The organism is Selenomonas sp. AB3002, from assembly GCF_000702545.1.
Lineage (GTDB): Bacteria > Bacillota > Negativicutes > Selenomonadales > Selenomonadaceae > Selenomonas_B > Selenomonas_B ruminantium_A.
The window spans coordinates 230001-287671 of sequence record NZ_JNIO01000007.1 but is presented as its reverse complement, the minus strand read 5'-3'; the positions used below and the strand labels follow the sequence as shown (position 1 = coordinate 287671).

At 51.0% G+C, this 57671-nt stretch carries 53 protein-coding genes and 4 rRNA genes (1 of these 57 only partly in view); 10 read left to right on the top strand and 47 right to left on the bottom strand.

The features are described from left to right. Window positions 1–132: 132 nt before the first annotated feature. Window positions 133–2778: an EAL domain-containing protein gene (locus P159_RS0107100; protein ID WP_029542758.1), complete on the top strand. Its 2646-nt coding sequence runs from the start codon at window positions 133–135 to the stop codon at window positions 2776–2778. A 161-nt stretch (window positions 2779–2939) separates the two neighbouring features. On the opposite strand, the gene P159_RS0107095 is transcribed toward P159_RS0107100, so the two are convergent. From P159_RS0107095 to P159_RS0107085, 3 genes are all read right to left on the bottom strand, one after another. Then, window positions 2940–4565, bottom strand: a complete 1626-nt coding sequence (locus P159_RS0107095) for an IS1182 family transposase (protein WP_029542724.1) — start codon at window positions 4563–4565, stop codon at window positions 2940–2942. Window positions 4566–5187: 622 nt separating this feature from the next. Then, window positions 5188–5700, bottom strand: coding sequence for a flavodoxin family protein (locus P159_RS0107090; protein WP_029542756.1), 513 nt, complete (start codon window positions 5698–5700; stop codon window positions 5188–5190). Further along, on the bottom strand, window positions 5697–6545 hold the full coding sequence (locus P159_RS0107085; protein WP_349254355.1) for an alpha/beta hydrolase: 849 nt from the start codon (window positions 6543–6545) through the stop codon (window positions 5697–5699). The genes P159_RS0107090 and P159_RS0107085 overlap by 4 nt, the downstream gene beginning before the upstream one ends. Between P159_RS0107085 and P159_RS0107080 the strand changes: the two genes are divergently transcribed. The 5 genes from P159_RS0107080 to P159_RS0107060 all read left to right on the top strand — a co-directional run bounded on the left by P159_RS0107080 (window position 6487) and on the right by P159_RS0107060 (window position 11375). Next, entirely contained in the window at window positions 6487–7329 is an 843-nt protein-coding gene (locus tag P159_RS0107080) for a LysR family transcriptional regulator (protein WP_051650211.1), read from the top strand. The genes P159_RS0107085 and P159_RS0107080 overlap by 59 nt on opposite strands. A 425-nt stretch (window positions 7330–7754) precedes the next feature. After that, on the top strand, window positions 7755–9128 hold the full coding sequence (locus tag P159_RS0107075) for a transposase (protein WP_029540897.1): 1374 nt from the start codon (window positions 7755–7757) through the stop codon (window positions 9126–9128). A gap of 215 nt (window positions 9129–9343) precedes the next feature. Beyond that, window positions 9344–9781 carry a radical SAM mobile pair system MarR family transcriptional regulator gene (locus P159_RS0107070; RefSeq protein ID WP_013282512.1) on the top strand — a complete coding sequence of 146 codons (438 nt, stop codon included), beginning with the start codon at window positions 9344–9346 and terminating at the stop codon, window positions 9779–9781. Next, window positions 9778–10476, top strand: a complete 699-nt coding sequence (locus P159_RS0107065) for a radical SAM mobile pair protein A (protein WP_029542751.1) — start codon at window positions 9778–9780, stop codon at window positions 10474–10476. Before P159_RS0107070 ends, P159_RS0107065 begins: the two co-directional genes overlap by 4 nt. Continuing rightward, complete coding sequence (locus tag P159_RS0107060; RefSeq protein ID WP_029542749.1) at window positions 10452–11375, top strand: radical SAM mobile pair protein B; 924 nt, start codon at window positions 10452–10454, stop codon at window positions 11373–11375. The genes P159_RS0107065 and P159_RS0107060 overlap by 25 nt, the downstream gene beginning before the upstream one ends. A gap of 120 nt (window positions 11376–11495) precedes the next feature. Here the strand turns inward: P159_RS0107060 and P159_RS0107055 are convergent, their stop codons facing one another. The 3 genes from P159_RS0107055 to P159_RS0107040 all read right to left on the bottom strand — a co-directional run bounded on the left by P159_RS0107055 (window position 11496) and on the right by P159_RS0107040 (window position 15197). Continuing rightward, on the bottom strand, window positions 11496–11900 hold the full coding sequence (locus tag P159_RS0107055) for a hypothetical protein (protein WP_029542747.1): 405 nt from the start codon (window positions 11898–11900) through the stop codon (window positions 11496–11498). 19 nt (window positions 11901–11919) lie between these two features. After that, on the bottom strand, window positions 11920–13410 hold the full coding sequence (locus P159_RS0107050; protein WP_029542745.1) for an IS66 family transposase: 1491 nt from the start codon (window positions 13408–13410) through the stop codon (window positions 11920–11922). A 674-nt stretch (window positions 13411–14084) separates the two neighbouring features. Next, entirely contained in the window at window positions 14085–15197 is a 1113-nt protein-coding gene (locus tag P159_RS0107040; RefSeq protein ID WP_080705947.1) for a polysaccharide deacetylase family protein, read from the bottom strand. Here P159_RS0107040 and P159_RS0107035 point away from each other — a divergent pair. Together P159_RS0107035 and P159_RS0107030 are read left to right on the top strand one after the other, a co-directional pair. Further along, on the top strand, window positions 15186–15383 hold the full coding sequence (locus P159_RS0107035; RefSeq protein ID WP_029542739.1) for a hypothetical protein: 198 nt from the start codon (window positions 15186–15188) through the stop codon (window positions 15381–15383). The genes P159_RS0107040 and P159_RS0107035 overlap by 12 nt on opposite strands. A gap of 142 nt (window positions 15384–15525) precedes the next feature. Next, window positions 15526–17310 (top strand): diguanylate cyclase, encoded by a 1785-nt coding sequence (locus P159_RS0107030; RefSeq protein ID WP_051650210.1) that lies wholly within the window; start codon window positions 15526–15528, stop codon window positions 17308–17310. A 387-nt stretch (window positions 17311–17697) separates the two neighbouring features. On the opposite strand, the gene P159_RS0107025 is transcribed toward P159_RS0107030, so the two are convergent. The 8 genes from P159_RS0107025 to P159_RS0106990 form a co-directional block, all read right to left on the bottom strand. Beyond that, window positions 17698–18120: a putative toxin-antitoxin system toxin component, PIN family gene (locus tag P159_RS0107025; RefSeq protein WP_029542736.1), complete on the bottom strand. Its 423-nt coding sequence runs from the start codon at window positions 18118–18120 to the stop codon at window positions 17698–17700. 6 nt (window positions 18121–18126) lie between these two features. Next, on the bottom strand, window positions 18127–18408 hold the full coding sequence (locus P159_RS0107020) for an AbrB/MazE/SpoVT family DNA-binding domain-containing protein (protein WP_318253531.1): 282 nt from the start codon (window positions 18406–18408) through the stop codon (window positions 18127–18129). Between the two features lie 160 nt (window positions 18409–18568). Then, entirely contained in the window at window positions 18569–20734 is a 2166-nt protein-coding gene (locus P159_RS0107015) for a S41 family peptidase (protein WP_029542732.1), read from the bottom strand. 18 nt (window positions 20735–20752) lie between these two features. Further along, window positions 20753–21073: a TIGR04076 family protein gene (locus tag P159_RS0107010; RefSeq protein ID WP_029542731.1), complete on the bottom strand. Its 321-nt coding sequence runs from the start codon at window positions 21071–21073 to the stop codon at window positions 20753–20755. A gap of 57 nt (window positions 21074–21130) precedes the next feature. Then, entirely contained in the window at window positions 21131–21877 is a 747-nt protein-coding gene (locus P159_RS0107005; protein ID WP_029542729.1) for an NAD-dependent protein deacylase, read from the bottom strand. Between the two features lie 155 nt (window positions 21878–22032). Further along, on the bottom strand, window positions 22033–23202 hold the full coding sequence (locus P159_RS0107000) for an RNA-guided endonuclease TnpB family protein (RefSeq protein WP_029542728.1): 1170 nt from the start codon (window positions 23200–23202) through the stop codon (window positions 22033–22035). Window positions 23203–23207: 5 nt separating this feature from the next. After that, window positions 23208–23609, bottom strand: a complete 402-nt coding sequence (tnpA, locus tag P159_RS0106995; protein WP_029542725.1) for an IS200/IS605 family transposase — start codon at window positions 23607–23609, stop codon at window positions 23208–23210. Window positions 23610–23823: 214 nt separating this feature from the next. Then, complete coding sequence (locus P159_RS0106990) at window positions 23824–25449, bottom strand: IS1182 family transposase (protein ID WP_029542724.1); 1626 nt, start codon at window positions 25447–25449, stop codon at window positions 23824–23826. A gap of 379 nt (window positions 25450–25828) precedes the next feature. Between P159_RS0106990 and P159_RS0106985 the strand changes: the two genes are divergently transcribed. After that, on the top strand, window positions 25829–27544 hold the full coding sequence (locus P159_RS0106985; RefSeq protein WP_029542722.1) for a methyl-accepting chemotaxis protein: 1716 nt from the start codon (window positions 25829–25831) through the stop codon (window positions 27542–27544). Between the two features lie 172 nt (window positions 27545–27716). On the opposite strand, the gene P159_RS0106980 is transcribed toward P159_RS0106985, so the two are convergent. The 18 genes from P159_RS0106980 to P159_RS0106880 all read right to left on the bottom strand — a co-directional run bounded on the left by P159_RS0106980 (window position 27717) and on the right by P159_RS0106880 (window position 42253). Next, the gene (locus tag P159_RS0106980) at window positions 27717–28838 is read right to left on the bottom strand and encodes a transposase (RefSeq protein WP_051650208.1); all 1122 of its coding nucleotides are present in this window, start codon (window positions 28836–28838) and stop codon (window positions 27717–27719) included. A 2-nt stretch (window positions 28839–28840) separates the two neighbouring features. After that, window positions 28841–29122 (bottom strand): hypothetical protein, encoded by a 282-nt coding sequence (locus tag P159_RS0106975; protein WP_185753655.1) that lies wholly within the window; start codon window positions 29120–29122, stop codon window positions 28841–28843. A 333-nt stretch (window positions 29123–29455) separates the two neighbouring features. Beyond that, window positions 29456–31060 (bottom strand): cation:dicarboxylase symporter family transporter, encoded by a 1605-nt coding sequence (locus P159_RS0106970; RefSeq protein ID WP_029542717.1) that lies wholly within the window; start codon window positions 31058–31060, stop codon window positions 29456–29458. Between the two features lie 94 nt (window positions 31061–31154). Further along, entirely contained in the window at window positions 31155–31487 is a 333-nt protein-coding gene (locus P159_RS19290; protein ID WP_051650207.1) for an STAS domain-containing protein, read from the bottom strand. A 21-nt stretch (window positions 31488–31508) separates the two neighbouring features. Continuing rightward, window positions 31509–32204: a 5'-methylthioadenosine/adenosylhomocysteine nucleosidase gene (locus P159_RS0106960; protein WP_029542713.1), complete on the bottom strand. Its 696-nt coding sequence runs from the start codon at window positions 32202–32204 to the stop codon at window positions 31509–31511. A 125-nt stretch (window positions 32205–32329) separates the two neighbouring features. Next, window positions 32330–32641 carry a HigA family addiction module antitoxin gene (locus P159_RS0106955; protein WP_029542711.1) on the bottom strand — a complete coding sequence of 104 codons (312 nt, stop codon included), beginning with the start codon at window positions 32639–32641 and terminating at the stop codon, window positions 32330–32332. Window positions 32642–32832: 191 nt separating this feature from the next. Continuing rightward, complete coding sequence (locus tag P159_RS0106950; protein ID WP_029542710.1) at window positions 32833–33102, bottom strand: cation:dicarboxylase symporter family transporter; 270 nt, start codon at window positions 33100–33102, stop codon at window positions 32833–32835. Between the two features lie 28 nt (window positions 33103–33130). Beyond that, window positions 33131–34072, bottom strand: coding sequence for a DUF1266 domain-containing protein (locus P159_RS0106945; RefSeq protein ID WP_029542708.1), 942 nt, complete (start codon window positions 34070–34072; stop codon window positions 33131–33133). 17 nt (window positions 34073–34089) lie between these two features. Further along, a complete protein-coding gene (locus P159_RS0106940; protein ID WP_029542706.1) occupies window positions 34090–36588 on the bottom strand; it encodes an SEL1-like repeat protein in 2499 nt (832 codons plus the stop codon). Between the two features lie 44 nt (window positions 36589–36632). Beyond that, window positions 36633–37244, bottom strand: coding sequence for a DUF1266 domain-containing protein (locus P159_RS0106935; RefSeq protein ID WP_029542704.1), 612 nt, complete (start codon window positions 37242–37244; stop codon window positions 36633–36635). Window positions 37245–37431: 187 nt separating this feature from the next. Continuing rightward, window positions 37432–38445 carry a hypothetical protein gene (locus P159_RS0106930; protein WP_051650206.1) on the bottom strand — a complete coding sequence of 338 codons (1014 nt, stop codon included), beginning with the start codon at window positions 38443–38445 and terminating at the stop codon, window positions 37432–37434. A 378-nt stretch (window positions 38446–38823) separates the two neighbouring features. Beyond that, entirely contained in the window at window positions 38824–39174 is a 351-nt protein-coding gene (locus P159_RS0106920) for a hypothetical protein (protein ID WP_029542700.1), read from the bottom strand. 30 nt (window positions 39175–39204) lie between these two features. Beyond that, window positions 39205–39558, bottom strand: coding sequence for a class IIb bacteriocin, lactobin A/cerein 7B family (locus P159_RS0106915; protein WP_029542698.1), 354 nt, complete (start codon window positions 39556–39558; stop codon window positions 39205–39207). Between the two features lie 180 nt (window positions 39559–39738). Further along, window positions 39739–40098 carry a hypothetical protein gene (locus P159_RS0106905; RefSeq protein WP_029542696.1) on the bottom strand — a complete coding sequence of 120 codons (360 nt, stop codon included), beginning with the start codon at window positions 40096–40098 and terminating at the stop codon, window positions 39739–39741. A 35-nt stretch (window positions 40099–40133) separates the two neighbouring features. Next, window positions 40134–40457, bottom strand: a complete 324-nt coding sequence (locus tag P159_RS0106900) for a hypothetical protein (protein WP_029542694.1) — start codon at window positions 40455–40457, stop codon at window positions 40134–40136. Window positions 40458–40486: 29 nt separating this feature from the next. Beyond that, complete coding sequence (locus P159_RS0106895; protein ID WP_185753654.1) at window positions 40487–40831, bottom strand: hypothetical protein; 345 nt, start codon at window positions 40829–40831, stop codon at window positions 40487–40489. A 30-nt stretch (window positions 40832–40861) separates the two neighbouring features. Further along, window positions 40862–41215: a class IIb bacteriocin, lactobin A/cerein 7B family gene (locus P159_RS0106890; RefSeq protein ID WP_029542690.1), complete on the bottom strand. Its 354-nt coding sequence runs from the start codon at window positions 41213–41215 to the stop codon at window positions 40862–40864. Between the two features lie 225 nt (window positions 41216–41440). After that, entirely contained in the window at window positions 41441–42253 is an 813-nt protein-coding gene (locus P159_RS0106880) for a Cof-type HAD-IIB family hydrolase (RefSeq protein ID WP_029542688.1), read from the bottom strand. A gap of 415 nt (window positions 42254–42668) precedes the next feature. Between P159_RS0106880 and P159_RS0106875 the strand changes: the two genes are divergently transcribed. Continuing rightward, window positions 42669–43436, top strand: a complete 768-nt coding sequence (locus P159_RS0106875; protein WP_029542686.1) for a PrsW family glutamic-type intramembrane protease — start codon at window positions 42669–42671, stop codon at window positions 43434–43436. Between the two features lie 66 nt (window positions 43437–43502). Here P159_RS0106875 and hsdR read toward each other — a convergent pair whose 3' ends face one another. The 15 genes from hsdR to P159_RS18525 form a co-directional block, all read right to left on the bottom strand. Next, the gene (gene hsdR / locus P159_RS0106870; protein WP_029542684.1) at window positions 43503–46754 is read right to left on the bottom strand and encodes a type I restriction-modification system endonuclease; all 3252 of its coding nucleotides are present in this window, start codon (window positions 46752–46754) and stop codon (window positions 43503–43505) included. Window positions 46755–46761: 7 nt separating this feature from the next. Next, the gene (locus tag P159_RS0106865; RefSeq protein WP_029542683.1) at window positions 46762–46956 is read right to left on the bottom strand and encodes a hypothetical protein; all 195 of its coding nucleotides are present in this window, start codon (window positions 46954–46956) and stop codon (window positions 46762–46764) included. Window positions 46957–46961: 5 nt separating this feature from the next. After that, on the bottom strand, window positions 46962–47762 hold the full coding sequence (locus P159_RS0106860) for an Rpn family recombination-promoting nuclease/putative transposase (protein WP_037377004.1): 801 nt from the start codon (window positions 47760–47762) through the stop codon (window positions 46962–46964). Window positions 47763–47785: 23 nt separating this feature from the next. Then, window positions 47786–49180, bottom strand: coding sequence for a restriction endonuclease subunit S (locus tag P159_RS0106855; RefSeq protein ID WP_029542679.1), 1395 nt, complete (start codon window positions 49178–49180; stop codon window positions 47786–47788). A 43-nt stretch (window positions 49181–49223) separates the two neighbouring features. Next, complete coding sequence (locus P159_RS0106850; RefSeq protein WP_029542678.1) at window positions 49224–49595, bottom strand: hypothetical protein; 372 nt, start codon at window positions 49593–49595, stop codon at window positions 49224–49226. Beyond that, window positions 49567–50388 carry a PDDEXK nuclease domain-containing protein gene (locus P159_RS0106845; protein WP_051650205.1) on the bottom strand — a complete coding sequence of 274 codons (822 nt, stop codon included), beginning with the start codon at window positions 50386–50388 and terminating at the stop codon, window positions 49567–49569. The genes P159_RS0106850 and P159_RS0106845 overlap by 29 nt, the downstream gene beginning before the upstream one ends. A 28-nt stretch (window positions 50389–50416) precedes the next feature. Continuing rightward, window positions 50417–50638 carry a hypothetical protein gene (locus P159_RS0106840; protein WP_029542675.1) on the bottom strand — a complete coding sequence of 74 codons (222 nt, stop codon included), beginning with the start codon at window positions 50636–50638 and terminating at the stop codon, window positions 50417–50419. Further along, a complete protein-coding gene (locus P159_RS20270; protein ID WP_221174075.1) occupies window positions 50584–50763 on the bottom strand; it encodes a DUF4160 domain-containing protein in 180 nt (59 codons plus the stop codon). Before P159_RS20270 ends, P159_RS0106840 begins: the two co-directional genes overlap by 55 nt. Then, window positions 50747–51016 carry a hypothetical protein gene (locus tag P159_RS0106835; protein ID WP_029542673.1) on the bottom strand — a complete coding sequence of 90 codons (270 nt, stop codon included), beginning with the start codon at window positions 51014–51016 and terminating at the stop codon, window positions 50747–50749. Before P159_RS0106835 ends, P159_RS20270 begins: the two co-directional genes overlap by 17 nt. Then, window positions 51013–52500 (bottom strand): N-6 DNA methylase, encoded by a 1488-nt coding sequence (locus P159_RS0106830; RefSeq protein WP_029542671.1) that lies wholly within the window; start codon window positions 52498–52500, stop codon window positions 51013–51015. The genes P159_RS0106835 and P159_RS0106830 overlap by 4 nt, the downstream gene beginning before the upstream one ends. Window positions 52501–52709: 209 nt before the next feature. After that, window positions 52710–53900 carry a multidrug effflux MFS transporter gene (locus tag P159_RS0106825; protein WP_029542670.1) on the bottom strand — a complete coding sequence of 397 codons (1191 nt, stop codon included), beginning with the start codon at window positions 53898–53900 and terminating at the stop codon, window positions 52710–52712. A 58-nt stretch (window positions 53901–53958) separates the two neighbouring features. After that, a 5S ribosomal RNA gene (rrf, locus tag P159_RS0106820) occupies window positions 53959–54075 on the bottom strand. Between the two features lie 4 nt (window positions 54076–54079). Next, window positions 54080–54196 (bottom strand): 5S ribosomal RNA (gene rrf, locus P159_RS0106815). Between the two features lie 67 nt (window positions 54197–54263). Next, window positions 54264–57209: ribosomal RNA gene (locus P159_RS0106810) — 23S ribosomal RNA — on the bottom strand. 203 nt (window positions 57210–57412) lie between these two features. After that, window positions 57413–57671 (bottom strand): 16S ribosomal RNA (locus tag P159_RS18525); it runs 1397 nt beyond the window's last position. The 16S, 23S and 5S rRNA genes sit together here, the layout of an rRNA operon.

Here is a 57671-nt window from a genome sequence, read left to right as displayed (position 1 = left end):
TATATTTACATCTTAACACATCATCTTCCTGAGCAAAAGACCTTTGTAAGCAGGAAAATTCCCTTAATATCTAGAAGAAGTACTCATCTATCATTGCATAGCAGACCTGTTCATTTTTAGGAGGGCAGGAATATGAGTAAGCTGTTTCGCATCCTGCAGGGGCTTGTTTTTCTTGCCCTTTTTCTCTATCCTCATCCCCTGGGGGCAGCCCTACCCCCTCCCCCCCTGCCGAAGCTGCAGACCGTGCCTGTGCTGCGGGTGGGGTATGTGCCTTTGCCAGGAGTGTTCTTCAAGGACGAACACGGACTGTACAAGGGCATTGCCTTTGAATACCTTTCCACCGTTGCCAGCTACATGAACTGCTCACTTGATTTTTCTCCGGGCACAGAAGAAGAGAACCTGGAAAAGCTGGCAGCCGGGGAGCTTGACCTGGTGCCAACGGCCATGGCTCACGAGGAGCAGGGGCTTGCCAGCCTGAGCCTTGGCCCCAGCATAGGCTATGTGGCCTTCCAGGCAGAAAATGAGGAGCTGCGCCATAAGCTGCAGGCAGCTATCGGCGAGGTGGACAGCCTCGCCCCCTACTACCGCTTCCACCTGCTGGAGCGTTACCGCCCCATGGAGATTCCCTTGTCGCTGACAGCAGAGGAAAAGGCCTACCTGACAGAAAAGAAGGTGCTCCACAGCCTGACCTCCGAGGGACAGCCCCCCTACACCTACTTCAAGGACGGGGAGCATCTGGGCATCATTGCGGATATCATGGAAATCATCGCCAAGGATCTGGATATTTCCATCACCTCCGCCCCCCTGCAGAGTTCTGAAGCCCGCCTTCATGCCATGAATACCGGCGAGATTGACTTTATTGCTGACCTTTACGATGACTACAACTGGGCCGCCGAAAACGAAGTCTGGCTCACCAAGCCCTATCTGAAGATCGACTATGTGGCAGTGATGAATCGGGACCACCCCCTGCCGGATGCTCCCGTCATCGCCTGCGCCCGGGGACATTTCTACAACCGCACCTACACGGAATACCACTACCCCAGCTCCCAGGTGCGCTACTATCCCACCATGCAGGACTGCCTGCGGGCGGTGCATGACGGAGAAGCCGACATAGTCTTCACCAAGACCCTCACGGTGCAGAATGACATCTATGCCGGCGGCTACCTGAACCTCTACACCCCGGGCAGTGTGGTCTTTTCTCATTTTGTTTCCATCGGTGTGTCCCGCCACGCCGACCCCCGGCTCTTTTCCATCCTGAACAAGGAAATCAGCCACCTGCACACTCAGCAGATTGCCAGCATCCTCACCCGGCACGCCCACAGCATGGGCGAGTCCGGCACCCTCTTTGCCCTCATCTACTACCACCCCATGAAGACCATCGCCCTCATCGGCCTTGGCTTCCTGCTGCTCCTGCTGGCCATGGGCCTCTTCTTCTTCCAGAAGCGCCACTACCATAAAAAGCTCTATCACATGGCCTACACTGACCCCTTGACAGGTCTCCACAATATGGCCTGGCTCACCCAGCACCTGCCGGAGCTCATCAGCCAGCAAAGCCGCCTGCGGGAAGAGGGCAAGCTCTTCGTCATGTCCGTGACCCTTGACCGGCTGGCCTTCATGAAGGAAACCTTTGACCTCAAACTGCTCATGGAGAGCATGCTGGCCACCCTACAAGATTCCCGCACAGAAAACCCCTGGCTGCTGGCAGACGGCATCAACAGCGAGGGCACCTGCCTCTACTTCCTCTGCTGCGAACCCGAGGGCATGAGCATGAGACAGGCCGCGGAGAAATTCATCCGGGACGGCACCGTGATGACCATAGGCAAGGTGCCCACTATCTTCACCCACCGGGTGGGACTGATGCCGGTGCCCCCGGACGATGATGTGAGCGCCTCCTGGTTGCTGGACTGCGCCTACTCTGCCAAAATGGAAGCCATCGCCACCGACCAGAACCTCTTCATCTACGATGAACGCCTGGCAGAGCAATACCACCAGCGCCAGGAAATGGAAAGCCTTATGCACAAGGCCCTGGCAGCCCAGGAATTCCAGGTCTGGCTCCAGCCCAAATACGACCTGGCCACCCGCAACACCCTGGGAGCCGAAGCACTGGTGCGCTGGGAAAGCCCGGAGCTGGGCTTCCTGCCCCCCGGCGCTTTCATGGACCTGTTCGAGCGCAACGGCTTTGCGGTGGAGCTTGACTACTACGTGCTGGAAAGGGTCTGCGAGATACAGTCAGCCCGTCTCAAGAAGGGCCTGCCAGCCCTGCCCGTCTCCGTGAACCAGTCAGGCCTCCACATCACAGAGCAGGGTTATCTGGGACGCATGAGGGATATCATGGACAGGTGGAAGCTGATTCCCGGACTCATCGAGCTGGAAATCACGGAAACGGCCTTCATCGACTTCACCACCAAAGAGCAGCGGGAGGATGCCGCCCAGATCATCGACGACCTGCAAGCCATCGGCTACTCCCTCTCCATGGACGATTTCTGCACCGGCTACTCTTCTCTCTCCATGCTGCAGAACCTGCCCATGAACGTCATGAAGATAGACCGCGACATCCTCTGGGAGGCCGAAAAGTCCCCCCGCTCCATGAACATCCTGCGCCATATCATCGCCCTGGGCAAAGCCCTGTCCATGAGCGTGCTGGTGGAAGGCATCGAGACCAAAGAGCAGGAGGAGCTCCTGATAAAACTAGGCTGCGACAACGGCCAGGGCTTCTACTACGCCCGTCCCATGCCCGTGAAAGAATTTTACGAAGAATTCCTGCCGAAACACAGCTGAAAATCAGGGGGCTGTTGCATGAGTGTAATTCCACTTATGCACAGCCCCTTTTCCTTGTTGATGTATAAGAAGTTCCTATTCGTTGTAAAATCCACTAAAAATGAGCACAAGATACCAGGCGGTCTAAAAATCGCCTTTTTTCTTGTGCTCTTATTTTGTATTCAGGCTGCGTTATTCACAGGGAACAGGTGCTGGCCTGCTCTGTCTGACTGGATTTTGCAGTGCAGCTTTTGAATATTGTAAGCCATAGCCACCAGCATGATCTCAACAAGGACATTTGCTGTGCCGCGGCTCAGGAACCTTCGGAAATTCATGTCCGCCTTCATCATTGCAAATGCACCTTCTGCCTGTATGCTTCGGTTTATGCGCAGTTGTACTCCTTCTTTTGAGGTTATACGTTCCAAATCTTCCTGACGTTGGCGCAGAAACTGTTTGGATACTTCAAAGTGCTTGGTTCTCTCCTCCAGCGGGGTCTTGCAATGGTTTCCGTGTATGCACTGGCTCTTCAGCGGGCAATTGCCGCAATCCGCAGAACTGTAAAGGGTTATATTTCTTTTGAATCCTGTCCGGCTGCTGCGTACGAATTCCTTTGCAGCTGCAAGCTTCCTGCCCTGGGCGCATAAATAGGCATCTTCTTCTGGCAGATAGGTCATATTCTCCCTGCGCCCGATATCCTTTTTCCATTTTCTTGTCTTGCTCTTCTCATAATTGCTGGGCTTTATGAAGGCGCGCTGCCCGTTGGTCTCAAGATAGAGGTAGTTCTCTTCGCTTTCGTATCCTGCATCCGCAACCACATTGGGATAGCGGCGCTGCAGATGTTTCTCCATATCCTGAAGGAAAGGAATGAGTGTGGTTGTATCTGTAGGCTGGGGACCGACCGATGCCCATGTGATGAATTCAGAGTCCGTACCGCACTGGATGTTGTAGGCGGGCTTAAGCTGGCCGTTCTTCATGGCATCTTCCTTCATGCGCATGAAGGTGGCATCCGTGTCTGTCTTGGCAAAGCTATTGCGGTTGCCTAGAATGTGCAGATATGTATTGTATTTTTTGAGCCGGGCAATGAACTCGTCCAGCTGCTCCATTGTTTTCTGCAGGGCAGTCTTGCGCTTGCCCGTTCCCTTGACGAAGATGATGTCCTGCGCCTTCTGGCATGCCTTGAGCTTGCGGCGGAGCTTTTTGAGGTGCCTGACATGGATTTCATCGCCGTAATGCAGAGAAAGCGTGAACGCTTCCCTGGCTTTGCTGACAAAGGCAGGAAGCTTTGCCATGAGCTTGGCTTTGTTTTTAAGGACAGCCTTCTTCCAGACAAATTTATACTTGTTGGAGAAAGACTCAATCTTTGTTCCGTCAATGAAGATGTCTTTAAGGGAAATGACACCGAACTGTTCAAGCAGGAAGTCCATCTGGGCAAACAGTTCCTTGATGCAGGGGGCCAGATGTTTGGAACGGAATCTTGAGATGGTAACATGGTCAGGGGCCGGCTTGCCTTCCAGCAGGTACATGAAGTTGATGTCCCTTCGGCAGGCAGTCTCGATCCTGCGTGAGCTGAAAATATGGTTCATTCCGGCATAAACAAGGATGGCCAGCATCTGCCTGGGCGACGCCAGATTTCGATCTATCCTTTGATAGGTCTCCTCCAGTGACTTTATATCCATACCTCCAATGCAGTGGCGAAGCAGGCGGACGGGGTCATCTTTGCTAACCTGAAATTCAAGATTTAAGGGGAGAAACAGTTGATAATTCTCTCCTAAAGACGTATACTCTTTCTGTGAATTTGGTTTTTGCATACCTAAATTCTACACCTAATCCCGGGGCTTGAATGTCCCGGGATTATCTTTTTGCATAAAAAATGAGGCTGCTGCACGTTTGGATTACGTGCAACAGCCCCCTGATTTACACGATAATTGCCTACGCTCTGTTGTTTGACGCTTAGGAACTATCACGAAATAAATCAAACATCTTGCTTGTCTAAATTTCTGCTGTCTGCGTTGTCGTCGTTCGGCGTAGCCCGCTACGCCTCGCTCCTCCGCCTTGACAGCAAAAATTTATCCTACGCAATCTGCATAATTTATTTCGTTCCAGTTCCTTACGATAATTATCACGCTTTGCAGTTGTTGGATTATTTATATCACGGAAAAGTAGATTGTATTTATATTGATATATTCACGCAGAAAATGATACAATTTAATTTTTCCTGCCGAGCCGCATAGGGAAGGCTCGGTTTTGCCGCGAAGCCTTGATATTGCTGGATTCGCCAGTCAGGATAAATATGTGGTAAAGTGTGATGCTATATGCGTAATCGATGCTCGAGGAGGAAAGGAAACAGCCCGAGGGCATTCCAAAGAATACTCTCAGGCTGCTTAAGAAACAAAATCGTTGATATCGATTCCGTATATCAAACTTGTTTCATCATAAGTTCCTACCCATTTGCCGGATTGCAGAGAATACATCACGGTCATGGTTCGTGAAGATTCCCATATCCTCCAAGCCGAGATAACCAAGGAAATCTCCGTTATAGGAGAATTTTGCCCCCTCATACATGTTGTCATCCCCAGAGCTTAGAAACATCGCTATCTTTTGCAGACTATTTGGCGCAACAGGATAAAGGGAGGAGTAAAATCTGTCAATCACGCATTTCAACTGTCCCGAGATTCCGTGATAATAGATTGGCGAAGCCAACACAAGCATATTCGTTTCACGCAGTTTATCGTAAATTTCCTGCATATCGTCCTTTTGTGCGCACTGCCCGTTGCCTTTGCCGTGGCAATATTCACACGCAATGCAGCCTTTTATGTTCAGGCGGCATACATTTATGACATCGACTATATGACCGGCTTGCTCTGCCGCTTCCTTGAATACGCCCGTCATCTTTGCCGTGTTTCCATTCGGCCTGGGACTGCCGTTCAGCACAAGTATCCTCACGGTCTCACCTCATGAAAAGAGGCTTTGAAGAAGCTCTCCAGCTTGTCAAAGGGGATATACCCATGCGTCCCGCCGTCGTAGAGGTCGCAATGAATGGCTCCGGGAACAATCATAAGTTCCTTATTGCCTACTGTCATGCTTTGCCCATGAGGATTTGTGCCCGTCATTTTTTCAAAAGCATATTCGGAGAAATAGCGGCTGTGCGCCTTTTCGCCATGAACGAGAAGGACGGGAGTCTCGATTTCGTCTACGTAGGTGAGCTGGGGCATATTCATAAAAGTAAGCTGAGAGGTCAGATTGCGGCCGTTGTTGGAGTTGAGAGAACGGGGATGGTAGCCCCGCTTGGTTTTGTAGTAATCATAATACTGCTTGACGAAATCTGGGGCATCATCCGGCAAATTGTCGGGAACGCCGCCTTCATGGGCATAAGTTCCGCTCTTATAGTCTGCCGTGCGCTGGGCATTCAGTTTCCTGCGATTCTCCATGCGTTCGCGCTTGATGGTGGCGGCATCCTTTTCATAATCAAAATAGCCGTTGGCTGTAACCTTGCTCATGTCATACATGGTCATGATAGCGGATGCCTTGATTCTGGTGTCCATCGCGGCAGCGTTAAGCCCCAGGCCGCCCCAGCCGCAAATTCCGATGATGCCGATTTTCTCCGGGTCAACATTCGGCTGCACAGAAAGGAAGTCCACGGCTGCGCTGAAATCCTCCGTGTTGATATCCGGGGATGTCATATAGCGGGGAGAGCCGCCGCTTTCTCCCGTATAGGAGGGGTCAAAGGCGATGGTTAAAAAGCCCCGCGCCGCCGAAACATTGCATATCAGCCAGCCGACGCTTTCCAAAGAGCTGAAAGCATTGGAGTCGGAACTGGGGAAAAAACTTTTTACCCGTAGCAGCTTCAGCATCCGCCTGACGGAGGAGGGGATGCTGCTGCGGGATCGGGCAGCAGATCTTGTGGATATGGCAGACCGGATAGAGAGCGAATTCCTGACCATTTCCGACGTCACCGGCGGGGATATTTACCTGGGGCTTGCCGAGTCTTATCAGATACGTTATTTGGCAAGGGAGATAAAATTGTTGAAGGAAGCATATCCCGGCCTTCGCACACATATTGCCAGCGGTGACACGGAGCAAGTGGCAGACAGGCTCGACAAAGGGCTACTGGATTTTGCCGTCCTTGCCGAGGAGCCGAATCTTCGCAAGTACAACGCACTTGCCTTTCCGGCTGAAGATGTATGGGGGCTTATCATGCCCGAGGGGGATTCCCTCAGCGAAAAATCGTTTATCTGTTTCGATGATCTTCTCGGCTTGCCGCTTTTTTGCTCTGCCCAAGCATGGAATGGCGAGGTTGCCAGGTGGTGCGGCGGGCGGCAGGAAGAGCTCTCCTTGGAGGGTTCCTTCAAGCTGGCATATAATGGTTCGGTATTTGTCCGGGAGGGATTGGGCTATTTGCTGTCCTTTGACCGTCTGGTGGATACATCGAAAAGAAGCGGGCTATGCTTTCGCCCGCTCTCTCCGAAGCTGACAACAAAGCTGTACCTCGTTTGGAAGAAGTACCCGACATTTTCACCGATGGCAGAGCGCTTCCTGCAAAAAATAAAGCAGGTATTTTTGCCGATACGATAGGTGTAGCACGATATCGGGTATCGCCCGTTTTCCCGTCTCACTTCCTGCGCCTGCTTCCCGTCCTCCACCAGCGTTTCCGCAATCTCACGGTTCAGCTGGTTCAGACGGTCGCTCAGTGTCTTCACCTTCTCGGCGTAGGGGGTCTCCTGCTTTATAATCTCCTCAGCCTGGGCAATGTCCTTCTCTACCTTGGCAATCTCCCGCTTCTTATCAACCCTTCAGATTTTAATTATGTATATCGACAGTTTCAATAAATTTCTTAAATGAGTTCGCGGGACGACTGAATAGTTACGAACTCAAACTTCGCAGTTGTGAAACTGCCAAATTATTCGACTTGTACCATTTCCTAAAAAAATAGCATAAGCTCTCTCCGTTTTGTATAATGAAAGTGACAGCAATCATAACATAAACGGAGGGCTTATGCCATGAACATTGTATCACAGAATCATATCTTTGGTGAACAACTTTCTTCAAAAATATCTTGTTTCCTGGAAGAATTCCATGTTGGCAAGATACTCAAGGCCTGCAATGCCTATAAGGTTCGCGGTTTCTCTGTAAGCAATGTGTTTAAGGTTGCGTTCGAGAATGCCTTTCGCAACAAGTCCTTTTATCAGCAGGAAAAGATGGATTCATCTGTTATTCCCTTTGCTAAAGATACCTTTTACCGTTTCATGAATTCCAGTTGTGTCAACTGGCGCAAATTCACTCTGCAGCTTGGTAAATCCATCATTCAAAAAATTGTACCTCTTACCAATGAAAACCGGCGCAACGTGCTTATCATCGATGACTCCTTGTTAAGCAGGGCACGTTCCAAGAATGTGGAGCTGCTTGCCAAGGTGTTTGACCACGTCGAGCACAAGTATACGCGGGGGTTCCGCATGCTGACTCTCGGCTGGAGTGATGGGAATTCGTTTCTGCCACTCAGCCACTGTCTGCTTTCATCTGCCAATCGTGTCAATCGGCTGCAGGAGTCTTCGGATAAGATCGACTCGCGTAGCAACGGCGGGAAACAGCGCAAGCTGGCACAGACTAAGGCTACCGTTGTTATGCAGAAGCTCTTGGCTGAGGCAAAATCTATGGAGATTCCAGCCCGCTACGTTCTTTTTGACACCTGGTTCTGTTCACCGTCTTCCCTTGTTCAAGTCAAGGAACTCGGCTTCGATGCCATTGCTATGGTAAAAAAGTCTGAAAACAGTCATTTCCTTCATGACGAACGCATGAAGAGTGTAATGGCAATCTTTCGCCAGTCTAAAAAGCGTCCTGGTTGCTCAAAGTATCTGCTTTCAGTAGAGGCGGCGGTGGTAAAGGAAGGAAAAACTCTGCCAGTCAAACTCGTTTTCGTTAGGAACAGAAGCAACCCCAAGGACTATCTAATCTTGGTATCCACAGATACCTGTTTGTCTGAGGAAGACATCATCCAGACTTATGGAAAGCGCTGGAATATCGAGGTTTTCTTCAAGATATGCAAGTCATTCCTGAAACTTGGGAAAGAAAGCCACGCTCTGTCTTATGATGCAATGACATCACATGTATCCGTTGTATTTGCAAGGTATATGATGTTGTCACTAGAGCAGCGCCGGAATGTCGATAAACGGAGCATAGGTGAGCTATTCTATCTCGCTTATGACGAATTGCAGGATCTGCGTTATCTCGATGCCTTGGTGTTGCTCTTGAAAGAACTTATTGCTACGGTAAAGGGAAAGACGTTTTTTATGGAAAAGGAACTGGACATGATGCTCGATTTGTTCTTGGAAAATCTGCCGAATTTATGGAACAAGTGTTTGAAACGCTGTGCATGAGGCAGACTTTCTAGGAGTCATGGCTCTACACCGCACATAGGTGCTGGCCTGTTTCTCTTGTGCGAAGTTTGAGTTACGAAAAGAATTATAATGTAGAGCATAGCCTTGGCAGGCCGTCGCGCAGCGACTTAGTTCTACTGGAAGTTATGATATGTGTGCTTGACACAAATACTCCTATATGGTAGTATAAAACTACGATATAGGAGTATTTAATTATGAAGACAAATGGTGGATTTCTTGTTACAAAAATAAAACAGCTGGGTGATCGTATATTTGAAAGGATACTGGCAGAAAAAAACATTGATGCATTTAACGGAGCTCAGGGAAGGATTCTTTATGTCTTATGGCAGGAAGATGGTGTTCCTATTAAAATTATTTCCGAGAAAAGCGGACTTGCAATTACTTCACTTACGACCATGCTTGAGCGGATGGAAAAAAACGGACTGATAAGCCGCAAAACGGATGAAGCTGATAAGAGAAAAACTCTTCTGTTCCTCACAGATAAAGCCAAAGAACTTAAAGAAGCTTATGACTCCGTATCCAATGAGATGGGGAATATTTATTATCGTGATTTTACGGATAAAGAGATTCTTCAGTTTGAAGAGTATCTTAACCGCATCAGGGTAAACCTTGAGGAATGGAGTGACAAATGAGTATCTGTATTAAAGATCAGATTCAGAACATGAATCTTGTTATAGGGTGCACTGTTGGATGTCCGTACTGCTATGCCAGAAACAATACGAGGCGTTATCACATCATAGATGATTTTGAAAAGCCACAGTTTTTTCAAGGAAAGCTTCGTATGATGGAAAAGAAAAAGCCGCAGAATTTTCTGCTGACCGGCATGAGCGATCTCTCGGGCTGGCATGAGGAATGGAGAGAGGAAGTCTTTAAAAAGATAGCAGAGAATCCTCAGCACCAGTTTCTTTTTCTTACCAAACGACCGGATCTTCTGTCTTTTGAAACAGATCTTGATAATGCATGGTTTGGCGTTACAGTTACGAGAAAGTCTGAGTTATGGCGTATTGATGCACTGCGGAGCAATGTGAAGGCAAAAAAATATCATGTTACCTTTGAGCCTTTGTTCGATGATCCGGGTAAGGTTGATCTTGCAGGCATTGACTGGATTGTGGTGGGAACCATGACAGGTGCAAAGAGCAGGACTGTTAAAACAGATTCCGGGTGGGCTTATTCATTGACAGAACAGGCTCATGAACTGAACATTCCTGTATTCTGGAAAGAAGATCTTGTTCCGATTATGGGAGAAGAAATGATACAGGAAATGCCGGATGCTTTTAACAAAGTGCTGGAGGAACAGAGGATATGGAACAACCAGAAATCAAAGTAAATCATATAGAAACAAAAAGTGTAATGACAAAATCGAATACTCCTATTGGAGGATATTCGGTGAATCCCTATGTGGGGTGTCCCCATGCCTGTAAATACTGCTACGCATCTTTTATGAAACGCTTTACAGGGCATACGGAGGAATGGGGAACTTTCATGGATGTGAAAGACTGGCCTGAAATAAAGAATCCAAAGAAGTATGCCGGCCAGAAGGTGATCATTGGAACAGTTACGGATGGTTATAATCCGCTAGAGAAAACATATAAAAATACAAGAAGACTTCTGGAAGAACTAAAGGACAGTGGTGCGGACATACTTATCTGCACAAAGTCAGACCTTGTACTAAGAGATCTGGATCTGCTAAAAGAGATCAATGAAAATAGCAGACTTACAGTATCATGGTCAATCAATACTCTCGATGAAGAGTTTAAAGATGATATGGATGCGGCAGTAAGCATAGAAAGAAGGCTTGCTGCAATGAAAGAGGTATATGCGGCAGGCATTCGTACAATTTGCTTCATTTCACCCGTGTTCCCGGGGATTACGGATATAGAAGCAATCATAGACAGGACAAAAGATCAGTGTGACCTTGTATGGCTTGAGAATCTGAATCTTCGCGGAGGTTTTAAGGCAGATATCATGAAATACATTTCCGATAAACATCCGGATCTGGTGCCGCTGTATGACGAAATTTATAACAAAAAGAACCGCAGCTATTTTGAAGCGCTGGAAAAGAAAGCAGAAGAGCTGGCTAAAAAGTATGATTGCAGGTTTGTTGATAATGAAACTCCGTATGAGAGAGTAGAGAAAGGACATCCAACAATCGTAGATTACTTTTACCACGAAGAAGTAAGAGGTACTGCCAATAGTGGAAAGAGAAATGTAATACATAATCCTTGATGGAAGAATAAACCGGAAGTTAATCGCACAACTTCAAGTTTGTGCATATAGAAACACTTTTGTAAAAAGGGAGAATAATAAAACCATTTTGCCATTTACTAGGCAGAATGGTTTTTATTATCAACCGCAAGCATCGCTTCCTATGATCTCGTACCAATACATGGCATTGACGCATTGAGCACCGCTTATATACTTCTCTTTTGTTGTTAAGCCATCATAGCTCTCGCCTTGGTTACCAACATTAACATTTCCATTGGCTACGGACTGGATGACAGAGGTGTCTATAAGACCTTGATTAACAAGCCAAGAGAGACCATCAATGAATCCGATTAAATGGAAAAGGCGTTCGTTAGAAGTCATAAAAAGTTCGCCATTTTCTTTGTACTGTTTCATTCGATAGCTTTTTTCCATGATGGAAGAAAAAGATTTGTTAAACTGTAGAGAGTAACTAAGACCAGCTTTTCTTTTCAGATATGTGTCGAAAGCAAAGCTTGTCAGAGTTCTCCAAAATTCGTCCCTTGTCATATATGACCTCACAATGTAACTATTCAGTCGCCCCTCCTAAGGCCAGCATAGGAGTTCCATAAAACAGCAATTCCAATGCCCGCAGAGAAGTACAGCCTCTCTTCTTTGCCGTGCTCAAATAGGAATTGAACTTGGCGAAAAGTTTGGCACCTTCATCTGTGCGGAAACAGCCGCTTACTTTCTGCTTGACCTTTGCATGACGCAAATCACGCTCTGCCAGGTTGTTGTCAAACGGCACACTAAAGTCACAGAAGAACAGGCAGACTGCCTCATATAGCCGCTCCATGCGCTTTATGAAGGCATTCGCCTTTCCTCTGGCCTTGCGTCCCCTTTTTGTCTCCGCCTCCTGCTGTATGGGAGGATGCTGAACCTGCCCTATCTTGACAGCGTTGCTGAAGATTGTCAGGAACCGCCTCATATAGTATTTTCCTGCTTCCCCCTTTCCCTTGGCCATGCGCTTCTTCTTGGCCTCATGCATAGATGTGAGAAGCCACGGGAAAAAGCTGAAGAAGATGGACTGGGGATACATCTCATGCAGCCCCTTGCATTCCCGCAGCAGATGGGCGCAGCATACCCCATGTCCCCCAAGTTTTTCATAATTCCAGTACGGCCCCCAGCAGTCATGGATGGCAATGCCGGTGAAATATGGAAGAATGCCAGCATTGTCCATGCCGGTCTTGCCACGGCTTTCATCCACCGACTGGTAGGTAGCATCAGGCGTGGAGGCTGTGTGCATGTACTGCTGTTTTCCGTTCACCCGAAGATATGTCTCATCAAAGTTGACCACAGCACTGCCGAGCACTTCCCTGCGTATGTACTCCAGAGGGTCTTCCATCTTTGACTTGCACATGTTGAGGAAATTGACCAGGGAGCTGGCACTGATGGTGCATGATGTCATCTCGCGAAGCAGCTGGCTGGCTTTCTTGAAGCTGACAGCGCATTCCGTGACCAGGGCTACTCCCAGGGCTTTGATCTTGTGGCCGTATTGCTTGGAGGCAATAGCATCTGCCGGGAATTCTCCGATTAGCAGCTCATTGTTCCTGCAGGGGCAGAGTGCTTCCATCTGCTGATATTCCGTTCTCTCCAGCTTCACGCTTATATCTATGACATTGCGCCGATTCCGCACACGGGAAGCGCACTCATGCCGCTGCGCGCAGTTCTGGCACAGGCTTGGGAGACAGGCTACCTCAAAATCCACTTTCTGCATCATCTTGAAGCCGTGTCCCTCATGCCCGTTCTGGCCACCTTTTTTCCTGCTGGAAGGCTCACGAAGAGATCTAGAGGCAGGTTTCTTTAAACCGTCCGAGGATGGAGGCTTGCTGCTGTTCTGGCTGGTGGTGTTAAGTTTTGCTTTCAATTCGACAATCTCAGCTTTCAATTTATCGTTTTCAGCCTTGAGTTCAGCAATGACCTTGTCGCGCTTGGCAATTTCATGAGCAGCCCAAGCTTTTAAGGTGGTGATCTCATTTTGGAGCGACAATACCAATTCTTCGAGTTGTTTGCTTTCCATGACAAATCACACCACCTTTCAGATTTTTATCATGTATATCGACAGTTTCAATAAATTTCTTAAATGGGTTCAAGAGGCGACTGAACAGTTACAGCAGAAAGACCGCAGCCCTTGCGTATATTGGCCTTGTAAAGGAGCTTGGCAATTTGAAGATTCCTTAAGACAGAGAAAATCTGATTTTGGGACTGTTCAAAAGAATAGTTTTGGTATAACATGGAGTCAGCACCTTTCTGGTATTTGGGTTGTAGCTGATTCCATTATACCAAGGACAGGTGCTATTTTGTTGTCAAGAAAGGCTTTATATCCTATGCGATACCAGTATTTTCAAGAGATTAGCCTTATTTTCGTGGTGGGAAAGTTGAGTTATTTATTAGGAACAATATACTCTAAGCCGTCACCACTTCTCCAGCATATGCCGCACCAGCCGCGCGGAGTTCTTAGCCGCTTCCTCCTAAAATCCCTCGAAGCCCACATGGGCACACAAAAAGCCCCCGGGTGATGAGTCCAGGGGCTTCGCTCGCGAGATATCCTTACCAATTTTTTAATGTCCGTAGCCGCAAGTGTAGTCGCATACTACATATGCAAATGGCTGGACAGCCGCTTTCGCAACTAGTATTCCGTGCCTAAGGGAGTGATGACCCCAAGGGCGAAGGCTCAGCTTCGGCTGGGCCTTTTTATGGCTTGGCCATCCTCATGCGCTGGTCATAGCCGTCTGTGAGGTAATCCCCCAGCAGAGCCACCTTGAACTTGCCAGGATGGCCCTCCGGCAGCTTGTCGTTGGCGGTGAGGAGGATGTCCAGGGCCTTGGGGGTGAGTTTGGCGGTGGAGCTCATGTGCATGATGAGGATGGCGCCCCGGCGCACCCTGCCCCTTTCGTCATGGGCAATGTGATTCATGATGCCCACCAGGGACTGGAGGGACACGGCTCCGTAGTCCTCGGTGCTGCCGTAGCCGTTGACTATATAGGTGAAGCCTGCATTGAGGATGGTCTTGCAGCCTGTGCGGCTGATGGCCAGCGTAGGCGGGCGCAGCAGGCGGGTGAGAGCAGGACGGCCGCTAGGGAGCCGCATATCCCCCACTACGGAGAGGAGCTTGGGATAGGAGCTTCGCACATCCTCTTCGTATTCTTCCTCTGTTTCCACCGGCACCTGATGGCCCCTTTCATCTTGCTTGGCCATGGGCACGTGGTTGTTGGTGTGGCTGCCGATTTCATTGCCGCTGGCAGCTATGGCCCGCAGGAGGTTCGGATTGTTGGGCATATTGCGGGTGATGATGAAGAAGGTGCCATTTACCCCATGCTTTTTCAGCACATAGAGGATTTTATTGATGGATTCATCCTGTCCCCAGTCATCAAAGGTGAGAAAGATGGTTTTCTCCGGCGCATTTTTTACCAGCCCCGTCTTGTCCGCCTCAGCCATTTCCTTGCGGGAAAAGCCCAGCATGCGGTCATCCGGGGAAACCTCCGGAGCGCCGATATAGCGGGAAAGAAAAGCCTCGCGGAAGTTTTCCTCCGTCACCCAGTCCCGGCCATACTCCGGCTGCATTTCCTCCGGTAGATTATCAAGCTCCACCGGCTCGTAAGCTGCCGCCAGATCCGCTGCCACCTCACCTAAAGAAGCGGTATGGTAGGCAGAATCATTGCCCGCATTGGAGCCTGATTCTTCATAGCCGATATTGTCGATTTTCTTTTCCTTGATTTCCTGCAGCATCTCTGCCGCCAGGGCAAGCTGCTCTCCCAGTACGAAGGCATCAAGGACATCCCTGACGGCTGGGCCGTGACCAAGCATTACATCCTGCAGGCAGGGGATGACGGCGACATGGTCATCTACAACCGGGAGGACGGCAAGAAAGTCTTCGACTCCAAGCTGCGTGACATGAAGCCTTCCTACCTGGCTCCCATGGGTGACGACATGGTGCTGCTGTGCAGCAATTCCTTCGGCGAGCTGAAGTTCTTCATCATGGATTTGAAATAAACGGAATAAAAGCTGCGCGACTGCCAGAGGCTCGGAGTGCTTACGCCCCCCGAGCCTTTTATTTGCAATCTTGCAGGAATATCCCCTTGACTGATAGAATGTAGTGCTTGATCATCTTTGCAAAGAGAGGTGCATTGCTGCCATGTCGGATACCCATTACCAAAAAAAGTCCTTCATCTATACCATCGAAGAAAAATGCACCGGCTGCAACAAGTGCATAAATGCCTGTCCCGTGGACTGCGCCAACCAGGTATACAGGAGCTATGACGGTGAGCTCAAAGTCGAGGTAGACCCTGAATACTGCATCTCCTGCGGCGCCTGCATAGCCGCCTGCGACCATCAGGCCAGGGACTATCTGGACGATACGGAGCAGTTTTTCCTGGATTTGGCCACAGGTAGCGAGCCCATGACCGTGGTAGCAGCCCCCTCCGCCCAGGTGCATTTCCCGGAGCTGAAGAACCTTTTCGGCTGGCTGAAATCACTGGGCGTCGCGGGCATATACGATGTCTCCTTCGGGGCAGATATAGCCACCTGGGCCTATCTGCGGGCCAGAGAAGCGGGCCGCCTGCCCGCCTCGGTCATTGCCCAGCCCTGCTCCTCGGTGGTGAAATACTGCCTGCGCTACGCACCGGAGCTTCTCCCTGCCTTGGCCCCCGTCCACAGCCCCCTGATTTGCCTGGGGCTATACCTGCGCCGTACCCTGGGCATAAAGGGGCGCATCGCTTTCCTTTCCCCCTGCGTAGCCAAGGCTGAGGAAATACGGGACAAGAACACGCAAGGAACTGTGCAGTACAATGTGACCTATGCCAAGCTCAAGGACAAGCTGGAACGGGAGCGGATAGACCTCTCTGCCTTCCCGCCTGTGGATTTTGACGGACAGTCTGCCGGGGTGGGCCATGTCTACAGCCGCCCTGGCGGCCTTTCTGAAACCATCCGCATCACTGACCCGGAGATATGGATACGCTCCCTGGATGCGGTGAGCAATGTCTATCCATACCTGCAGGAGTACCACAGCCGCCGGCAGGAGCACAAGCCCCTGCCCGAACTGGTGGATGTGCTGAACTGCCGCGGCGGCTGCAACTATGGCACCGGCACCAGGCGGGATGTGGCCCGTGATGATGTGGACTACCTTACGAACCAGCAGAAAAAGCAGGCGACAGAGGAAAAAGTCAGGTATACCGAGGCGGGAATCAGCTACGCTCCCAACGAATATTTTGACCAGCATCTGGACTGGCAGGATTTCCTGCGGGTCTACACCCCCATTCCCATCAAAAACCCACGCTTCACAGACGAAGACCTGCAGGAGGTCTATGCCCAGCTGCACAAGACCACCCCAAAAGCGCAGAACATCAACTGCCACGCCTGCGGCTATGGCACCTGCAAGCGCTTTGCCCAGGCTTTGAAGCTGGGGTTGAATGTGCCGGAAAGCTGCGTGGACTACGACCGCAACCAGCTGAAAATAGACCCCCTGACCAAACTCCTGAACCACGGCGGCCTGACCGAGACTCTGGACAACCTCTTGAACCCATACAGCAAGGAGGCTTCTAGCCTTTCCCTCATCATGATGGATGTGGACGATTTCAAATCCGTCAATGACACCTACGGCCACGATGTGGGCGACATCGCCCTGATAACGGTAGCCGATGCAATCAGGCAGCACATACGCCCTGCCGACTTTGCCGGACGCTGGGGCGGCGATGAGTACATGATCATCCTGCCACAGACAGGAGAAGATGAAGCAACAGAGGTAGCTGCCCGCATCCGTGCCGCCATAGCCGCCGCCCGGGTGCTCCCCGACGGCGCCAGCTTCACCTCCAGCTCAGGCGTGACCACCGCCTACCCCGGGGACACTCCCCAAAAAATCTTCAAGCGGGCCGACAGGGCGCTCTACGATTCCAAGAAGCTCAAAAATAAATTTCACTATTAAGTGCAAAAGGGCAAGAGCCGTAAAAGCTCCTGCCCTTTTCATGTTTTGTTTTTATAGTGAACGCAATATCTTATTTTAGTTTGCCTCCCCCGTTTACGGGGAGGCTATTCATCAAATATTATTGCGTTCACTGTAATTACAGCACTTTACAACTTTTTATGGGAGTTCGCTACAAATGTCATAATTCCTGCATTCATATCCATTTTGCCACCCCTTGAAGCAACAATATCACCAATCCTGGCATATCTTCCATCCGCCCGACTTCATGCCACTCCCCACAACGCCAAAAGACCCCGAAGCCCTTATTGTAGGTTCGAGGTCTTTATGCATTCTTGTACTTGTAACAAATAAACTATGATTTTGCTGTTCCTATCTTATTCTGCACAATCATAAATGTCTTTTTTCTTCATTTTCCATCGCTAGAAAATCTGCCGCTGTCATTATTTTAGGACAACTAATGCCCGATTCCAAAAAATCCTTATCCCCAGTCAGTATGACATCCACCTTCGAGGCTACAGCTGCTCTCATAATGCCCCTGTCATTAACATCCCGAATTGAGGCTTCCTCTTCTGTCAACACCTCCGGCACCTGCACCACCTCTATAACGGAAAGCGCCAACGCCAGGAATCGCTCCATTGCAGATATCTTCTTGGGAAACTTCCTGTTGAATATGCGCCGTAGCTCATCAATATTCTGAGTACAAACCACCCCGGAGTTAGGATAGGACACGGCCTTCATATAGGCTTGGAACGGGGTTCCGCTTCCCAATATCGCCGAAATCAATATGTTGGTGTCAATCAGTATACGCATTGTTCCTCATTCTCCCTCGCTGCGTATCTCTTTTACCATGTCATTGACAGCTTCCTCTGAAGTCAGCCCAGTCCGTTCAGCTTCACCTGCCATTTCATTCTGTAGCATCTGCATAGCATACACTGCAGAATTAACCATACGAACAGAACCTTTTTCGACAATAAAGGTTACCCGGCTTCCGCTGTCAAGTCCCAGTACGCTTCTTACATCCTTTGGTATAGTTACCTGACCTTTGGCCATGACTTTGGCATTATCTATAAAAGTATCCGGTACATTCGCTGCCATCATGATAAAAACCTCCTTTATTTAAGTAGGAAAATCCCTACTTTTACTATATCATGCCGCCATCACTGAGTAAAGAAAAACTCGCTGCCCGCTCCCCACAACGCCAAAAGACCCCGAAGCCCCTTAACTCACGGGGTTCGAGGTCCTTCTGCGCAACTTTACCTTACTGCTTGCTCAGCCATTCAGCAATGGCCTTATAGTTGAAATACAATTTGTCCGCCTTATCCCCGAAAGGATAGTCTACTTTCACAGCATGCTCATCGCTGGTGAACTTGCCGTCGGTCATGCGGCCCAGTTTGCTCCAGCCTGACATCCTGGCCACGTGGCCGTAGGCGTCCAGGAAAGGTGCCACGGCGCAGTCGCCGCCGCCCGGCTGCTCGCCGATGATCTTGGCCAGGCCGTCCACCTGGGCGAAGAAGGGCAGGGCGTTGCCGCAGGAATAGGAGAAGCCGCTGGTCAGGATGTAGAAATCATACTGTCCCCCGAAGCCGTCACGGGCATCGAATTTGCCATCCAGATTCGTGTCCACATGATACCACTCTGAGCAGTAATTCTGGTTCAAGGTGTGGTAATAGGTCAGGTTCACTTCCCCATCAGGTGACAGGAAGCCCAGCACAGCCGTCAGGGCGCCTACTGCACCGCCACCATTGTTGGACAGGTCGATGACCACTTTTTTCACCTGGGGCTCATTCTTTATCTTGGCAAAGGCATCATAGAACAGGCCGAAGGTGCTGGCATCGTACACGTTCTCGTCGGGCAGGCGGTAATAGTAAGACGCCTCCTGCAGGCTCTCTTCAAAGCCTTCAAAGTAAATGAAGGCCGTGTCGCCGATGATATCCACCCGGGAGGTGCCGAAATCCGCCGGCTTGAGGGCTTCCATGCGTTCTTTCACCGTAAACAAGCGGTTCGTGTCCTCGCTCTGCATCCGTTCTGCATTGGTGTCCAGCTGGAAATTCTCATCCTTCGTGCCTCTGACCTTCACATACCCCTGAGCCTGTTCCAGCCAATATTTGTACGGCTTGCCACTGTCATCCCGGAAAATATAAGTCAGGATGACGGGATTAAGCTGCAGTTCCTTGCAGGCAGCTTCATACTGGCCATAGGTGCCTTCTTCCCCTTCCAGGAAATTCACGCCCTTGTCCGCTACCTTGTAAGTGATTTTCTGCAAGGCCTTCATGGTGGGCTCGATGCCGCCATAAGCGGTGATGACCTTGGCGGTATTGATATAGGAGCCGGTATCGAAGACGCTGTGGCCCAACATCACCACATCATGGCCGCTGTCAAAGAGCTTGTAGACCACGTCCGTGAAGGCATCGGAATTTTTCTGTGCATCCGTGGACAGCAGCCCTTCCTTCAGCCCGTTCTCCTCAAAGTACTTGTCAAAGCTCTCGATGCCCTTTTCCTTCTTATGGCCGTAATACAGGTCAAACAGCAGGCAGGTGGTCCCATAGGCATAGCGGGCATAAGCAGGCGGAATCTCCTTCTCCTTGGAGAACTTCCCGGAATAATAAGCGGTGGCATAGGGATTCAGCTTGATGTTGGGATTCAGGCTGTGACCGTAAATGTGACCGATGGGCTGGGCAATATCGTAGAAATGGTCCCCGTTGAAGGAGAAATCACTGGCCCCGCTGGGCATGGCAAAGACATTCTGCAGCACCGCAAAGGGCAGCAGCATCTGCCCCTCATGGGCTATCATATCAAGGCCATAAGGGGAAAGGTTAATCTCAAAGCCCGTAGCTTCAGTCTCACCGGAAGGATGCTTCTTGGAAACGGCCTGGGCATTGAATTCCTCTGCCAACAGTATACCGTTAGGCAGAGCCCGCGCCCCATAAGAGCCAAAGAAAGCATCCCAGTCCGCGCAGCGAATTTTCCCCTGCTCCGCATCAAACTCCACGCTGACACCATTGCGCACTACATGGAGAACCTGCCCGTCTTCCTCCATTTGGAAGTCCGCATTGCCATCGTATAGCAAGGACAAATACTGCTGGGCGGAAATATAGGGTACGCTGTCTTCCCCTGCCACATTGTAGACCCGCAGGGTTGCGTATTTATCCAGCCGGCTCGCATACATCCGGGAGTCAAATGACCCGGTCACAGCTGCAGTCTCCCCCAGGGCCGGTGCCCCTGACATGAGCAGCCAGCCTGTCAACAGGCCGCAGAGCAATCTTTTCGTCAGCTTTTTCCTGTGCATATTCATTCCTCCTACTTTCTGGCAAAGCCAGCAGCGAATCGACTCCATGGAAAAATTCTCCCTCCGGCAGGATTTTCCTGCCAGCTGCCCAAGTTTCGACAGGACCTCCTGATTTTTCCTGACAGCCTTCCAGCGCATGCCCTCATATCCTTGCGCTCATTTCCCCTCAGCGTCCTCCTCCAGGGTTTCCAACAGGAAACTCACCGGGCGAAAGCCATCGTTGCAGGAAATCATGGCAGAGCGGGGATTCTTCATCCAGCCATCGTAGAAATCCTCTGCGCCATGCGCCAGCCCCATGACAAAGGGCGACATGGATTCCCAAGCGCTCTCGCAAAGCCCCTCCGGCCGCTGCCAGCCGTTGGCGATGAAAACCGCCCCCTCTTCTATATCACAGGCATGCTCCATGGGATTCTCGTACTTTTCCATCAGATCAGGATAGCAAGCCTTCCGCATGACAGTTATCCGCACTTTCTTCACAGCTGCACCTCCCTATTTACCCATGCCGCGTGCAATCCAGATAATAGCACCTGACAATCAGCTCCGGGCTGCCAGCATATCCATGGCCGCCTTCAGGACTTTGCCAATGGCATCGTGGATTACCAGGTCAGCCCATTCATCAGCCTTGGTCTCGCTCTTGTTGATAAGCACCAGGTTCTGACCCTGGAAATACTTTATGAGGCCTGCCGCAGGATATACCACCAGGGAGGTGCCGCCAATCAGCAGGGTATCTGCTGACCTGATGGCCTGGACGGCTTTTTCCATCACCTGGCTGTCCAGCGGCTCCTCATAGAGCACCACATCAGGCTTCACAATGCCGCCGCAGCGGGTGCAGCGTGGTACGCCTTTGCCTGCCGCCACATGCTCCATTTCATAGGCTGCCTGGCAATCCATGCAGAAATTCCTCTTGACAGAGCCATGCAGTTCCAGCACATTCTTCGAGCCTGCCAGCTGATGGAGGCCGTCAACATTCTGGGTGATGACCGCCGTGAGCTTCCCCATTCTCTCCAGCTCTGCCAGGGTCCTGTGTCCGTCATTGGGCTGTGCCTTCGGATACAGCAGATGTTCACGGTAAAAATCATAGAAATCTTCCGTATGCTCCACAAAGAAGCTATGGGACACCATCTCCTCCGGCGAGAAATGCCTGTGCAGCTTCTGGTGATAAATCCCCTCCGCACTGCGAAAATCTGGTATCCCCGACTCCGTGGACATGCCAGCGCCGCCGAAAAATACCATACTCCTGCTCTGCTCCAACACCTCAGCCAGTCTGGCTATATCATCCATTTCCTTCTCCTCCTCCCCCGCCTTGGCTTAATTGACATACTCCCCCGAATGAATTCGGGGGATTCTAGGGTCACTGAAGAATGCCTTTCTGGCCTTAGCCAAACAGGTCTTCTATCTTCTCTCCTAACGGACGATGCCCCGCCCGTTTTATGAATTCAAGCAGCTTCGAACTGACGAAGTCCCTCTCGAAGGATATTCTTTGCTGCATTACGGTCTCGGTCTATGTGCTGGTTGCCGCAATTTGGGCAATCCCACTCACGGATACGAACATCCTTAATTTCTTTGTTCTGGTATCCGCAATCGTGACAAATCTGACTGGAGGGAAACCACTTGTCTATCTGGACAATGGTAGTTCCGCACCGAGAAGCAACGTATTTCAGGATTGTTAAGAACGCAGAGAAACCATAATCTCCGACTTTTTTGCCATGCCCTTTCTGCATCCATCGCATATTCAGCGATTCTAAGCAGATAAGGGCGTATTTGCTGCACAGCTCGTAGGCAAGATGCCAATGATAGGCTTCTCGCTGGTTCGCAATCTTGCGGTGCAGGCGGGCTTGCTCCTTGAAACACTTCTGGATATTCTTGCATTCCCAGAGCGGTCTTTTGTAGACAGGGGCTTGTCCTTTGCCCTTTTTGACAAAATGGTCAGTGTTGGCAAGAAGTTTGTGGGATACTTTTTTCTGCATCTTCTTGAGCTTGTTGCTATTCTGCCGGAAGAACCGTGGCATATCCACATCGTCTTCCTCTGTCGGAGCAACAAGAATATGGTCTTTGAGACCAAAGTCAAACCCGATACTTTTACCTAATCTGGGAATGACGGTATTCTGTTCCACCTGACAGACAAAGCAAACGTAGATGTCACCCACGGCATCCCGCTTAATCGTTACGGTCTTGACGGTTCCCTCGACTTCTCTGGACTTGTGGTAGCGATATTTTTGTCCGTTGATGACGATGGCGTGATTCTCTTCGTCTAACTTCCAACCAGCCTGTTTGAGCGTGAAGGATTTGGTCTTGCGAACCTTTCTGCAATTGGGAGGACGCTTGTTCTCCTTGCGGAAGAATTTCTCGTAGCCAAATTCGATACGCTCTGCGACATTCTGGACAGCTTGAGAGCCGAATTCCAGAAAGTAGCTGAACTTGGGAATCCTCTTCAGCTTGGTTATGTGCTTCTGGAGTGTCATCTTTTTCAAATGTTTGTGATACAGACGATAGTACCGCTTGTGGAGTTTGACACAATGATTGTATGCCAAGCCAGATGCGTTAATCTGCCTATGCAGTTTTCTGTTGCGATGAGACCGATACAGCTTGAACTTGAACGTTTTCATTGTGTTCACCCCCTTGTCTTTTGAGTATCGACATACCATTTAATTGTCTCGCTGCTGACATTGCCAGCCGTAGAGACGAAATAACTCCTTGTCCAAAGAGCAGTCATCCCCGATAATTGCGGAAATTCGTCCCTCAGAGCATGAGAAGAAGCTCCTTTAATCTTTTTCATGATGTCCGCAGGAGATTGCGAAGGCCAACATTTGAGAAACAAATGCACATGGTCTACATGACATTCCATAGCAAGTATCTCAATCTTGAGTTCTCCGCAAATCTCTCGTGTCAACTCTTTGAAACGGTCTTCAACATTCGGGATAAGAAAAATCTTACGTCTGTACTTTGGACAGAACACAAAATGATAGTTTATGAAGGACACTGTTGTCTTTGTCCTAAAATATATTGTTTCCATATTTATATTCTATCATACCTGTAGACAATTTGCAATATTTTGTCTACAGGCGGCATTCATGGGGCTGTTGCATGAGTGTAATTCCACTTATGCACAGCCCCTTTTCCTTGTTGATGTATAAGAAGTTCCTATTCGTTGTAAAATCCACTAAAAATGAGCACAAGATACCAGGCGGTCTAAAAATCGCCTTTTTTCTTGTGCTCTTATTTTGTATTCAGGCTGCGTTATTCACAGGGAACAGGTGCTGGCCTGCTCTGTCTGACTGGATTTTGCAGTGCAGCTTTTGAATATTGTAAGCCATAGCCACCAGCATGATCTCAACAAGGACATTTGCTGTGCCGCGGCTCAGGAACCTTCGGAAATTCATGTCCGCCTTCATCATTGCAAATGCACCTTCTGCCTGTATGCTTCGGTTTATGCGCAGTTGTACTCCTTCTTTTGAGGTTATACGTTCCAAATCTTCCTGACGTTGGCGCAGAAACTGTTTGGATACTTCAAAGTGCTTGGTTCTCTCCTCCAGCGGGGTCTTGCAATGGTTTCCGTGTATGCACTGGCTCTTCAGCGGGCAATTGCCGCAATCCGCAGAACTGTAAAGGGTTATATTTCTTTTGAATCCTGTCCGGCTGCTGCGTACGAATTCCTTTGCAGCTGCAAGCTTCCTGCCCTGGGCGCATAAATAGGCATCTTCTTCTGGCAGATAGGTCATATTCTCCCTGCGCCCGATATCCTTTTTCCATTTTCTTGTCTTGCTCTTCTCATAATTGCTGGGCTTTATGAAGGCGCGCTGCCCGTTGGTCTCAAGATAGAGGTAGTTCTCTTCGCTTTCGTATCCTGCATCCGCAACCACATTGGGATAGCGGCGCTGCAGATGTTTCTCCATATCCTGAAGGAAAGGAATGAGTGTGGTTGTATCTGTAGGCTGGGGACCGACCGATGCCCATGTGATGAATTCAGAGTCCGTACCGCACTGGATGTTGTAGGCGGGCTTAAGCTGGCCGTTCTTCATGGCATCTTCCTTCATGCGCATGAAGGTGGCATCCGTGTCTGTCTTGGCAAAGCTATTGCGGTTGCCTAGAATGTGCAGATATGTATTGTATTTTTTGAGCCGGGCAATGAACTCGTCCAGCTGCTCCATTGTTTTCTGCAGGGCAGTCTTGCGCTTGCCCGTTCCCTTGACGAAGATGATGTCCTGCGCCTTCTGGCATGCCTTGAGCTTGCGGCGGAGCTTTTTGAGGTGCCTGACATGGATTTCATCGCCGTAATGCAGAGAAAGCGTGAACGCTTCCCTGGCTTTGCTGACAAAGGCAGGAAGCTTTGCCATGAGCTTGGCTTTGTTTTTAAGGACAGCCTTCTTCCAGACAAATTTATACTTGTTGGAGAAAGACTCAATCTTTGTTCCGTCAATGAAGATGTCTTTAAGGGAAATGACACCGAACTGTTCAAGCAGGAAGTCCATCTGGGCAAACAGTTCCTTGATGCAGGGGGCCAGATGTTTGGAACGGAATCTTGAGATGGTAACATGGTCAGGGGCCGGCTTGCCTTCCAGCAGGTACATGAAGTTGATGTCCCTTCGGCAGGCAGTCTCGATCCTGCGTGAGCTGAAAATATGGTTCATTCCGGCATAAACAAGGATGGCCAGCATCTGCCTGGGCGACGCCAGATTTCGATCTATCCTTTGATAGGTCTCCTCCAGTGACTTTATATCCATACCTCCAATGCAGTGGCGAAGCAGGCGGACGGGGTCATCTTTGCTAACCTGAAATTCAAGATTTAAGGGGAGAAACAGTTGATAATTCTCTCCTAAAGACGTATACTCTTTCTGTGAATTTGGTTTTTGCATACCTAAATTCTACACCTAATCCCGGGGCTTGAATGTCCCGGGATTATCTTTTTGCATAAAAAATGAGGCTGCTGCACGTTTGGATTACGTGCAACAGCCCCCTTTCTGCCTTAATTCCTGTAACTATAGTTCTATTCACTTTTCCCACAGTTTTTTCCTCCCCCGCCCTGCCAAAACTTCCCCCTGCCGCGAAGTGTCTCGCCAGCTGTGAATCTCTGCCCTGGCACAGAAAGACAGTTCTGCCCCTAGGGAAAAACTATACCCCCCAAAAAATTTTCTCTACCCATCAGAGAGGAAAGTTTCCCCGTCTGGACGAATAAGAACATCATCGAAATGTGTGCAAAGGCTACCCCCGGAAAAGAGGAGGAGTGAGTTTAAGATGGGACTTATTCACAACATGAAGGTAAACCTGAAGCTCATACTCATCGTGGCCATAGCCGCTGTGGCCATGCTGGCCATCAGCCTGGTGGGCTACCGCTCCCTGGACAGTGCTGACGAAGCCATGGAGAGCATGTACACGCAGGAAATGCAGGGCGTGCAGCATCTGGGCAAAGCCGTGGAGTGGAGCCGCATCATGATGGTGAAGACCCTGCAGGGGGTCATGCTCCAGGGCCACTCCGACCGACTGCAGAAGGTCATCAGCCAGAAAAAGGAAGCTGAAGACGGCTTTGAGGAACAGCTGGCCGCCTACAAGAAGGCCATGCAGGGCACCCCCTATGAGAACACCAGCGAGATTGACCAGCAGTGGGCCAACTACAAGAACGTCATGAACAAGGTCATCAGCCTGGCAGAAGCAGGCCAGTCAGCTGAAGCCATGGACATTTACGAAAGGGACGGCTCCCCTGCCACCCGCGGCCTCAGGGACGCCATCCACGGCCAGCAGGACAAGGTCAATGAAGAAGCCAGCGTGAAAAACCAGGCCAGCACCGATGCCAACAGCCTGGCCGCCAAAATCATCCTGGCAGTCACCGTCATCGCCCTGGCCGTGCAGCTGGCCATCAGCCAGGTCATCGCCGGCAGCATCACCTCTGCCCTTGAGTCCATGCGCCATGTCTGCGAGAAGCTCCGGGACGGCGACTTCCGCGCCGGTGACCACGCTCTGGAGAGAGAGGACGAGTTCGGCCATCTCTCTAGCACCCTCATGCAGATGGAAGAGAAAATGGCCTCCTACATGAAGGGCATCTACGGCACTGTGCAGAACATCAACTCTGCTGCCGCCAATCTGAAGGAAGCCTCCATGCAGTCCGCCCAGGCCGCCGTCCAGTCAGCCGAGGCCGTAGGTGAGTCTGCCCATCTGGTCACCGACCAGGAAAGCTCCCTGAACGACAGCAGCAGCCTCCTGGACAAGGTCAACGAATCCATCCAGGAAATGCGCTCCCATGCCGAAGAAGTCTCCGCCAACTCCCGCCAGGCCGCAGAGGAAGCAGAGCACGGCTATGAGGTGCTGAAAAAGTCCGTGCAGGAAATCCGCGGGGTGGAAAAGACCGTCAGCTCCACCTCGGAAATCGTAGGCAAGCTGGGTGCCCGCTCCGGTGAAATCGGCGCCATCGTGGACACCATCTCTGAGATTGCCAACCAGACCAACCTGCTGGCTCTCAACGCCGCCATCGAAGCCGCCCGGGCAGGCGACCAGGGCCGCGGCTTTGCGGTGGTGGCAGAGGAAGTCAGGAAACTGGCCGAGCAGTCCGAGCAGGCCGCCGAGAAGATTGCCCAGCTCATCGCCACCATGCAGCAGGATACGGAAAGCGCCGTCAGCTCCATGAACGAAGGCTGCGAAGCCGTGGTGGCAGGCGCCCAGTCCGTAGAGAACCTGCAGAAAGTCTTTGAGCAGATACAGGCCCTGGTAGAAAACGGCGCCCAGAAAACTGTCCTCATGGACAAGGCCATCAAGCTGGTCAGCAGCGACGCCCATAATATCTCCGCCTCTGTGGCTGACATCAACGCCAAGGGACAGGTCATTTCCCAGCACATGGAATCCGTCTCCGCCGCCACGGAACAGCAGTCCGCCTCCTCGGAGGAAATCGCCTCCGCCAGCGAGACCCTGTCCAATATGGCCAGAGAGCAGCAGCAGGCCCTGCGCCAGTTCAAATTCTAAATCATACACCTACCTCAAAGGGGCTGTGCATGAGTGTAATTCCACTTATGCACAGCCCCTTTTCCTTGTTGATGTATAAAAAGTTCCTATTCGTTGTAAAATCCACTAAAAATGAGCACAAGATACCAAGCGGTCTAAAAATCGCCTTTTTTCTTGTGCTCTTATTTTGTATTCAGGCTGCGTTATTCACAGGGAACAGGTGCTGGCCTGCTCTGTCTGACTGGATTTTGCAGTGCAGCTTTTGAATATTGTAAGCCATAGCCACCAGCATGATCTCAACAAGGACATTTGCTGTGCCGCGGCTCAGGAACCTTCGGAAATTCATGTCCGCCTTCATCATTGCAAATGCACCCTCTGCCTGTATGCTCCGGTTTATGCGCAGCTGTACTCCTTCTTTTGAGGTTATACGTTCCAAATCTTCCTGACGTTGGCGCAGAAACTGTTTGGATACTTCAAAGTGCTTGGTTCTCTCCTCCAGCGGTGTCTTGCAATGGTTTCCGTGTATGCACTGGCTCTTCAGCGGGCAGTTGCCGCAATCCGCGGAACTGTAAAGGGTTATATTTCTTTTGAATCCTGTCCGGCTGCTGCGTACGAATTCCTTTGCAGCTGCAAGCTTCCTGCCCTGGGCGCATAAATAGGCATCTTCTTCTGGCAGATAGGTCATATTCTCCCTGCGCCCGATATCCTTTTTCCATTTTCTTGTCTTGCTCTTCTCATAATTGCTGGGCTTTATGAAGGCGCGCTGCCCGTTGGTCTCAAGATAGAGGTAGTTCTCTTCGCTTTCGTATCCTGCATCCGCAACCACATTGGGATAGCGGCGCTGCAGATGTTTCTCCATATCCTGAAGGAAAGGAATGAGTGTGGTTGTATCTGTAGGCTGGGGACCGACCGATGCCCATGTGATGAATTCAGAGTCCGTGCCGCACTGAATGTTGTAGGCCGGCTTGAGCTGGCCGTTCTTCATGGCATCTTCCTTCATGCGCATGAAGGTTGCATCCGTGTCTGTCTTGGCAAAGCTGTTGCGGTCGCCTAGAATGTGCAGGTATGTATTGTATTTTTTGAGCCGGGCAATGAACTCGTCCAGCTGCTCCATTGTTTTCTGCAGGGCAGTCTTGCGCTTGCCCATTCCCTTGACGAATATGATGTCCTGCACCTTCTGGCATGCCTTGAGCTTGTGGCGAAGCAGGCGGACGGGGTCATCCTTGCTAACCTGAAATTCAAGATTTAAGGGGAGAAACAGTTGATAATTCTCTCCTAAAGACGTATACTCTTTCTGTGAATTCGGTTTTAGCATACCTAAATTCTACACCTAATCCCGGGGCTTGAATGTCCCGGGATTATCTTTTTGCATAAAAATGAGACTGCTGCACGTTTTGATTGTACGTGCAACAGCCCCTTATAAGGAACTTCTGTTTCATTGAAGCGGTCAAGCTGCGCCTCAGCTTCCTTGCTCAAAAGGGAAACCTCCGCCAGGCGCTCTTTGACCAGGAACTCCTTGGCGGCTTCAGCCAGGCTGCCCAGCATGCTCCTTGCCAATTCCTCGCTGTAGCAGTCACTGCGATATTCACAGCCAAACACAGCTTTTCCATCCCGGATCCTGGCTTCAATATAAAGACGCGCCGGGGATTCAGCCCCAGGCCAGGAGCCGGAAGCCCCTTCCCCCTTAAGCCTTTGCCTCAACATAGGCATCGTCAATATCGCGCAACGAAATAGAAGTGGATTCGTCAACAAGCATTTTTTCCATAGCTTATTCCCTTTCTATCGAACAATCCCCATTACTTAGTCTCCTAGAGCCCGTCAGGCTTTACGTCATATCCTTCAAAAGGCCATCTTTGCTGTTCACTTCGCTGTCAACAGTATATTTCCTGCCGTACAGGCCAAAACCTTCATCACAACCAGTAGCGCAAAATTCTACTCCTTTAACGACGCCCCTCGTTTCCCTATCTCGCCAGCAATGTCAATGAGCTCGCAGTCCCTGACCAACATGGACATAAACGAGGATACATTCACCACAAAGACAGCGGAAACCATCAGCATGCCGATAGAATCGAAGGGCAACCCCAGATTCTTGAAAATAATGGCATAAATAGCCATGATGCCACCCGGGACCGGAGGTGTCGCAATACTGAGCTGCAAGGCCAGAATAATGGTTATAAACAGCGAAAATAACGATAAGGGCAGCTGTGCATCATAAGCCGTATAAAAGACACCAGCCACCAGCGCCGCGGCTGCAGACGGTGAAAACATGGCATGGGATAATGGCAGCCAAAAATCACAAAATTTGCCTTCTATTTTCAGGCGCTCTTTGGCAAAGGCTATATTCATCGACATAGCCGCCGTATTGCTGGCAGTTGAAAAAGATACCAGAAACACATTCGCTCCCTGACGCAGAAAATCAGCCACATTTATACGATACTTATAAACAATATGCATGAGCATAAGCATGCCAAAACCGATGGAAAATGCATAATTGGCGGCCACAATCCGCCATACGAACAAAATTGTTTCCATGCTGTTATCAGCAATCGACTTGAAAACATTCAGGAAGATAGCCGCATATATAACTTTGGAAACAATGTCCATCATCTTGAGAATCAGCTTATTCAACTCACCGACAATGACTTTCAAGTTAGGAACCACATTAGTCAAGGTTAAAATACTGATACCTGTCAGTATCGCCATGAATACTATCTGCAGAATATTTCCCTCGACAAAGGGAACAAAAAAATTGTGGGGAAAAATCCCTAAAAATAATTGGAACAACTCCGATATTGCCAATTTACTTTCCCCATTTATCGCAACAACAGGGAAAAAGAGCTGACATATTCCAGCCGAAAACAATGCCATGCACAACATAATGATAAAAAAGCGGCGTATAACTCTAAGCCCCACATTGCTAAAAGTAGCTACATCCTCCATAAGACAAATCCCATTGACTATAGAGATAAAGACGAAGGGCCCAGTAACCGCAACTATCAGCCCCATCAACGTCTTTAAAAGCGGCTCAGCTGCATCGTGTATGACCGCACCCTGCAATTCTGCGGGCAGTATGCTATTGGCGCCAGCACAGGCTACAGCCAGCAGCGCCGATATAGTAATCGAACCCCCCGGTATTTTTATGGGCTTCCACGCTTTTCTGGCATAGGTACTGATCTCATTATAGCCATTCCGATAAATATAAACTGTTTTGGCTTGCTCATAATTCATGAGTTCTTTTAATATTGGTGCCGGCAATATATCATCATCATCAAAGTCATCATCACTAAGGGGGTTATATGCCTCACCTTTTATGCGAATTATGACTTTAGGTACCCCAAACCACTTTTGAATCTGGAGGTTGTATTGATAATCCTGACCAAAATGTTGTTGGCAACGAAGCAGGGCCTCCTCCAACAAAAGACATATCTTTATACAATCCTCTTCCGATACCAGAGATTTTTCAAAAACCTCACAAACATCCTCAATTGTTGTTTCCAAATCATCATCGCTAAAGCTCAGCCGTTTGCTAACTAACACCCCTCCACCCCCTTATCCATGCAAACCATTCGCAAAACAGCCTATGTGTTGCTTGTTTTCTATAATTCATCCCCTCGTCTCTGATCTGCCAAGCTCACAGATCATCCAGCGATGGACGCATATTTAAAAACAAGTTCATCCTACTATAGATCAGAATCTTCTTCACCGTATCAGCAGCCCTTGCTATCGCAAATTCCTTTCCCTCTCTCTTGGCTTTATTAGACAGGCCCAAAAGCACACGGAGTCCCGCGCTGGAAATATATGACACAGCCTCCATATCCAGAACCGTCTTATCCTCACGCTCAACGATTTTTTCTCCACTTGCATAAATAGACTTGGCATTGGAAATATCTATCCGTCCCTCAACACGCCAGGCCAGCCAGCCATTAGCCAGTTTCGTTTCTTTCTGCACAATCTCACCTGCCATATCATCTGCCCCTTTCGCTCTTTACCAGTTCTCCAGCATATGCTGCACCAGCCGCGCAGAGTTCTTGGCGGCTTCCTTCTGGAATTCCTCGAAACTCACATGGGCGCTGCCGTCTGCCTTGTCGGAGATGGCCCGCAGGATTACAAAGGGCAGGTGGTTGGCATGGCAGACCTGGGCGATGGCGGCGCCTTCCATTTCGGCGCAGGTGCCGTCAAACTCGGTGATGATGCGGTCTTTGGCTTCCTTGGAGGAGATGAACTGGTCGCCGGAGCAGACCCGTCCCTCCATGGCCCTGATGCCCGGCAGGGCTTCCTTGACGGCGGCGAGAGCCTTAGCCCGCAAGGCCTCATCTGCTTCAAAGGCCACCTTGCCCGTGAAGGGAATCTCCCCCTTCTTGAAACCGATGGACTCCACGGTGAAGTCGTGCTGGACGGCATCTTGGGAAATCACCAGATCCCCCACCTCCAGCTTGTCACTGAGCGCCCCGGCTACGCCGGTGTTGATGATATGGGTGACCTGGAAATCATCCACCAGAATCTGGGCACAGATGCCCGCATTGACCTTGCCAATGCCACACTGCACCACAACTGCCTCCACAGCCCCCAGCCTGCCCTCGCAGAACTCCATTGAAGCCTTGCTCTTCCTGCGAGTAGTGTCCAGGGCGGCCTTGAGAGCCTCCACTTCCGATTTCATAGCGCCGATGATTCCTATTTTCATATATCCTGCCACCTATTCTTATGCAAGGAAAATGCTCTTTTCCTGTTCCAATTCAAATGTCTGTCTTATTTTTCAGCCTTCACAGTGACTAACACTGGCCAGTCAAGGTCAAAAGGTTGGCTCACTCATCCTGCCAGCGAATGCTCTTGAACAGACGCAATTATATTTTCCTTATTCTTTTTGGTTTCCCATAGCGTTAAGGCATACTGCATTCCCAACCAGCTTTCCACCGAAGTATTCGTTGCAGCAGCAATACGGATTGCCAGTTCCGGGCTTAGAGAGCACCTCTGGTTTATGAACGCAGATAAGGTTTTTCTCGATACCCCCAGAAGTTCTGCTGCCTTGGTAACGCTTATCCCCAAAGGAATCAATACATCTTCTTTGAAGACCTCTCCGGGGTGGGACGGCTTGACTTGTGAATCAATATAGCTGTTCATGCTAATACCCCCTTTCTTCATATATGTAAGGCCGTTATGTCTGAATATTTTTATCATGTTTTGATTATAACCTGTAACGTTATAGGTGTCAATCGCATTGCCCGTAAATACAGGGGCGTTTCATAAATTGGACTGCACGCCAAAAAGGGGCTGCTGCACGTTTTGATTACGTGCAACAGCCCCTTGCTAGTTCAGCTTTCTTTATAAACGCTCTCGTCAACCTTGCCCTCCATTCGTGCCAAAATGAATGAAGACGAAACATTTCCTGCCACGTTGCCTGCGGTGCAAATTGGATCCATGATGGATTCAATGCCGATAAAGAGCATGACTGCAGCCACCGGCACCCCGAACATGCCAAACATAGACGCCATCAGCATTGCGCCGCCGCCAGCCACTGCAGGGGCAGTACAAATCAACAGCATAGAAGCAAAGAAAAAGGACAGGAAAAACTCCGTATCCATGCTTCTTGAAGGTGCCGTGGAGGCTTCCTCACCAGCTCCTGCAAAGCTCCATATCGAAGGGCACCTGCCTGTAGGGGCTGTCCTCAGACTCCAGCAGCTCTTCCAGGGCGGCTGCCCTGCTGTCGTAGAGGGCGTCATAGCCAAGATAGGACTCGTATGAGCGCATATAGCCCTTGCCCAAGCCCTCCCAGCTGCGGGTCACCTTCTGCAGGCGCTGGCCGGCGGTGAGGATCACGTTCAGGGTCTCCCGCAGAGTCAAAAAACCTGCCAGATACCCCCAGCTGGCATTCTGTATTGTGCGCTGGAGCTGCCATAGGAGCTTGTCCTCTATCATATCCTGGATGGTCTCGATAAGCTCAGGGCGGCTGTTTATCTCCCATGAATCCCGCAGAATCCACCGGCCATACTCCCGGCCTATGGGATCCAGATGGGAGGCGCCCCCCAGTTCGTGGATATCGTCATGGTTGGCCTTGTGAATGAGGGCGCAGTCGGCGATGATCCACTTGCGAAAGTCCTCATCCACCTCTTCCCAGACCAGGTCATCTTTGGGAAGGCCGATGACCTTGTCATCTTCTGCCTGCCACTGCCGCAGCTTATTCAGCACCGGCCCTTCCAGATGAGCCCGGAAGCTGTCATACTCCGACCTCAGGGTGCGCTCTCCAAACATGCCCGGCTCCTGCCGTATCAGCCAGGCAAAGAAGGCGATGGCATCTTCCCTGTAGAGAACAAAGCGGTAGCAGTCTTCCTCGTCCTCATACATATTGACCTCCATATAGGCCACCTTATCATCTTCATCATAAGTATTCCTGAACTGGTCGCACTCTTTTGCCCTGTAGACCTTGTCATATCCCGTCATCTTTATGGTGCCATCTGGCCGCAGCTCCACCTGCCCCCAATAGTTCTTGCTGAAGAAGCGGCTGAAGAAGCCCTTCTTCCCAAGGAACTGGGCCTTCATGGTGATAGTTTCCATACTCTTTCCCTTCCTGCTTACAGGCACTCGCTCCACTCGCTGGTTGCATACATCTCGTCCAGCTCCTCCCGGGCGGGCTCATAGCCATCGTCCGCCAGATCCCGCAGGACCTTGCGGTAGGCGCGGAAATTATCCTCCAGCTTGTAGAAATGGGACATGGTCCAGACGGCTTCCAGGCATCCTTCCCCGGCGGCCTGCCGCACCAGTGCCCGGGCTTGGTCGTAGTTGGCCTCCTCATCCTTGGCCATGAGAGCCTTGGCCAGCAGCAGGCGGGCCTCATTCTGATAGTGGTTTTCCTCGCAGGTTTCGGCAGCTGCCCTTTGCAGCACCCGGATAGCAGTGTCAGGGTCGTGCCACTCCCCTTCCTCGTCCTGGCAGAGCATGGCCCGGGCATACATGGCTTCGTAATCCCCCAGCTCAATGCCCTTCTCGTAGCAGGCCACTCCCCTTTCATAATCCTGCACAGTGCCAATGCCCTTCAAGTGGCAGATGCCCAGCTGCACCCAGGCCCCAGTCTCTCCCATGTCAGCGGCCTTCTGCAGGTAGTACATGGCCTGGGAGCCGCTGCCCTCCGGGTGCTGCAGGTGCAGGCGGCCCAGGCTGTACCAGGCGGAAACCACATCCTCCCGGACTTTGGTGGTGGTGGCATTGAGGAACCACTGGGAAGCCGTCTTGAAATCATCGCCGCAGATAATGCCCAAAAGGTTCATGGCATGGCCGCAGCCAATGTCTGCCGCTGCCTTGAGGGCCGCAATGCGCCCTTCTTCATCATCATTTGCCTGGCACTCATCAGCCTCATGGAGATAGTCATTCCACTGCCTTCTCTGCTGGGCATCCTCGTCATTCTGCCAGCCTTCCCCCACCAGGCCCTTCCCTTCAGCCCAGGCAGCCAGCACTTCTGCTGCCGCCTCAGGGTCCTTTTCTTCCTTGTACGTATAGCCAGCGCTGATCTTGGCCTGCAGATAGTATTTCTCTCCATCGAAGCTGGCTCCCAGATAGTCACAGCCCTTGTAATTTTTGTTCAGCAATACGCTGATATAGACATCACGCTTATTAAGCTCCAGCGCCGCCCTCAGTTCATCCCTGTCATAATGCCAGAAGCTTACGCCATAGCTATCCTCCCATTCAAGCGACAGCTTCCAGGGGCGCCTGCCCTCCGCCCTCTCAGTGCGCTCGTCCTGCCAGCTGCGGAAGGTGTCGGCCTTGTCCATACTGTTACTGCCGCCTGCGGCCAGGCTTTTCCACGCCCCCTCGGCTTTCTCCCAGGACAGCTTGGACAGCATGATCTGGAAGCCCTTGTACTCCGTAGCTGCACTGCGGTACTGCTCAGCCAGCTTCTCATTCTGGGGCAGCCCGCCATAGCCATGCTCATAGACCTCTGCCATGAGATACTGCAGCAAGGCCCGCTTGTAGGGCGGCAGCATTTCCTGCTGCTCCTCCCGGGTCATTTCCTCCCGAATGCTGCGGGCCGCCGCCTCCTGCGCCATACTGGTACCGCGGCCGTAGAGCTTGCAGTAGCAGATGAGAGGCATGAGCACATCGTAGTTGTAGAAATCGTGGCACTGGGCGATTTTGTCCAGAGACTTCCCGCACCACTCAAAAGCCTTGTCAAAATCCCGCTCGAAGTAATCACCCCAGAAATACAGGTCCGCCACCTGATACATGGAGGTCACATGGCCCTGCAGGGCCAGGGGCAGGAAATACTCCTCAAAGGCTTTCCTGGGGTCTTCCTTCACTCCCTGGCCATGGCGGTACATATAGCCCAGATTGTAAAGGGAATTCTCATGGCCTGCCTTGGCTGCCTTTTCGTAAAGGGCGAAAGCATCCCTGTACCTTTCCTCCTCATAAAGGTCCTCGGCCCTGCTCCAGAGGGCATGGGGATAGCCTGACCGGCAGAAGCCGTCCTCATAGCGGCGGTACTTCTCCACCTGGGACATATCTCCACCGTTGCGGCAGCTGCTGCGCACGCATTTCTTGTAAGTGTCCATGCCAAAGGCAAAGCCCCCCTGCACAGCCTCTTCCAGATAGGGCAGGGCCGTCTGCAGGAGCTCCAGCTCCCCCTCCTGGCTGCCCCTCAGGAAGGACACGCTGCCGTAGTCGTAAGCTATGCCCAGCAGATAGGAAGCCAAAGGCTCCCCTCCCTTGCCGGTGTATTCCTGCATCGCCTCGATGACCTTTTCGGGGCTTTCCCATTTCTCCAGCATGGCCTCATGCTCCGTAGGGTGCAAGCCCTTGTCGGCTATGGCGCAGAGCACGCCTATGGCGCTGCCGCCCTTGATGCTTTTCAGCAGGCACTCATGCACCTTCTCGTCATCTGCCACGAAGCCCAGCCCGTTCATTTCCCCCACGGCGGTGACTCCCATATAGGTGCGGGCCAGGATAGCCCAGGCGTCCATATCCCCGCCTTCGGCGGCCTCCCGGAGCATGGCCTGCCCCTTCAGTCCGCACTCCTTGTCGTACTGGTTCCAGATAAGCTCCACTGCCTCATGCACCTGCGGCTGAAATCTCTTTGCCATTGTCTTACCCCTTTTCTGCATCTAAACTACATCTGCTAAGGAAATTACCAGCTCTTCTCCAGCTTCATATCAAAGGGCACGGTATAGATATCATTGGCGGCCTTGAGCCTGACATAGGCTTCCTGCCTTTCCTCCAGCCCCCAGTCATTATCCATCTGCTGGTCATAGGAACGCAGGTAAGCCTTGGCCAGCCCCTCCCAGCTGCGGGTCAGCTTCTGCAGGCGCAGTCCTGCAGCCACGGAGACATTCAGGGCCTCCCTCATGGTGAGATACCCCGCCACATAGCCAGTGCCTGCCAGCTGCAGCACCCGCAGGGCCTGCCACACCAGCTTGTCCTCAATCATATCCTGAATCGTCTCGATGAGGTCCCGACGGCTGTATATATCCCACATATCAGCCAGCCCGGACCGTGTCCAGCACCGCCCCCAAAAGGTTCTCCCCGCAAAGCCCCCCAGCTTATGGGGGTCCAGCCCCAGCGCCTTCCTGTTGATGGCACAGGCTGCCAATATCCACTGCCTGAGCTCCTGGGGTGCGTCCTCCCACTTCATATCATCTGCAGGCAGTTCCTCCTGCCGGCAGATGACACGACGATTGCTGCAGATAGAGATTGTCTTCACCAGCGCCGTCCCCAGCCACAAGAAAATCTTTTTCATCATATTGCATCTCCCCTTTCTCAATAATCGCTCTCACTCATGGTACTATAAGTTTGTTAAATTTATATTAGATTTGTGAAAATTTCCTAATAAAAAAATCCCCTCATAGAGGGGAGCAAGTCAGCTGCCGAAAAGGAGGCTTCACAGCAAAAACAGGAGGGCCTGGGCTCTCCTGTCCTTTCAACGCCATTCAATTATTCCCGTTGGCTTTCAGCCACTTTGACCATTTCACCTTGAAATTGCTCTGGTGATTCTCCTGCACATACTGATAGAATTTCCTGATCATCAAGGTCTTCTCATGATAATAGCCGGCCCGCCACTGGCTGGGCTTGGGGTTCTGCAGCTCGAAGGCCAGATAGGCTCCCCCCAGCAGGTACTGGCGGGAGATGATGTCCTCGCAGGGCACCTGGGGGTTTTTCATCATGTCATACATGGCCATATAGCTGGTGGTCCTGCCTTTGCCTGCCCGGCAGTGGAAATGGAGCCAGGCATCCGCGGGCATTTTCCTGACAAAATCTATGAACCTGTCGATATTTTCCGCTGCAGGCCACACATGGTCAGTATCCGTCAGGCGGAAGTAGCGGGCGCCACTCTGCTCCACCAGTTCCTTTTCACTCTGGACCTCCCTGACTTCCATGAGCATGGTTTCGCTTTCCTTCTTCTTCGCCACCTGCAGCTTCTGTCCCCGGGCCTCTGTCAGCCGTTTCTGCTCGTCCCGCAGCACCTCACGCCGGGATTTGCCCAAATTGCCCCAGTTGCGCTTGCCGCGCCAGCTGACGGCAGCCCCATTGAAATAGCCGTGGGACTCCTGCCTCAGGTCCACCACATAGACGGGACCTTGGGCCTTCTGCCGCAGGAGCTTCCAGAGCCGGTTCCATTCCCCCCGGGAGAACTCTGCGCTGCCGGAGATGTGCAGTCTGTCCAGCCCCTCACGGGATGGAGAGGACAACAGGTCAGGGCCGCCCTTTTCGGCAGGCATCTCCTTGAACTCCCCGTCTGCCAGACGAAAATTGCGGGGCAGCTTATCCTTGTCCGCCTCGTCCAATCTCCAGTAATAGCCGCGGTAGTCACCGCGCTCCGCAGCGGCCTGCTCCACTGCCGTCATGGGCGCAAACTGTGCCGCCTGCACCCCGGCTGGCACCCCTGCCGCCAGCAAAGCCGCCACTACCCACAGGCACGCCTTGCGCTTGAAATCCATCATCATGCAGCACCTCCATCAATAATCTTCTCCCGCCAGCCAGTCCCTATAGGCCCTATTCTGTCTTTCTCAGGAAGATTTTAGGGCGTGTTGATTAAATGAACTTGGCCCAGATTTGCGTAGATTGGCTGTCCATTGCAAGGCGACAAACCGGAGGCATAGCGGTGCTATGTCGAGGATTTGTCAACGCAGCAGGGACAGTCAAGATACGTGAAGATGGGCTTAGTGAATTAATCAACACGCCCTAGGCTGATACTTTATTTTATCACGCCACCAGCCCCCTGCCTACCACCTCATGCCTGAACAATGACTTTTTATGCCAGGCTGCAGCGCACCAAAAAGCCCCCCTGGAGATAACTCCAAGGGGGTTTTTCAGCTCTGCCATCACTTGCATGCTACTTCGCGTTCAATAAATTCCCTTGTGCCCCGGTTCACGCCTACGGTGCGGAATTTGATCTGCAGGGCTGACAGTCCGGCGATTGTGGTCTGGGCCAGGATGGTGGTGCAGAAGATCGGGTTATCTGCCAGCAGCTTGCCAATGGCCCTTTCCTTCCCCAGGTTGCTCATCCTGCGGTATTCGTGCGAGTCTACCAGCTTTTGGATGGACTCCATTCCCGATGCTCCCATGGCGATGACCTTCTTCACTCCATCCAGGATAGCCTCAGCGCTTACTCCGCCTGCCACATTCTCCAGCTGCGCGTCAGCGAGCTTGTTATTCATCATGAGTTCATTCATTTTTATCTCTCCTTTCCTTTTTCAGCTTTGTTAGAATTTCTTTTCCACGAATTCCCGGACGGTTGCGCAGACACCCACCGTGCGGTACTTCACCTGCATTGCCGCCATCCCTGCCGGAGTGATGGAGCCGGTGCAGGCTGCCGAGAAGCCTACGCTGTTGGCCAGTATCTTGCCAATGGCCTTTTCCTTGCCGAAGTTGCTCATCTTCTCATACTCGAAGGAGTGTACCAGATTCCTGAGCTCCTTGGCCGTATTGTCCCAGCTCTTGGCTACTGTCGTCAATGCTGCGATGACTGCCCCTGCGGCGAATGGTACTGCGCCGCCGTTCACTATGTCCAGCTGCTCCTCGTTCAGAACCGTGTTCATCTTAATTGCCTTTTCCATTTTTCATCTTCCTTTCTTTTCTCTTGCCTTGCGGCTTCTCTTTTGTTTCTTTCTGTCCTTTATATCCCCAATGGAGAAAAAGTGTTTATAATTTTTTTTACGATCATTTATTATGCCAGGCTGCAGCACACCAAAAAGCCCCCCTGGAGATAACTCCAAGGGGGGTTGTCAGCTCTGCCATCACTTGCATGCTACTTCGCGTTCAATAAATTCCCTTGTGCCCCGGGTCACGCCTACGGTGCGGAATTTGATCTGCATGGCTGCCAGTCCGGCGGCCGTGGTCTGGGCCAGGATGGTGGTGCAGAAGATCGGATTATCCGCCAGCAGCTTGCCAATGGCCCTTTCCTTACCCAGGTTGCTCATCCTGCGGTATTCGTGCGAGTCTACCAGCTTCTGGATGGACTCTAATCCCGATGCTCCCATGGCGATGACCTTCTTCACTCCATCCAGGATGGCCTCAGCGCTTACTCCGCCCACTACATTTTCCAACTGCACATCATCGAGCTTGCTGTTCATCTTCAATGCCATTGCGTCTTTCATTTTTATCGCTCCTTTGCAAAACTTATTTCAAATGCTTACTTTTTCGGCTTCCAGTTGGCAATCATCTTCAAAACTTCATCCTGGGTATAGCGGATACCGGCTTTGTCTGCTCTTGCATCCTTGTAGACTGCCTTGCTGTTCATGAAGTCAAAGCCCCAAGTGGTGTTGAATTCTGCCGTAATGTTGAAATTCTCTCTCAGCCAGGCAGCTGCGCCATCTTCCGGCAGCCGCATGCAGTTCTGCCCGCCTCCGATTTCCTTCATGCGCTTATGAATCGCATCGGTTACCTTCACATAGTCTGAGTATTTGCCGCCGGACACCTGATCAAGTGCCTCCGTAGTCATTGCCATGTCTTTCATTTTTATCGCTCCTTTTCAAGAATTCATCTTCAAGCCTTCCAGCCTGCAATCATCTTCAACACTTCTTCGTGAGTGTACTTCGTGCCGGTCTTCACGCCATCCAGGCTGTAATATCTTGCCGGATTGTTCGCCAATCCATCAAGGGGCCTGAAGCCAAGATTGATGCCGAAGTCTACGCCGATCTTCAGATTGGTGCTCAGCCAACTGGCAGTTTCTTCCTTGCTCAGGCGCTCGGTCTTGCTATCGTAGGCGGATTTGTTTATCTGGGAGATACGCTTGGCGATAGCATCCGATATCTGGACATATTCCTTGTAGTTGCCGCCTGCTACCTGGTCCAGCTCTTCCATGCTGGCGACTTTATCAAACTCTTTCATTTCTCTCATCCCTTTCCTTTTTCAGCCTGATTAGAATTTCTTTTCCACGAATTCCCGGACGGTTGCGCAGACACCCACTGTGCGGTACTTCAACTGCATTGCCGCCATCCCAGCCGGGGTGATGGAGCCGGTGCAGGCTGCCGAGAAGCCTACGCTGTTGGCCAGGATCTTGCCAATGGCCTTTTCCTTGCTGAAGTTGCTCATCTTCTCATACTCGAAGGAGTGTACCAGATTCCTGAGCTCCTTGGCCGTATTGTCCCAGCTCTTGGCTACTGTCGTCAATGCTGCGATGACTGCCCCTGCGGCGAATGGTGCTGCGCCGCCGTTCACTATGTCCAGCTGCTCCTCGTTCAGAACCGTGTCCATCTTAATTGCCTTTTCCATTTTTCATCTTCCTTTCTTTTCTCCTGCCTTGCGGCTTCTCTTTTGTTCTTTCTGTCCTTTATATCCCCAAGGGGGAAAAAGTGTTTATAATTTTTTACGATTTTTTTCCATAAAAAAAGCCCCTCCCTCACGGGAAAGGCTTCAGAACTGAATCACGGCTCTGCTTCCTCAGCCAGCGTTTCCAGCAGGAAACTGACCGGGCGAAAGCCATCATTGCAGAAAAACTCAAATGTCAAAATGCCTGGACAGCGTCAGGGCGATGCCATCCTCGTTGTTGGTGGCGGTGATTTCGTCTGCCATAGCCTTGAGCTCCTCGCAGGCGTTGCCCATAGCCACGCCGTAGCCGGCGAAGTCCAGCATGCTCATGTCGTTCTGGGCATCGCCGAAGGCCATGACCTCGGAAGGGTCAATGCCCAGACGGCTGCAGGCCTGATGGAGGGAACTGGACTTGCTGACCCCCTTCACCGTGGCTTCGTAGAACCAGGGGGCAGACTGCACGAAGGAGAGCTTGTCCTCGAAGCCCCGGCGAATATCCTCAAGGTGCGGGACTAAAATCTCGTTGGGAGCCGCCGTGAGGATTTTCACAGGGGCAAAGGTCACAGCCTCAGCGATGTTTTCCACTATCCTTACCCCCAGATTATTGTTGCGGCTCTCGTCCATGACTTTATGGCGGCTGGCATCCGTGGTGTAGATGTACTTGCCATCATCCACGATGGGAGAGAGCTCCGGCCACTCCTCCAGATGGCGCAGGAAAGCCACTGCCGTCTGCTTGTCGATGGCGCTGTCAAAGATAATCTGCCCGGTAGTGGCATCCTGGATGCGGCCCCCGTTGTAGGAAATCCGCAGGCCATGATAATCCTCCAGATGCAGGGCATCTGCCTCCCGCTGCAGCCCCGGTGCCTGCCGCCCGGACACCAGCGCCACGATCACCCCCTGCTCCTGCACCGCCATAAGAGCCTCACGGGTGCGGGGGGTGATAACCTTCTCGTCATTGTTCAGGGTGCCATCCAGATCCAGAGCAATCATCTTGTATTCCATGGGAACTTCCTTTCTTCAGGTGCTAAAAACAACACCACCAATATAGCACAAGCCCCGCCTGCAAACAAGGCAGACGGGGAATTTTTTTGCCATACATGCCATTCACATCTTCGTCGCCTCCCCATCACAAACATGAACATGAATAAAGTCTGCAGGAAATAGCAAGAAAATGAAGAATATAACTCGGACGAAGATGTCCCCCACTTCTATAAGTGGGGGCGGCAAACTACTAACAGGCGGTGAGCTAATATCTCCCGCCTCGTTGAAACACCAATTGGAAGATTTTGCCTACGGCAAAATTTGAACAATGGTGTTATAAATATGGGAATTTTTTGACACTGCCCTGTTCATAGCACAGGCTAAGTGGGGCCTTTTTTAGTAAAACGGATATTCATTTGTAAATAGGAGAATAAATATGGAAATCATACAGCTAATATTAGCCACAATTATCCTTGTTGCCATCTACAAGAAGATGCTTACATGGGGAAACGCAGACGGCCTCTCAAAGAAGCAGAAATATGCTCCAATCGGGCTGGGAATCCTTTCTGTCATCATATCGTTTCTTTTCGTAGCCGGCATAGCATTATTCTCTGTAAATGTATTGGGATTTCGCTTAGACGAAATAGAAAATCAGTCCCTGAGGGCAGCAGTCAAAGCCTTCACTATGGCAGGATTAACAGAGGAAATAGCAAAACTCCTCATGATAATCCTGTCTATAAAACTTTTCTCTCCTAAAAGAATATACGAATATACCCTTATAGGAGCCGCCGTTGGCATCGGCTTCACGATTCACGAGGAGCTGCTGTACGGTGGAAGCATCGCCGGACTTTTAAGATTCATCACGGTCGCCATGCACATGGTGCTAGGAATCATCATGGGCACGAACCTCGGTATCGGCAAATACAATATAGCAAATGGCCTCAGTCATAAAGCAGCCTACCTAAAGGCCGTCCTAATACCAATGATAATCCACACCTTATTCGACACATGCACGATATTTAATCCGGTCGCGAATATGGCAGCAGAACTTGAAGCAGACGATTTCCTTGCTATAGTCTGGCTGTCCATAGGCGTATTGGCCATAATCTCAGCAGCGATATACCAATTTGTTGTCTTGAAAAAAACCAAAAAAGAAGCGGAAAAACAATCGAGCATGTTGGTAGTAAACTTACCGGACACCTAACGGTGTCCACACGCCCTTACATGAAATCTAAGCTCCCGCTGCGCCTTTGGCTTGCGCTCGCTAAACTCAAGCCGCGCTGCCGCCATCGTCGTAGAGGTATTCGTTCAGCTCCGCGATGATTTTTTCCAGCTGCCCGGCGAAGATTTTGTCTATGCGGGCAAAGCCGCCCTGGGCGCGGAAGCGGCTGTCTTCGTCGAAGGCCTGCACTGTGAGCACTGATTCTTCCAGCAGGTATTTTTCCATGCGTTTCAGCCAGGAAAGCTCCTGGGCGGAGAAGCTGTGGGCTTTTTTCAGGCGGGCCACCGCCCCCTTGATGCGCTCTTCGTGGGACAGCAGGTGAGAGCCTATGGCGTAGCGGCGTATGAGGGTGATGATGTCGGCGGCTATGTCCTCACTGGTCATTTCCGTGAGGGCCGTGTTCAGCTGCGTATCTGTGAAGCCTGCCCGATCCAGAGCCAGCCGCAGATTTTTCAGGCTCTCACGGGTGAGCTCCCTGGGGCGGGTACACACCAGGGTCAGGGCGGCGATCTTGTCCATGTTCTCCCGGATAAAGGCGGCAAAGGCCTCCAGATAGTCCTCCGGGCGGCTGCCGCTGCCGTAGCCTCTGGTGTGGGACAGCAGCTCGTCCTCATGGGCGGAGATAATGAGGGGCTGACGGGTGCCGTAGGCGGCCTTGTCCAAAAGCCCCAGCGCTTCCCCATAAGAAAGAAGCTTTGCCCTGGCCTCCCGGGGTGCGGCCCTGCGGATTTCCGCCAGTACCTCAGTGGGTGTCCTGCCCCCGGCGAGGCTTTGGAAATGCGCGCAGGTGTCTTCTGAAAGCCGCTTGTTTTTCCGCTGGACTCTGGCGGCTATCTGGTCGATCTGCCGCCGCAAGGCCGCTTCTTCCTCTATATGCTCAAGGCCCTGCAAGAGCTCTGTCAGGCTCACCGCCGGATTCACCACCACAGGCTTCATGGAGGTCACAGGCTCCAATGATTCGTACAGCCCCACCGGATCGTAGATTTCAAAATGGGTCTTGCCTATGGCCAGGCACAGGCGGGTAGCTCTGCCCAGCATCTGCTCGTAAAGAATGCGGGACTTTACCCGCCGCAAGAACACCAGCGCCGTGATTTCCGGCACATCAATGCCTGTGGTGAGGAGATCCACCGTCACTACGATACTGGGATAGCGCTCGTTTTTGAAATGCTTGATGGCCTCCCGGATTTTCTTCCGATTGCCGCCCCCCACGCTGCCGGTGATTTTCATGATGGCGTCATTGTCCACCCCCATGGCACCGTAGATTTCCTTCAAAATCTTCACGATGAGGTCGGCATGCTGGTCATTCACCGCGTAAATCAGGGTCTTGCCCTGCTCCGGGTTCTCCGGGTCGATGTAGCGGGAGATTTCTTTCAGCACCGCCCGGTTGAAATTCTCCGTGATGACCTGGCGGTTGAACTTCTCGATGTCGAAGTCCAGCTCGTCAGCCAGGACGGGGCTGTTGGTGAGTTCCCCCGTCACCGGGTCATAGAGGGCCATGGTGTCTCCGGCCGAGTAGTGTATGCCCTCGCTGCCCAGCTTCGTGGTGAGCAGGTGGGGAGCATCGTGGTCTACTAGGAAGCCATCCATCACCGCTTCACGGTAGCTGTACTGGTACACCGGCTCGCCGAAAATCTCCGTGGTATGCAGGGCAGGGGTGGCGGTGAGGGCGATGCGGACAGCGTCAAAGTACTCCACCACATTCCTGTACTTGCTCTGGTAGTCCAGCTGGTCCCGGTACAGCAGCTCATCTTCTCCCATTTCCCTGTCCAGGATATAGCCCCGATGGGCTTCGTCGATGATGATGAGGTCAAAATCCGTGATGGCGGGCCTGCGCTCCTCTCCGTGGTAGAGCACCCGCTTCACCATGCTCTGCACCGTAGCCACCTGCAGCCGCGTCTCCCGCTGCAAGTCACGCTCCTCAAGGCCCTGGATATTGTAGATATCGTCCAGGGTCATGAGTTCTTCCAGCTTCACTTCTTTGAATACATCCTGGGCTTGATCCCCCAGGTCGCTCCTGTCCACCAGGAAGAGAATGCGGCGGAAGCGCCCTGTTTTCAAAAAACGGTAGATAAGCCCCAGCACCGTCCGTGTCTTGCCTGTGCCCGTGGCCATAGCCAGCAGGATATTCTGCCGCCCGGAGAGCACCGCTTCTTCCGCAGCCTTGATGGCCTGCAGCTGATAGGGCCGCAGGTTCAGCCCCTTGGGGTCCTGCAGCACATCGTAGGGAGTCTCCCGCAGCCCTCTGTCACCTGCCGCCGTATCCTTTTGGAAAAGCTCCATCAGTCCCTCAGGACTCATCCAGCCCCGCTGTGCCTTGGGGACACTATCGCCCTGCCGCAGGTCGAGGAACCAGATGCCGCTTTTGGTGTCCAGCTGGGGCAGGTACTCCCTGCCATTGGTGGCAAAGACAAAGGGCACCTGATTCTTCCCCCAGGTTCCCAGCAGGTACTCTGCGTCCTCCTTACGGATATGGCGGGCGTAGTCCTTGCACTGGTAGTCCAGCACCGAGGGAATGTCCTTGTACATGGCCTTGGCTTCGATGATGGCCACCAGCTTTTCCCCCACGAAAAGGGCGTAGTCGGCAAAGCCCTTCTGCCCCACCGCCGAGGAAGTGGGCCATTCGGCAATGGCCAGATTCCTTCCCTTCTGGGGACGGGTGCCACGGCTGTAGCGCAGCCGCTCCGTGTCTGCCTCCCAGCCCACCTGCCGCAGCTGCTCGTCAATGAGATAGCGAGTCTCAGCCTCAGTGCGCTGACGGAGCCCCGCCGCCCTCTGGGCCTGCCTGCGCCGCTTCTCCGGCTCCACCGCAGGGGCAGCAGCAGCCGCCTGCTCTGCCTCTGCTAGCATTTTTTCCTCCTGCCCTTCCTTCACCTCAGCCAGGACAGCCCCCTCCGAGGGCAGCTGATAGGGACGGCTCTCATAGTCCCAATCCCCATAGGTCTGCATGAACCATTCGGAAAGACTGTAAGCCATAGGCAGCAAGGCCCTGCAATCCCCCACGGATTCATAGTTCTCATGGACAGCCTTGTTCCTCGCCTTTCGCAAGGCATGGAGCACATCGGAGAGGTCAGAGGTAATAAGCCCCTCCCGCAGCAGCACTTTGATGCGCTCATCAGCCCGATTATCCCGCGGCAGAGGCAGTCTGTCATATGAGAAAATAAGGTTCACGATAGTTTCCCCTATCATGCCCAGCTTCATCAAGCAGGAGTTGGCATCACTATAGCAATACCGCTCCGCCATAGCACCGAAGTTGGCCAGGACGGGGAATTTATCTTGCAAAAAAGAGAAGTTCGACTGCATATGCAACTCATCCTTTGATTTGCGAAGCCAGTTCCTCTACACGTTCTTTTGTCAACTCCGTGAATTCGACTATTTCTTCAACAGGCTTGTTTTTGCGGAGCATCTTGATAGCAGTGTTGACATTAGCTTCTTCTTTACCTTTTTCTATGCCTTCTTCCATCCCATCATCGTGAGCTTCACGCATTTTCATTTCGTAGGTCATGTAACTCACCCTTTTATTTCTTTGGATAATTCTTCGATACGCTCTTTGGGTAAGCGAGAATATTTCAAGATTTTTTCCATTGGTTCATTATCATTAAGCATGTCGATAGCAACCTGAACACTTCTTTCATCCATACCATCATCGTGAGCTTCACGCATTTTCATTTCGTAGGTCATGTAACTCACCCTTTCTTCCTCTTTAACCTTGATTTCCTTGATAAATCCATCAATCTCATTGACAAAGTCATCTGCAGACGGAAGGCCCTTCATGTAATCAAGAAATGCTTTCACATCGGTAGAAACATCATCAAGCTGTCCTTCGGAACAAAGGAACACTTTAGAGGTTCCGTCCATTAACTCCAGTTCCTTATCTTCAATGCAAACGTTCCTAAAGGTATATAAATGTCTTTTGCCATCAAATAGCCCGAAGGGGCAAAGGAAGATTACAAATGAATTTTTTAGTTCCTTGTAATCCGAACCAGCGGTCAAGGCATCTACATCAATCATTGACTGGTAGTATCTGGTGCGGTGGGTCAGTTCCTTATCTCCATAGTCGCGTACCTGCATTTCAATATCATAGACTGTATTTGCATCATCTTCAACATAAACATCAAGTCTGACGCCTTTGCCTGCATAGCGAAATTTTAGTGATTTCTCATCGTCAAGATAGTCGATGTGGCGAATTTTTATTTTTAGTATTTTCTCGATTAGCCGTTTGCAAAAGCGCTCATGTTTCATGACAAGTTTGAACATATAATCATCGGCTATGGTCAAATCTTCCCATGCTTTTGTTCTATATGCTGCCATGCTTAGTTCTCGCCTCCTAAATCTCACAATACTTCTTTCAACATCTCCACCGCATTTTCCTCCTGGGGGTTGTTGGTGGAGAGTTCCCCACGGAAGGCGCGGGCGAGGATAGATTTTTTCAGGGTGTCGATGTCAGCAAGGACAGTTTCCACAGCAGACTGAGCCTGCTGTTCCTGCTCGAAGAGGTCGTCAAGGATACGAACAATTTCGCGTTGCTCTGATAGTGAAGGAATCTTTATAATTAGATTTCTTGACTGCGTAACAGATATATTAGCTTGACCTACCACTCCTCTAGTTTCTCTAATAATAGAATCTAAAGTTTCTGGATTAATTAAAGCATAATATAGGTACCGATAATACAATCCTTCCCTCGGTCTAAATCTAACAATTGCCTGATTCATATTCCACTCAGCATAAGTATCAGGAACGATAGCAATTTTACGTAATGGCGGGCCGACAATATTCATAATAACATCTTTTGGTTTTAACACTGAAGATTTTAATTTGGAATCACTTATCTCTTTAGGTATGTATTGTGGAATCTTCTCAAAGTCTACTTTATCATCTACAATGTTATATACCTTTAGGAAAGGAACCTCTCCAACTTCGGAAATAAATTCCTTTGGTGTTTTCCCACAAACTATCTTCTCACAAACATCCTGTGTTCTAACACTTCGCCACTCTCCAAAGCTTATTCCATTTTCCTCTCTCCACTTCGCCGTCAACTCCCCCGTAAACGCCTGGTGCAAGATTGCCGCCTTTCGCTGGGCAAATCCCTCCACCACCGCCGTGAGTTTCTCCTTCGCCTCGTCTAAGTCGGCAAAGAGGGATTCGATAAGGGTTACAATGCGTTGTTGCTCTGGGAGAGGAGGCAGGGGCACTTTCGTTCTTGTCGCGTTTACTATCGTGTATGTATCTACTGTCGTTCCAGCTGACATGCTATGAATCTGATTTTTCATGAACGAACCCTTGTAAAGATAAAATACATATCTAGAATTAAACAATCCTTTGTTCTTAAACCAAACAACATTTCCATCCTTGAAATAGAATGGTTTATCATCCTCAATTATGTATGGAACACCTATAGTTCCAACGCCACTTATTAATAAATCATTAAGCTTAGGAATTCCATATTCTTCCTTAAACTTCTCATAAAGTTCCTTGGATATGAACAAATCATTATCAACGCAACCGTATTCCGAAAGCTTTACAAGTTCCCTCGTTCTGTAAAAAGGAATCCCTTCGCTTAACCAATCTTGTTTGTGAACACGCTTGCTTGATGTTACATCAAATCCAGCTCCAATGTATGTCCAACACCAATTCCCCGGCACCTTATAAGGCTGCTCCTCCTCCGGCACCAGTGCTGCTGCCAGCCGTTCCTCTGCCGTCAGTTCCTTCTTCCTCACCGCCCGCGCCATGTCAAACCTCCCCAGCTACACTCATTTTCCTCAGCCATTCTTCTCATGCTTCTTCCAGGGTAATATCAGGCGGTACTATACCATGCAAAGAACGAGCCATGTACAAGCGTTCTTTCACCTCGTTAGCATCTGTTCTGGCATATTCAGACAAGCACCCGCGCATCTTCTTTACCTTTTCTTTTCTTGCCTCCTTTACTTCTTTTTTCCAATCAAAATCCGGTTCAAAAAATTCTTTGTTATACTCACGCCATTTTTCCAGTCGCTCAAATGCTAAGTCCATTTCATTTCCAGCAATCGTATCATTGTCATACTTATCTTTATTGAGGATATTATTCAAGAAATTTATCACAGCAACAACTTCTTTATCTGGCAGTCTGTATATCATATCAACAGCCTGAGCTCGCATCGTAACCATAAATAACCCCTCCTAGTATTTTTTCACGAATTAAACAAAAGCCTTTCCCTAGCTCTATCAGAAATTCTTCCAAATGACTTACAAGTGCATCTTCCAAATCAGATTCAGTTATAGCTTCCTTTGCCTCTAGCCCCAAAAACTCAAGTGCAAATGGCTCTTTGATAGTTATATCCCCTGTTCCTGGGGATAGCAGCAACTCCGGCTTTTTGCTGATGCCTGCCCGCAAATAAAGGTTGGTGGCAATCTGTCTTCTAAGTTCACGAACACTCCAACCGCACTTGATACATTCCGTTTCATAAAAGAATCTTTCAAACGAATCATCGATGGTCATTATCTCTCGAATATGACTAAAAGACAGATGACTCAACAAAAAATTCGGCTCTGTTTTGAATTTGTGAGACACTGTCTCACAAATTCTAATATCGCCTTTTTTCTCATCATCCATCACAGCAGGCATCAAAAGAAATGCTTCGCCAGATTTACTGATTTTTTTTACTCTACTCCATACAGCTTCATCCAGTTGTGAATACCTTAAATAGAACATCCTACACAAATTCAGCATGGTTCTATCAAGCCCTTTGATAGACAATCTTTCGGCTAGATTCTCTAACAGTCTTACCCCATACTCCGCGCGGTCATTTCCATTCTGCTCATATTCCACAATATAGCAACCTATCATCCAGTTGCGTACAGTCAGCGACTGATTCACGGCACTCTTCGCCCATCCTGCAGTAGCATTATGTATGCTGCGGGTGCTTTCTACGAGCTTATCAAAAGAAAATTTAATATCCATCACACCATGCCCCTCATCAAACTCATCCTCACAGCCCGCCCCCCAGCGGTGAGCTCAAGGGCACGAACAGCAGCCCGTCTCCTTTGTGCTCCTGGTCGTCCTGCCAGGTCAGGGTATCTTTGCCCACCAGTGACACTCTGCCGGTGCCGTTCTGGTAGAGGACTTCTTCACTTTCTATGTACTTGTCGCCATAGGTCAGGAGGTAATGTCTGCAGTCTGCGTACTCCAGCTTACCATGCCATTCATCCATATCTTCGTCGCCTCCGCATGAGGAACCCCTTCACAGACATGAACATGAATAGGTTCGCCATTTTCTCTGGACCAAAAAAATATGGTATATTTCCCTAATTGACAAACCTTAGGCAACCCCGACACCGCCTTCCCGTGCCAGTTCCCACACTATGAACGCATTCCTGCTGGCATATTCCAACAGCTCTTTTATCTCCTGCTTTGTAAAGCCCTCCGATTCCACCACATCAAGGGCAGGCAAGGTAGATTCCAAAAAATTGAAGCCACCCTCCACAGGCTTCTCAAAGTATATCCTGATATACTCCATGCCGTCCTCTGTGGTAGCAATATTGTTAAATGTCATGGTAATGCCATCTATCTCTGTAAAAAAGTTTTTCATTGCACACCCTCCTCTTTCTTCCGCAGTCCTTCCAGCCTTTTCACCACGCCCTTGATCAAATCCAGCGCTTCTTCCAGCTGCTCCATGTCCTCCCTGCCCCGCTCTGCCGGGTCGGGTAGGTCTTCGTAGTCTACCACGGACTCGTCGCGGATAAGGCCCAAATCGAGGCTGTTGCCCTTGGCTTCGATTTCCTCTCTGGTAAAGACGCTCCAGCGCTCATCTGTCACGGCCTTGCGGTCAGCTGCTTCGTAGGCGGCTTCAAAATTTTGGAAATCCTCCTTCTTCAGTGGATTGGTCTTGCCGAAGGAGGGCATATTGGTGCGGAGGTCGTAGAACCAGACTTCCCTGGTGTTGCCCTTGGCTTCTTTTCCCCTGGTAAAGAACAGCACATTGGTCTTGACCCCCTGGGCGTAGAAAATGCCTGTGGGCAGGCGCAGTACCGTGTGCAGGTCGCATTTGTCCATGAGGTCGGCGCGTATCTGCGCCCCGTCGCCATCGGCAAAGAGCACATTATCCGGCAGCACCACGGCAGCTCTGGCCTTGCCGTCCAGCTTCAAGCTGCGATAGATATGCTGGAGGAAGTTCAGCTGCTTGTTGCTGGTGCTCCAGGTGAAATCGTCACGGGTGGCCCGCTCCCCGCCTTTCTTGGTGCCAAAGGGCGGGTTGGTCAAAACCAGGTCGTAGCCCTTCATGCCTTTGCCCAGATTGGACAGGGTATCCCCCAGGGTGATTTCTCCGTCAATATCATGGAGCATGGCATTCATCAGCGCCAGGCGGTGGGTTTCGTGCACCAGCTCGCAGCCGGTGAAAGCCTCTTTCCGCTCAAACTCTGCCACATCTGCATCAAGATCAAAGAAATCATCTGTGTGCCGCCTCACATAGCTGTGGGCGGCAATCATAAAGCCAAAGGTGCCGCAGGCAGGGTCGTTGCAACGCTCCCCCGGCTGCGGCTTCATGAGCCTGGTCATCACATCAATGAGCACTCTGGGGGTGAAATACTGCCCGGCCCCGGATTTTTTCTCCCCGGCATTCTTTTCCAGCAGCCCTTCATAAAGATTCCCCAGACCTTCCTCCCTGGCAGAGAACCAGTCCAGGCTGTCGATGGCAGAGATGATTTTCTCCAGATTCTTCGGTTCCTCGATATTGGTAGCAGCCCCTTGGTAAATCTCCCGCACCCGCCCGGTGCAGTAGGTGCCAAAGAAACGCAGCAAATCCTTGTAATACTTGTAAAGCTCCAGCCCGGACTTTTCCGTGAGCCTGTCCCAGCTATAGTCCAGCACCACTTGTTTTTCCCCGTTGGTGAACTTCTGCCCCTCTATCAGGGTGATGCCCTGGGAAAACCTGTCCTCAGCCCCCGTCTCCTTTGCCATCTTGAGAAAGAGTATATAGGTCAGCTCCGTCACATACTGATGGTAAGTGATGCCATCATCCCTGAGCACATTGCAGAGATTCCAAAGTTTCGACACGATTTCCTGATTGTTCACGCTAAGCCCTCCATCATAGTTTCTCTTGTCATAATATTACTACATTTTCAGATAACAGGCAAATAGGAAAGGCGCCTTATCCCCTGCCAAAGATAAGGCGCCTGTCTTATGCTTTCATTCTCTCAAGATATATTCATCGCTTATCCCTTTGCCCACTCAGAGAATTTCTGCTGGAAATCCGTGCGTTCAAATTTCCACGCAGGCTCAGTCTAATCCTTCCTATGCTCCGGCGCAATCATTAGGAGGTAAATAATGTAGCCCAGCCCATACCCCGCTATCATCATCACGCACATGGGGATGGCCGTATGCTCACCGGCGATGCCCACCAGTGGCATCATGCAGCCCCCCAGGATCATGGAAGAGAACCCCAGGAGAGCACTGGCGGTGCCTGCGTTCTTGCCCTGCCTGGAGAGAGCCAATGAGAAACTTGATGCCCCCAGCACCGAGAGCGGCGTAATGGTGAAGAAAAGAATGGGCAAAATCACGGCCAGCCCCACTTCAAACCAGAATCCCACAAACAGCAGGACGGAGCCAAAGAAAGATATCAGCATAGCCGTCTGCAGCATCTTCTCATCCGGCACCCGTCCCGCCAGGCGGGCAGGCAAGGCTCCCGCCACCAGAAGCCCCCCCCCGATGCCGCCGAAAATCAGGCTGTATACCTGCGGCGACACCTGAAAGATGTTCTGAAACACGAAGGAGGAACCTGAGAGGTAGGCGAAGAAGCCACCGAAAACAAAGCACTGCAGGAGGCAATGTCCCAGGAAGTAACGGTTCTTCAAAAGCTGGGGAAATTTGGCAAAGGAAGCCCTTATCCCTGCCAGCCTCTTCTCCGGGCTCAAAGTTTCCTTGTAGACCAGGGTTGCCAGGAGCAGGACAAAGCCTATGGCCACCAGGGTGACGAACACACCCCGCCAGGTGGTGAAAAGGAGAATCTGCCCGCCGATGACCGGGGCGATGATGGGAGCCAGCCCGTTCACCATCATCAGCATAGCGAAAAAGCGGGTGAGCTCCGGCCCCTCGCAAACATCACGGGCGATGGCCTTGGCCACTACGATGCCGCTGGCACCTGCAAAGCCCATGACAAAGCGGAAGCAAAGGAAAGCCATAATATTCTCCGCCAGCACGCAGCCAAAGGTGGCAGCGGTAAAGGCCACCATGCCGATAATGAGGGGCTTCTTGCGGCCATAGTAGTCACTCACCGGCCCGGCAAAAATCTGCCCCAAAGCCATGCCCAGCATGGTCATGGTGAGCGTCAGCTGCACCATGGAAGCCGAAATGCCAAAATCCGCCTGCATCACAGGCAGCGAAGGCAGGTACATATCGGTGGAAAGGGGCGCCATGGCGGTCATCATGCCGAGAAAGACAGTTAACCATAATCTGGTTGATTCGGACATTGACATTGGTGAAGTAACCCTCCTTTGCTAACATAAAAAAGCACCCCGCAGGGTGCTTTCACTTAACCGGCAACTTCCTATCCTCCCAGCCCGTCTCCAGGCAAGTACTTTCGGCCTCTGAGTGCTTAACTACTGTGTTCGAAATGGGAACAGGTGGGACCACTCAGGCATCATCACCGGATATAAACCAGCAGCTTCCTATCCTCCCAGCCCGTCTCCAGGCAAGTACTTTCGGCCTCTAGATGCTTAACTACTGTGTTCGGAATGGGAACAGGTGGATCCATCTAGGCATCGCCACTGGATATTCAATTGAAAGATTGCTCTTTCAAAACTATACAGAAGAATTACTTTGTGTTGAACATCTTAGATTAAGTTAAGCCCTCGACATATTAGTAGTAGTTAGCTTCATGCCTCACGGCACTTCCACACCTACCCTATCAACCTTGTCTTCTTCAAGGTGTCTTACTAGCTTATGCTATGAGATACTTCATCTCGGGACGGGCTTCACGCTTAGATGCTTTCAGCGTTTATCCCTTCCGGACGCAGCTGCCCAGCTGCACACCTGGCGGCATGACTGGTTCACCGGCGGTCCGTCCACTCCGGTCCTCTCGTACTAGGAGCAGTCTCCCTCATGTATCTTGCGCCCGCGATGGATATGGACCGAACTGTCTCACGACGTTCTGAACCCAGCTCACGTACCACTTTAATGGGCGAACAGCCCAACCCTTGGGACCTGCTTCAGCCCCAGGATGTGATGAGCCGACATCGAGGTGCCAAACCTCCCCGTCGATATGGACTCTTGGGAGAGATTAGCCTGTTATCCCCAGGGTAGCTTTTATCCGTTGAGCGATGGCAATTCCACTCTCATTCCACCGGATCACTAAGCCCTACTTTCGTACCTGCTCGACCTGTATGTCTCGCAGTCAAGCTCCCTTCTGCCTTTATACTCTTCGCGCGATTTCTGTCCGCGCTGAGGGAACCTTTGGACGCCTCCGTTACTCTTTCGGAGGCGACCGCCCCAGTCAAACTGCCCACCTGATACTGTCCTCGGTTTTGTTAATCCCGGAGTTAGATTCCTAACACGCAAAGGCTGGTATCCCAACAATGACTCCCCCTAATCTGGCGATCAGGGTTCTCCGTCTCCCAGCTATCCTGTACGTTACATGCCAAAAATCAATGTCAGGCTGCAGTAAAGCTCCATGGGGTCTTTCTGTCCAGTCGCGGGTAACCTGCATCTTCACAGGTATTTCAATTTCACCGGGTCCCTCCTTGAGACAGTGCCCAAATCGTTACACCTTTCGTGCGGGTCGGAACTTACCCGACAAGGAATTTCGCTACCTTAGGACCGTTATAGTTACGGCCGCCGTTTACTGGGGCTTCAATTCAGAGCTTCAGCTTGCGCCTGACCCTTCCTCTTAACCTTCCAGCACCGGGCAGGTGTCAGCACCTATACGTCAGATTTCTCTTTAGCAGGCACCTGTGTTTGTGGTAAACAGTCGCTTGGGCTTCTCTTCTGTCGCCGGCTTCAGCTCCATCAGCATATATATGTGGTTTCATACGCCACTATGTGATTTCACCAACTCCGGCCATCCTTCTCCCGAAGTTACGGATGCATTTTGCCGAGTTCCTTAAGGAGGGTTCTCCCGCGCACCTTAGGATTCTCTCCCCGCCTACCTGTGTCGGTTTTGGTACGGGCGCATTTCACCTCGTTAGAAGCTTTTCTCGGCAGTGTAGTACGCTTGAATTTGTTCATCCCGTAGGAATCCCTATCTATCAGTTCTCGGCCTTGCAGTGAGGGGATTTGCCTCCTCACCAGCCTACCGCCTTCGACCGGCATTTCCAATCGCCGGCTCAAGCTCCTTGCTGCGTCACTCCATCCTCAAACGGTTCCATGCGGTACAGGAATTTTTGCCTGTTGTCCATCGCCTATGCTTGCTGCCTCGGCTTAGGTCCCGACTTACCCTGGGACGACGAGCGTTGCCCAGGATCCCTTAGGCTTTCGGTGGGTCAGATTCTCACTGACCGTTTCGCTACTCATACCAGCATTCTCACTTCCAAGCGCTCCAGCTGTCCTTGCGGTCAACCTTCAACGCCCTTGGAACGCTCCCCTACCCAGACTTGCGTCTGCCGCGACTTCGGTTCTGTACTTGAGCCCCGGATATTTTCGGCGCAGGGCCTCTCGACCAGTGAGCTATTACGCACTCTTTGAATGGTGGCTGCTTCTGAGCCAACATCCTGGTTGTTTATGAAGTCCTACATCCTTTTCCACTTAGTACAGCATTGGGGACCTTAGTCGGCGGTCTGGGCTGTTTCCCTCTTGAGTACGGGTCTTATCACTCGCACTCTGACTCCCAGGTTCTTCTCATACAGCCATTCGCAGTTTGACTGGAGTTGGTATCCATTACAGACCCGCGTCCGATCAGTGCTCTACCGTCTGTATGTGTCGCCTGAGGCTAGCCCTAAAGCTATTTCGGGGAGAACCAGCTATCTCCACGTTCGATTGGCATTTCACCCCTATGCACAGCTCATCCCAAAGTTTTTCAACACTCACGGGTTCGGTCCTCCACTCATTTTTACCTGAGCTTCAACCTGGCCATGCATAGATCACTGTGGTTTCGGGTCTAATCCATGTGACTTGCGCCCTGTTAAGACTCGCTTTCGCTTCGGCTCCGCGTCTTCCGCTTAACCTTGCCACATAGATTAACTCGCCGGTTCATTCTTCAATAGGCACGCCGTCGCACATATAAAGTGCTTCGACTGCTTGTAGACATACGGTTTCAGGTTCTATTTCACTCCCCTCCCGGGGTCCTTTTCACCTTTCCCTCACGGTACTATGCGCTATCGGTCGTTCCGTAGTATTTTGCCTTGGATGGTGGTCCACCCTGCTTCCCACAAGGTTTCACGTGTCTCGTGGTACTCTGGATACCGGCCCATTGGAGGTTCTTTCGCTTACGGGGGTTTCACCTTCTGCGCCGCTCCTTCCCAGAAGCTTCAGCTAGAATCTCTTCCTTTTATGCCGGTCCTCAACCCCGGGTGACCGAAGTCTCCCGGTTTGGGCTCTTCCCTTTTCGCTCGCCGCTACTGGGGGAATCTCTTTTGATTACTTTTCCTCTGGCTACTTAGATGTTTCAGTTCACCAGGTGTGTCCCCTACGCCTAGCGTAGGTAATACGACATGACTCGTACCGGGTTGCCCCATTCGGAAATCTGAGGGTCAAAGCTTACTTGCAGCTCGCCTCAGCTTATCGCAGCTTATCGCGTCCTTCATCGACTCGGAACGCCTAGGCATCCACCATATGCCCTTGGTAGCTTAACTTAAAATAAGCAACTAAGTTCATCTGTTTCAGATGTCTATGCTTTTGAATCCTAAAATGTTCGTTCAAACCAATTGTTACCTTGGTTGAAATTGATACATTTCATTCTTCTGTGTAGTTTTCAAAGATCAATTAGAAGGTGTTGTACCTTCAAAACTAGACAATGCAAAACCAGATGCTAACGACCTAGGAATGTAATCCTTAGAAAGGAGGTGATCCAGCCGCACCTTCCGATACGGCTACCTTGTTACGACTTCACCCCAGTCATCGCCCCCACCTTAGACGGCTGTTTCCTTGCGGTTAACCCACCGGCTTCGGGTGTGAATGACTTCCGTGGTGTGACGGGCGGTGTGTACAAGGCCCGGGAACGTATTCACCGCTGTATGCTGACCAGCGATTACTAGCGATTCCGACTTCATGCAGGCGGGTTGCAGCCTGCAATCCGAACTGGGAGACGGTTTATG

Coding starts and splice junctions, on each gene's coding strand:
- P159_RS0107070 (WP_013282512.1), top strand. CDS start 9,344: ATGAAGACAAATGGTGGATTTCTTGTTACAAAAATAAAACAGCTGGGT.
- tnpA (WP_029542725.1), bottom strand. CDS start 23,609: ATGGAAACAATATATTTTAGGACAAAGACAACAGTGTCCTTCATAAAC.
- P159_RS0106960 (WP_029542713.1), bottom strand. CDS start 32,204: ATGAAAATAGGAATCATCGGCGCTATGAAATCGGAAGTGGAGGCTCTC.
- P159_RS0107020 (WP_318253531.1), bottom strand. CDS start 18,408: ATGATGGCAGCGAATGTACCGGATACTTTTATAGATAATGCCAAAGTC.
- P159_RS0106990 (WP_029542724.1), bottom strand. CDS start 25,449: ATGCAAAAACCAAATTCACAGAAAGAGTATACGTCTTTAGGAGAGAAT.
- P159_RS0107000 (WP_029542728.1), bottom strand. CDS start 23,202: ATGAAAACGTTCAAGTTCAAGCTGTATCGGTCTCATCGCAACAGAAAA.
- P159_RS0106895 (WP_185753654.1), bottom strand. CDS start 40,831: ATGAAAGAGTTTGATAAAGTCGCCAGCATGGAAGAGCTGGACCAGGTA.
- P159_RS0106935 (WP_029542704.1), bottom strand. CDS start 37,244: ATGATGAAAAAGATTTTCTTGTGGCTGGGGACGGCGCTGGTGAAGACA.
- P159_RS0107100 (WP_029542758.1), top strand. CDS start 133: ATGAGTAAGCTGTTTCGCATCCTGCAGGGGCTTGTTTTTCTTGCCCTT.
- P159_RS0106880 (WP_029542688.1), bottom strand. CDS start 42,253: ATGGAATACAAGATGATTGCTCTGGATCTGGATGGCACCCTGAACAAT.
- P159_RS0106860 (WP_037377004.1), bottom strand. CDS start 47,762: ATGGCAGCATATAGAACAAAAGCATGGGAAGATTTGACCATAGCCGAT.
- P159_RS0106980 (WP_051650208.1), bottom strand. CDS start 28,838: ATGCTAAAACCGAATTCACAGAAAGAGTATACGTCTTTAGGAGAGAAT.
- P159_RS0107075 (WP_029540897.1), top strand. CDS start 7,755: ATGAACATTGTATCACAGAATCATATCTTTGGTGAACAACTTTCTTCA.
- P159_RS0106950 (WP_029542710.1), bottom strand. CDS start 33,102: ATGGATACGGAGTTTTTCCTGTCCTTTTTCTTTGCTTCTATGCTGTTG.
- P159_RS0106930 (WP_051650206.1), bottom strand. CDS start 38,445: ATGATGATGGATTTCAAGCGCAAGGCGTGCCTGTGGGTAGTGGCGGCT.
- P159_RS0106835 (WP_029542673.1), bottom strand. CDS start 51,016: ATGAAAAACTTTTTTACAGAGATAGATGGCATTACCATGACATTTAAC.
- P159_RS0107095 (WP_029542724.1), bottom strand. CDS start 4,565: ATGCAAAAACCAAATTCACAGAAAGAGTATACGTCTTTAGGAGAGAAT.
- P159_RS0107060 (WP_029542749.1), top strand. CDS start 10,452: ATGGAACAACCAGAAATCAAAGTAAATCATATAGAAACAAAAAGTGTA.
- P159_RS0106865 (WP_029542683.1), bottom strand. CDS start 46,956: ATGACCTACGAAATGAAAATGCGTGAAGCTCACGATGATGGGATGGAA.
- P159_RS0106915 (WP_029542698.1), bottom strand. CDS start 39,558: ATGGAAAAGGCAATTAAGATGAACACGGTTCTGAACGAGGAGCAGCTG.
- P159_RS19290 (WP_051650207.1), bottom strand. CDS start 31,487: ATGGCAGGTGAGATTGTGCAGAAAGAAACGAAACTGGCTAATGGCTGG.
- P159_RS0107055 (WP_029542747.1), bottom strand. CDS start 11,900: ATGACAAGGGACGAATTTTGGAGAACTCTGACAAGCTTTGCTTTCGAC.
- P159_RS0106840 (WP_029542675.1), bottom strand. CDS start 50,638: ATGGATGAATGGCATGGTAAGCTGGAGTACGCAGACTGCAGACATTAC.
- P159_RS0107040 (WP_080705947.1), bottom strand. CDS start 15,197: ATGCTTGGTCACGGCCCAGCCGTCAGGGATGTCCTTGATGCCTTCGTA.
- P159_RS0106850 (WP_029542678.1), bottom strand. CDS start 49,595: ATGGTTACGATGCGAGCTCAGGCTGTTGATATGATATACAGACTGCCA.
- P159_RS0106900 (WP_029542694.1), bottom strand. CDS start 40,457: ATGAAAGACATGGCAATGACTACGGAGGCACTTGATCAGGTGTCCGGC.
- P159_RS0106875 (WP_029542686.1), top strand. CDS start 42,669: ATGGAAATCATACAGCTAATATTAGCCACAATTATCCTTGTTGCCATC.
- P159_RS0107080 (WP_051650211.1), top strand. CDS start 6,487: ATGGTTAAAAAGCCCCGCGCCGCCGAAACATTGCATATCAGCCAGCCG.
- P159_RS0106985 (WP_029542722.1), top strand. CDS start 25,829: ATGGGACTTATTCACAACATGAAGGTAAACCTGAAGCTCATACTCATC.
- P159_RS0106920 (WP_029542700.1), bottom strand. CDS start 39,174: ATGAATGAACTCATGATGAATAACAAGCTCGCTGACGCGCAGCTGGAG.
- P159_RS0107025 (WP_029542736.1), bottom strand. CDS start 18,120: ATGCGTATACTGATTGACACCAACATATTGATTTCGGCGATATTGGGA.
- P159_RS0106890 (WP_029542690.1), bottom strand. CDS start 41,215: ATGGAAAAGGCAATTAAGATGGACACGGTTCTGAACGAGGAGCAGCTG.
- P159_RS0106955 (WP_029542711.1), bottom strand. CDS start 32,641: ATGAACAGCTATATTGATTCACAAGTCAAGCCGTCCCACCCCGGAGAG.
- P159_RS0106945 (WP_029542708.1), bottom strand. CDS start 34,072: ATGGAAACTATCACCATGAAGGCCCAGTTCCTTGGGAAGAAGGGCTTC.
- P159_RS0107050 (WP_029542745.1), bottom strand. CDS start 13,410: ATGGAAAGCAAACAACTCGAAGAATTGGTATTGTCGCTCCAAAATGAG.
- P159_RS0107065 (WP_029542751.1), top strand. CDS start 9,778: ATGAGTATCTGTATTAAAGATCAGATTCAGAACATGAATCTTGTTATA.
- P159_RS0107030 (WP_051650210.1), top strand. CDS start 15,526: ATGTCGGATACCCATTACCAAAAAAAGTCCTTCATCTATACCATCGAA.
- P159_RS0107005 (WP_029542729.1), bottom strand. CDS start 21,877: ATGGATGATATAGCCAGACTGGCTGAGGTGTTGGAGCAGAGCAGGAGT.
- P159_RS0106845 (WP_051650205.1), bottom strand. CDS start 50,388: ATGGATATTAAATTTTCTTTTGATAAGCTCGTAGAAAGCACCCGCAGC.
- P159_RS0106855 (WP_029542679.1), bottom strand. CDS start 49,180: ATGGCGCGGGCGGTGAGGAAGAAGGAACTGACGGCAGAGGAACGGCTG.
- P159_RS0106825 (WP_029542670.1), bottom strand. CDS start 53,900: ATGTCAATGTCCGAATCAACCAGATTATGGTTAACTGTCTTTCTCGGC.
- P159_RS0107015 (WP_029542732.1), bottom strand. CDS start 20,734: ATGCGCTGGAAGGCTGTCAGGAAAAATCAGGAGGTCCTGTCGAAACTT.
- P159_RS0106940 (WP_029542706.1), bottom strand. CDS start 36,588: ATGGCAAAGAGATTTCAGCCGCAGGTGCATGAGGCAGTGGAGCTTATC.
- P159_RS0106905 (WP_029542696.1), bottom strand. CDS start 40,098: ATGAAAGACGCAATGGCATTGAAGATGAACAGCAAGCTCGATGATGTG.
- hsdR (WP_029542684.1), bottom strand. CDS start 46,754: ATGCAGTCGAACTTCTCTTTTTTGCAAGATAAATTCCCCGTCCTGGCC.